Source organism: Mycobacterium shottsii (genome assembly GCF_010728525.1).
Taxonomy (GTDB): domain Bacteria; phylum Actinomycetota; class Actinomycetes; order Mycobacteriales; family Mycobacteriaceae; genus Mycobacterium; species Mycobacterium marinum.
In genome coordinates this window covers 3,286,660-3,344,330 of the sequence record NZ_AP022572.1, presented here as the reverse complement: position 1 = coordinate 3,344,330, position 57,671 = coordinate 3,286,660, and the positions used below count along the sequence as shown (strand labels likewise).

Sequence of the window (57,671 nt, the reverse complement as noted above, 5' to 3'; positions counted from 1 at the left end):
CCAGCCGAATGCGGCCAGCAACGTCGGGGTTTCCCGAGCAACAGCGCGGCGCGGGCGCTCAAACGGCCACACGCAGTTGATCGCGCCGGCACCAATGCGAACGTGCCGACGCCGACTCGGGCAGTTTGGCGGGCCGCGACGAAGCCCCGGTGACCACGGAAGTCTGACGATTTTCCTTTTATTGCAAGCCTTTTCAGAGTGGATTCCGGCAAGCATGGAGCCCGGCTGCCGCGCACGGTTGCCGAGCGCCGACGTGTGAGGTGGCAAGCGGGCTGGGATTCGGGCGGCGCCCAGACGCAGATCGTCCCCGGGCGTCAGCGGCTACAGAAACTCCAACAGCAACGGGCGCCGAGCGTGCTTGACCCGAAGACCTAGACCGCTGAAAGGTACGCGACGGAGTCCAGCATCCGCTCGGCCGCCGCCCGGACTTCAGAAATGCTGGGGCCGGCGCGCAGGACCTCGCGCGACACCGCGGGCAACAGCTGTTGTGGCGCCGCGCCGCCGAGGCCGCCCAGCGCCTCCGGCCGACCGCCCTGCACCCCGACGCCGGGAACCAATACGGGTCCGCCCAGCCCGCTCACGTCCGGCGGATTCAGCACCGTTGCGCCGACGACCACACCAACCGATCCGGGCTCCGGCCCCGTCGCTTCGCCAACTTCACTATTGAAGAGTCCGACTTGATCGACGATCAGTTGGGCCACCGTGCGGCCATCCGCGTCGGCGCGTTGAATGGTGGCGCCCTCCGGATTGGAGGTGGCCGCGAGTACGAACACACCCCGATCATTGGCCGTCGCAACCTCGAGCAGGGGCCGCAGCGAGCCGAACCCCAGAAAGGGCGAGACAGTCACGGCATCGGCCGCCAGCGGCGAGTCGCCCGCCCAGGCCGCCGCGTAGGCCGCCATCGTCGACCCGATGTCGCCACGCTTGGCGTCCGCCAGGACCAGCACACCATTGGCCCGTAGCGCGGCCATCGTGCCTTCCAGCACCGCAAATCCCGCGGCGCCGTACGCTTCGAAAAACGCCACCTGCGGCTTGACCACCGCAAATCCCGCGAAGGCCGCCACGCAGATATCACAGAACGCGGCCAATCCGTCGGCGGTGGCCGGCAGATCCCAGGCCCGAAGTAACTCGGGGTGGGGATCGATCCCCAAACACAGCGGCCCGCGGTGTGCCTTGGCCTCTGCCAAGCGTGCGCCGAATCCGGTCACCGGGCCCCGCCGTCGGCCGCGCTCTGTTGTTCGATGGCGCGGTGCAGCTCCTGCAGCGACCTGACCCCGATATCGCCGCGGATCCCGGCTTCGATGCCCTGCACCGCGGCCGACGCGCCCTGCACGGTGGTGACGCACGGGATGTTGGCGGACACGGCAACCGAGCGGATTTCGTAACCGTCGACACGCGGGCCGGAGTTCCCGTATGGGGTATTGATCACCATGTCGACCTCGCCGGCCCGGATCGCGTCGACGGCGGATATCGCCGGGCGTCCGGGTTGTGGCGCCTCGAAATGCTTGCGAACCTCGTCGCAGGTAATCCCATTGCGTCGCAGCATCTCTGCCGTGCCCTCGGTAGCGAGCACCCGAAAGCCCAGGTCGGCGAGCCGCTTGACGGGGAACACGAGTGAGCGCTTGTCCCGGTTGGCGACCGAAACGAACACTGTCCCCGCCGTGGGCAACGAACCGTACGCGGCGGTCTGGCTCTTGGCAAAGGCGCTGCCGAAGTCCCGGTCGATCCCCATCACCTCGCCCGTCGACTTCATCTCCGGGCCAAGCAGCGAATCGATGGCCGCGCCGTCCGCGCGCCGGAAGCGGTGGAAAGGCAGCACAGCCTCTTTGACGGCTATCGGGGCACGCGGGTCGGCGTTGGCGCCGTCCCCGGTACGCGCCAGCATCCCTTCGGCGCGCAACTGGGAAATACTGGCGCCCAACATGACCCGGGCACATGCCTTGGCCAGCGGGACGGCGGTGGCTTTGGACACGAAGGGCACGGTGCGGCTGGCGCGCGGATTGGCTTCCAAGACATACAAGATGTCGTCTTTGAGCGCATACTGCACATTGAGCAGACCCACCACGCCGATGCCATGCGCGATGGCTTCCGTGGCCTTGCGAACCTTTTCGATGTCGCTGCGGCCCAAGGTCACCGGCGGCAGGGCACACGCTGAATCACCGGAGTGGATTCCGGCCTCCTCGATGTGCTCCATGACCCCGCCGATGTAGACCTCGGTACCGTCGCACAACACGTCGACATCGATCTCGACAGCGTCTTCGAGAAAGCGGTCGACCAGCACCGGATGTGCCGGCGAGAGTTCGGTCGCGCGGGTGATGTAGCCGCGCAGCGTCTCCTCGTCGTAGACGATCTCCATCCCCCGCCCACCCAGCACGTACGACGGCCGCACCAGCACCGGATAGCCGATGTCTTCGGCGATACGGCGGGCTTGCGCGAAGGTGGTCGCGGTGCCATAGCGTGGCGCGGGCAGTCCCGCCGCGGTCAGCACATCGCCGAACGCGCCGCGGTCTTCGGCCAGGTCGATGGCGGCGGGCGGGGTGCCGACGATCGGCACCCCGGCGTTGGCCAGCCGTTCTGCCAGCCCGAGCGGCGTCTGGCCGCCGAGTTGCACGATGACTCCCACCACGCCGGCCCCGCCGGCGGCCGACTGCTCCTCGGCATGAAATACCTCGAGCACGTCCTCGAACGTCAGCGGCTCGAAGTAGAGCCGATCCGCGGTGTCATAGTCGGTGGACACCGTCTCCGGATTGCAGTTGACCATCACCGTCTCAAAACCGGCCTGGCTCAGCGTGGTTGCCGCATGCACGCAGCTGTAGTCGAACTCGATCCCCTGGCCGATGCGGTTAGGTCCGGACCCGAGGATCAGAACCTTCGGTTTGTCGATCTGTGGAGCCACTTCGGTCTCGGCCGCCGGATCCAGCTCATAGCTGCTGTAGTGGTACGGAGTCTTGGCCTCGAACTCGGCGGCACAGGTGTCCACCGTCTTGTACACCGGGTGGATGCCCAGCCGCTCGCGCAGTGAGCGCACACCATCTTCCCCGGCCAGTTCTGGCCGCAGCGAGGCGATCTGCCGATCGGATAGCCCACTGTGTTTGGCGTGGCGCAGCAGATCCGCGTCGAGCACCGGCGCGTCGACCAATTCGGCACGCAAACCGACCAGCTCGTCGATCTGCGCGACAAACCACGGGTCCACGCCGCTGGCCTCGGCCACCCGATCGACCGAGGCCCCCAGCCGCAGCGCCAGTTCCAGGTCGTAGAGCCGGCCTTCGGTCGGGGTTTGCAGCCTGGTCAGGACGTCGTCGAGGCCGCCTTCGGGATCGGCGGCGGTCCAGAACCCGGCCCGGCTGGTTTCCAGCGAACGCATCACCTTGCCGAGCGCCTCGACGAAGTTGCGGCCCACCGACATCGCCTCGCCCACCGATTTCATGGTGGTGGTCAGCGTGGCATCGGCGCCCGGAAACTTCTCGAAGGCGAACCGCGGCGCCTTAACCACGACGTAGTCCAGGGTGGGTTCGAAGCAGGCCGGCGTTTCCTTGGTGATGTCGTTGACGATCTCGTCGAGCGTGTATCCGATGGCCAGTTTCGCGGCGATCTTGGCGATCGGAAACCCGGTTGCCTTGGACGCCAACGCACTTGACCGCGATACTCGCGGGTTCATCTCGATGACGATCAGCCGGCCGTCTCGGGGGTTGACCGCGAACTGAATGTTGCAGCCGCCGGTGTCCACCCCGACCTCGCGCAGGATCGCAATCCCCAAGTCGCGCAGCCGCTGGTATTCCCGATCGGTCAGCGTCATAGCCGGCGCAACGGTGACCGAGTCGCCGGTGTGCACGCCCATCGGGTCGAGGTTCTCGATCGAGCACACCACCACCACGTTGTCGTGGCCATCGCGCATCAGCTCGAGTTCGAACTCTTTCCAGCCGTAGATCGATTCCTCGATGAGCACATTGGCGCTGGGCGAGGCGGCCAGCCCGGCGCCGGCCATCCGATCCACCTCGTCGGCGGAGTAAGCCATACCCGAGCCCAACCCGCCCATGGTGAAGCTGGGCCGCACCACCACTGGAAGACCCAGCTCGGCAACGGTCTCACGAACCTCATCCATGGTGAAACACACTCGGCTGCGGGCGGATTCACCCCCGACCTTGGCAACGATGTCCTTGAACCGCTGCCGGTCCTCGCCGCGCTGAATCGCTTCGAAATCGGCACCGATCAGCTCCACGCCGTAGCGTTCCAGCGCCCCGTTCTCGTATAGAGCGACGGCGGTGTTCAGGGCGGTCTGCCCACCCAGGGTGGCCAGCACGGCGTCAATCTTGTTGCCGCGCTCGGCTTGCTGAGCGATGACCCGCTCGACGAACTCTGGGGTAATCGGCTCGACGTAGGTGAAGTCGGCATACTCGGGGTCGGTCATGATCGTCGCCGGATTGGAGTTGACCAGACTGACCTGTAGGCCCTCGGCGCGCAGTACCCGGCACGCCTGGGTTCCGGAGTAGTCGAACTCGCAAGCCTGGCCGATGACGATCGGCCCCGAGCCGATGACCAGAATGTGGTGTAAATCGGTGCGGCGCGGCACTAGCAGCCCCCTAGGGTTTGGACGCGAAGGTGCGCGGTCTTGCGCCGAACCCAGCGTGTCGGCTGGGGGCACCCGCTCGCGGCGATGAGCATCAGCGGTCCCCCGCCATCAGGTCAACAAACTGATCGAACAGGTACTCGGCATCGTGTGGGCCTGCCGCGGCCTCGGGGTGGTACTGCACCGAGAATGCGCGGCCGTCAACCAGTCTGACCCCCTCGACCACACCGTCATTGGCGCAGGTGTGGCTGACAGCGGCCCGGCCGAACGGCGTCTCGAAAGACTGCCCGGCCTCCCCTTCCAGCGCGAAACCGTGGTTCTGCGCGGTTACCGCGACTCTCCCGGTGGCGTGGTCGATGACCGGAATGTTGATGCCCCGGTGCCCGAACACCATCTTGTAGGTCGACAATCCCAGCGCTCGGCCCAGGATCTGATTACCGAAGCAGATACCGAACAGCGGGATTCCGGCACCGAGCACCTCACGGGTCAGCGACACGACATGGTCTGCGGTCGCCGGATCGCCGGGTCCGTTGGACAAGAACACGCCGTCTGGCTTGATATCGGCGATCTGATCGAAGGTCACCGACGAGGGCAGCACATGGCTGCGAACGCCGCGCCGGGCGAAGTTGCGCGGCGTGTTGGTCTTGATACCGAGGTCCAGGGCCACCACGGTAAAACGCTGCGGCCCTTCTGGTTCGACGATGTACGCCTCGGGCGTGCTGACCTCTCCGGCGAGATCGGCGCCCAGCATCGGGGGTTGGGCAGCCACCCTCTCGACCAGCTCGGCTACTTGCGTGCCGGCGGTCAGGGCCGCACCGGAGAACACACCGGCCTTCATCGAGCCGCGGCTGCGTAGATGACGCACCACTGCGCGGGTGTCGATGCCGGCGATCCCCACGATGCGCTGGCGGATGAGCTCGTCTTCCAGTGTGGTCGATGAGCGCCAGTTGGAGGCGCGCGGCGACGGGTCACGTACCGCGTAGCCCGCGACCCAGATCTTGTCGCCGCGGCTCTCGCCGTCCTCGTCGTTCCAGCCGGTGTTGCCGATCTGCGGGGCGGTGGCCACCACGATCTGGCGGTGGTAACTGGGATCGGTCAGCGTCTCCTGATAGCCGGACATGCCGGTGCTGAAAACGGCTTCCCCCAGTGTTTGGCCAACCGGACCGAATGACATTCCGGTGAAGACTCGGCCATCTTCAAGTACGAGCAAGGCTTTGCTCACACGATTCCCTCCGTTCGGGGCTGAAGCCAGCCTGCTAGCCAGCCGTCGTATTCGTCACGATTGTCTGCCCGGAACCCGGTGTCGATCTCAGTACCTGATGGCAGTCGCCACCGGATTGCCAGTATCCCGTCGCGGGCCGCGATCTTGCCGGCGATTCCGCGCTCGGTGCGTACCGCTGTGATCGAATCCTGTGGGATCCAAATCGGCTGCGCCCGAGCACGTTTCACCAGAATTCCGTCGGGATGACGGGTCAGTTCCGCCCGGCTGCGGTACCCGAGGTCGCCGACCACAACCCGGTGGTTGGACGCCGGCGCCAGGGTGCAACCGACGTACATGCCGCAAGTGGTGACCGACGCGGGACCCACCGCGGCGGGCAGGTCGGGTAACGCACCGATCAGCTCGCGTTGCAGTCGCGCGCGACGCCGCAAGCCCCTGATCATCAGCGCGATCACCATCGCGATCAACACCGCCAGCACGGCCGCAAAGATCAGGGAGCCGATCAGCGTGCCTGAGTTCATGCCGGGCTCTTTCCGTCCCTGGCGGTGATCTTTCCACGCAACAGCGTCGCCGTGACCCGGGCGGGCAAGGTCATCGACTCGTACGGGGTGTTGGCCGAGCGGCTGGCCAGGTCGGCCCCGGTGACAGTCCAGGTGGCGTCGGGATCAACCACGGTCAGGTTGGCCGGCTCCCCTACCTCGAGCGGCCGGCCATGATCGGGCAGCCCCACGATTCGCGCCGGGTTCTCACTCATCACCCGCGCGACATCGCGCCAGCTCAGCAGACCCGGCTGCACCATCGTCTGCACCACCACCGACAGCGCGGTCTGCAGCCCGAGCATGCCCGGCCGCGCCGCGGAGAACTCGACGCATTTCTCGTGCTCGGCGTGCGGCGCGTGATCGGTGGCCACACAATCGATGATCCCGTCGGCCAGCGCCTGTCGCAGCGCCATCGCATCAGACGCCTCGCGCAGCGGTGGATTGACCCGATTTACCCCGTCGTAGCCGGACAGTCTGCGGTCATCGAGCAGCAGGTGATGCGGAGTAACCTCCGCTGTGATCGAAATACCTTGCAATTTAGCCCATTTCAATATTTCGACGGTTCCCACGGTGGAGGCGTGGCAGATGTGCACCCGCGCGCCCGCGTCTCGGGCCAGCAGCGCGTCGCGGGCCACAATCGATTCCTCGGCCGTCCTGGGCCAACCCGCCAGGCCCAACTGCGCGGCATTCGGGCCTTCGTGGGCGACCGCACCGACGGTCAGCCTGGGTTCCTCGGCGTGCTGGGCGATCAGCACACCCAGGCCGGTGGCGTATTCGAGAGCGCGGCGCATGATCAGCGGGTCGTGCACGCAGATCCCGTCGTCGGAGAACATCCGCACCGCGGCGACACCGGCATTCATCATGCCCATCTCGGTGAGTTCAGTTCCGGCGAGCCCGACCGTGACGGCGCCGACGGGATGTACGTCGACCAAACCGACCTGCTGTCCCCGGTGCCAGACATGGTCGGTGACCACCGGACTGTCGGCCACCGGATGGGTGTTGGCCATCGCGAACACCGCCGTGTAGCCACCCAGCGCTGCTGCCGCCGAACCGGTCTCGATGTCCTCGGCATATTCGCGGCCCGGCTCGCGCAGGTGGGTGTGCAGGTCAACCAGCCCCGGCAGCAGCACGTGATCGGTGGCATCGATGACATCCGCCGTATCGGGGATGGCCAGTCCGGTCCCGATGTCAGCAATCTGGTTGTCGTCGACGAGTACGTCGACCCGTTCGCCCTCGCCGTACAACCGCACTCCGCGCAGCAGCACGCTCACGCCGCACCCTCTTCCCCAGCCGACTCGAGTCCAACCAGGACATGGAACAGCACCGCCATGCGTATGTGGACTCCGTTGGAAACCTGTTGCAACACAGCCGACTGTGACGAGTCGGCAACCGATGAGGCGATTTCCATGCCACGCAGCATCGGCCCGGGATGCAGCACCACCGCGTGACCGGCCAGCATCGCCTGACGACGGTCGGACAGACCGTACAAGGTCGAGTACTCGCGCACCGAGGGGAAGAATCCGCCGTTCATCCGCTCGGCCTGCACCCGCAGCATCAGCACCGCGTCGGCGGCGGGAAGCTCGGCGTCAAGGTCATGGGAGAAGGTGACCGGCCAATCCGCGACACCCACCGGCAGCAAGGTGGGCGGCGCCACCAGCACCACCTCGGCACCCAGTGTGTGCAGCAGCATGACGTTGGAGCGGGCCACCCGGCTGTGCAGGATGTCGCCGACGATGACGACGCGCCGGCCTTCGATGCCACCGAGCCGCTGCCGGATGGTCAGGGCGTCCAGCAGTGCCTGCGTCGGGTGCTCGTGAGTGCCGTCGCCGGCGTTGATCACCGAAGGGCCGCCGTCGGATTGGCCGGCGGTCCAATCGGCGAGCAGCCGCGCCGCCCCGGACGCGGGGTGCCGGATGATCAGCGCGTCGGCGCCGGCCGCACGCAGGGTCAGCGCGGTGTCGCGCAGCGACTCGCCCTTGCTGACCGAAGACCCGCTCGCGCTGACATTGATCACGTCCGCGCTCATCCACTTACCGGCCACCTCGAAGGAAACCCGGGTTCGCGTCGAGTTCTCGTAGAACATCGTCACCACGGTGCGACCGCGCAGCGTCGGCAACTTCTTGACCTCACGGCCAACCAGGGCCTGCGCGAAGCGGTCGGCGTCGTCAAGGATCGCAATGGCGTCGTCGCGGCTCAAGTCGCCCGCCGCCAGCAGATGCCTGGGTGTCATCGAGAGATCACCACCCCATCGTGGCCGTCGTGTTCGCTGAATTGGACATGCACGCTTTCGCTGCGTGCGGTGGGCACGTTCTTGCCCACGTAGTCCGCGCGCACCGGCAGTTCCCGGTGCCCGCGGTCGACCAACACGGCCAGCTGGACCGATCGCGGCCGTCCGACATCGCGCAGCGCGTCCAGCGCCGAGCGCACCGAGCGCCCGGAGTAGAGCACGTCATCGACCAGAATCACCAGAGCGTCATCGACACCGCCGGGCGGGATCTCGGTCTCCTCCAGCGGCCGCGGCGGTTTGCTCATCAGATCATCGCGATACAGCGTGATGTCCAGCGCACCATGGTCGACCTCGATGCCGCTGTATTCGCCGATGTTGGCCGCCAACCGCGACGCCAGGATCACACCGCGAGTCGGGATCCCGAGCAACACGACGCGCGGCGAGTCCGGGCTATCCAGCGCGGTCTTTTCGATGATCTGGTGCGCAATGCGGGAAATAGTTCGACCGACGTCGGCCGCGGACATCAACTCCCTGCCGTCCACGGCATCATTGGCGGCACCCATGCGAGAACCTGACCTCCTTCTCCGCCTCTCCGGACGGGTCGTTAAAGGATGTCGACTGCCCGACAGTGTAGCATTGCGCGCCCGCGGCCACGATGCGGGGCCCGCCGTGGGGATACCCTGGCATAGGTGAGGGACTCCACCGCTTCTGGGGATTCCACCGGTTTTCCCGCCGGGCTGCAACAGATGGATTTTGATGCGCTGTACCGCGGCGAGAGCCCGCGCCCGGACGTTGCGCCGATGACGACGCCCCCGTGGGATACCAAGGCTCCCAAAGAAAATGTCATCGCCTGGCAAGCCGGCGGCTGGGTGCACGGCGACGTGCTGGACATCGGTTGTGGGCTGGGCGACAACGCGATCTACCTGGCTGCGCACGGACACCCGGTGACCGGCCTGGACATTTCCCCGACCGCGCTGATCACCGCAGCGCGCCGAGCCGATGACGCGGGCGTGCACGTCACGCTCGCGGTGGCCGACTCCACCAAGCTCGACGGTTACACCGACGCCTTCGACACCGTGATCGACAGCGGCATGTTCCACTGCCTCGACGGCGAGGGCAAGCGCAGCTATGCGGCCGCGGTGCACCGCGCCACCAGACCTGGCGCCACCCTGCTGATGAGTTGCTTCTGCGATGCCAACCCGCCCAACGAACAACAGCCGCGCCCGGCGGTGCCCGAGCAGACGCTGCGCGACGTGCTAGGCGGTGCGGGCTGGGAAATCGCGGCGCTGGATCCGGTCACGGTGAACCGCCAACTCGGTGGATCCGATGGGCAGCCCATCGAGCTGGCCTTCTGGTACGTCCGCGCGCGGCGGCAAAATTAGCGCAGCTCAGCCCACCGGCCCGGCGGGCTCACAGCCCCGGCGACCCTCATGCGCCCAGGCCAGCAGATCCGGCGCGGCCAGCTGGTTGATGCGATCGTAGTAGCGGCGATAGACGCGCTCGTCGAAGAACTCCTGCCATTCGCCGCTACCACCGGCCCGGAAAAAGCGCTCGTTGCTGCGCCAAATGCCTTCGGTGGACTCGGGGGCGAGTTCGGCGGCGCGCGCACGCATCGAGTTCAGCGTGGCATGCTGCGCGAGCTCCTCGGCACGATCGCGGCCAAGGGAGCAGCCCAGGACCCCCGCCAGGCGGATCAGCTCACCCACGAGGTCGGCGCGGTAGTCGGTGTAATGGAACATCGACACGTTGGGCAGCTGACGTCGCGACCAGACCGTGTTGAAGTGATGCAGGATGTTGGACAGCGAGCCCATGTGTTTGGCCATGGGCGGCATCGGGCCCGGCCCACCGTGCGGAGGCGGGAAACCGGGGCCGGGGGGCGGCGCGATCGCCGAAGGTGGGGGTGCAACCGGGCTTTCCGGGGGCATGATCGGCCCTTCCATCCAGGCCCGGAAGGCCTGGATGGGCGTGGGATCACCCTGTCCATAGCCGGCGGCGGACCCCCTCCGGTTGAGGTTGGCGTGGTTCATGTTGTCCCACTGGAAAAGCTCCGACATCGCGGCATCGCGCGGGTCGCGGCCCACGCCGATGTAGGTGACCCGGTCATCGAGCACCAGGCCGTCCAGCGGCGTGTGGGTCTTGATGAATCGGCGGTGGCCCTGCGCGTTGAGGGCGGCAACGACCTCGTTCACCGGCCGGACCGTCCTATCCAGCCATGGCGAAACCTCGGCCAGCGGCCCCGGCAACTGCGGTCCATCGAAGACCAGCAGCGACACCAGGCGCTGGGTCAACGTGACGCCGCACTTCGACGGCGCCGAAATCACGATGTCGCCCTCGCGCAGCTCCAGCGCGTCCCAACGCCGGTTGTCGCTGATCCACGAGTGATACCCGACTCGGGTGGCCATCAGGACTCCCCCCGCTCGACGGGGCCGCGGCGGTCCCCGCGACCCCGGTGAGCCCAGTCGAGGAACTCCGGGCCGCCCAGATTCCCGGCCAATTCGGCCGCGCGTTCGCCGTAGCGCCGATGCTCGGCGGCGGTGAAAATGTCGTGCCACTGGCCACGTCCACCGGCCCGGAAGAAGGGGGCTTCGGTACGCGGCTGGTGCCCGGGTAGGACGCCGGGGGTGGCCGCGGGAGCAAGCGCATCGGCGTGCGCGCGCATGGCGTCGAGGGTGGCGTGTTCGGCAAACTCCGCGGCGCGATCGGGACCCAGCTCGATACCCAGGACCGAGCCGAGGCGCAACAGTTCACCGACGAGGTCCGCCCGGTAGTCCGCGTAGTGGAACATCGCGACGTTGGGCTGCCTGCGCCGGTCCCAGAACGTGGCGAAGTGATGCAGGATGGTGGCCAACGAAGCGATCCCCTCGGTGGGTACGTTGGGCCCTTCCAGCCAGCGCCGCAGCACGTCGAGCGGGCTGAACTCGCCGTCGAAGTCCAAACCCGGGGGCGCGAATCGCTCACCTGGCGGCCCCAACACCTCGTGCAGCGCCCGCATCCGGTGCTGGTCCATCAGCATCGAGACCGCGGCATCGCGGGGATCGCGCCCCACCCCGATATAGGTGACCCGATCCTCGAGCACCAAGCCGTCCAGCGGCGTGTGGGTCTTGATGAACCGGCGATGGGGCTGGGCATCGAGTGCGGCGGCGACCTCCTGCACCGGCCGGGCGGTCAGGTCCAGCCACGGCGACACCAAGTGCATCGGCGCCGGCAGCTGCGGCCCATCGAAGATGAGCAGGGAAATCAGGCGTTGCGTCCAGGTGGTGCCGCACTTCGGCGGTGCCGAGATCACGATGTCGCCGTCCCGCAACGTCAAGCTATCCCAGCGCAGGTTGTCGCTCATCCAGGAGCGGTAGGCAACCCGGTCATCGGTCCGGAACTGACCGGATGACGGCGCCGGAGGCGGGCGATTGTTGCCCATTTCATCGGATGCCGATTGGCACGACACTTCTCCTGCTCAGCATGGTCTCGGCTGGTTGGGTTCTCGGCTGGGCAGCGGCCATCAGTGGCGGATGATGTCGAACAACATGCCTTCGACCGTGACGCCCGGAGCGAAGGCGAACGCCACACCCGTTGAGATGGGTTTGTCCGACTCGGCCTGCGCAACCATCATTTCCAGCACGAAGATCAGCGATACGCTCAACATGTTGCCGAACTGAGCTAGTACATCCCAGCTCTGCACGGCTCGCCCGACGGGAATCCCCAACGAGCGCGCGGACTGCTCGATGATCTTCGGCCCACCCGGATGTATCGCCCACAGGTCGATATCGGCCTTGCTCAACCCGTTGTCCCGCAACATCTCTGCGACCACCGGGTCGACCGAACGGTAGATGTAGCTGGGCAGATTCTCCGACAGCTCACACGTGATGCCGTCGTGATTGACCCCAAGCACGATCCCGTCCTCGGCGTCGTCGAGCAGCTGGCTGAAGCTGCTGCGGATCACCACGTTGCCAGCGGGTAGCGGCTGCTGGACCTGGCTGGCTCCAATGACCAATGCGCCGCAGCCATCTCCGAACAAACTGTGGATTACGACGTCGTTGATGTCATCGGCGAAAACCGCATTCACCGAGGACAATTCGATGCACACCACCAATGCATTCATGCTCGGGTGGGCTCGGACGTAGTTCGTCGCGGTGCGAATGGCGTTCATTGCGGCAGCACAACCCATGAAGTTGACCACCACCCGCGATATCGACCGGGGCAGACCGAGCTGCTTGACGATCTCCACATCCACGCCCGGTGCAATGAAACCGGTGCTGGTGACGAACACCAGCTGGCCGATCTCGCCGGGGGCGTATGGGAGGCCGTCGAGGGCACGGGCGGCCACGTCGACCGCCAGCGGTACGGCGTGCTGATAGAACAGGTTCATCCGGTCCCGGATCGTTGCCGGCTCGCGCCGGAACTCATCGAACTCGTCGTTGAGCGGATCCACTGCCATCCTGCGGGTATCAATCCGGGTCTTGTCATATATCCGCGAAATTCGTTCCCGCTGTTGCGGATCAACGAACAGCTCGGAAACACGAGCGGCGGCGTCGGCCTGAGTAACCACCCGTTGTGGGGCGCCGGTGGCCATGCCTTCGATAACGGCCACCGTGGTTGGCGGTGCCGGCGGCAATTGGGCGAGGTCGTAACGCGGCTCGTGGCCGGCCCGGCGGATTGCGCCGCCCTCGGCTGCGGTGCTCATACCGACCCGATTCCGACGAAGCCGGCGACCACGTAGCTGGCGCTGGCTTTCCAGGCTGCGGGTGAGCAATGCTCACGGATCAGGCCCCAACCTTGCTCCCTGGCCTGCCGGGACGGTGCCAACAGATATGAACGGCAGAGCTTGGGCAGTCGGTCCGCGACGAAGCTCTTCGGCGCAAGCCACTCGACACCGAACCTTGCAGCCTCTTCCCGCAACACGTCCTCGGTGACAATGTTGGCAAATCCGCTGCGCTGGAACGGCAGCACGTGATGAACGCGGTGCGAACTCAACCCCGCGGACAAAAAGCAGTCAACGTAGCGATTCCCGATCACCGTGAGGTCGTTGGCGTGCACGACTTGGTCCACACCCCAGTCCTCGCCCTGCTCGACACCCTCCGCCGAGTCGTCCTCGAACTCGTGGCTGGCGACCACCAAGAAGGTGCTGACCCACAGCGTCACGATGAATTGCAGGGCCCAGGCCCAAAAATCGCCCGCCAGGGTGAACACCACCAGCTCGGTGACCAACAGCAGCCGCACCCCCGACGAGCCGAGGAAGTGCGGCAGCGCCGCACGCCAGCTTCCGTAGGACTCTTGTACACCCACCTTGCGGGTGATTTTCCATACGTCGGCAATCCGAATGGCCATGCCGGTGAACATGTGGCCGAACTTGTGAATGGTATGCACCGGGATCCGATACAACCGGGGCAGTCCCATCATCATGGTGAACACGTTCTTCTTGATGTCCACATCGCTTTGCGTGTACGGGTGGTGCAGCAGGGTATGTCCGTCAGCGGTCACCAAAGCCAGTGCCACATAGTTCATATCGAAGCTATTCCCGAGCACCCTGTTGACGCCCCGTTGGGCGCGGTGCAAGGCGTAGTGACCGAAGCCGGCAAGCGAGCTGCGCAACAACACCATCGCGATCACGAAGGCCGGCAACGGCATCCATCGGGTGTCGAGCTATCGCAGACCCTGCACGGCGAAATAGGCAACCGCCAGGAGCGCCACAACGATGTTGAAAAGTCGATCCATGCGCTTGATCCGGGCGGCCAGCGCGGGCTCGTTCAGCCGGGCTTTGACGCGGTGCATCTGGTCGTTCCGGTCGTCAAAGCGGTACTTGGGGGTATCGCGCCAACTGTTGAAATCGTCTTTGAACAAGAACGCCGGCGCGTTGTGCTTGGGATGGATATCTCTGGGAGTCGCGTCGCGCCCCAACGCATATCGTTGCAGCATCCGCTCGATCTTGGCCGGGTCGCGACGGTAGGCGGCGATGATGGCGGTGATGTCGCGGTTCTTGGTCCGCCCGATGAAGAAGGCGCCGCCGGGGTGTTTGGAAATCCAATCGCTGAGGTCGTAGGCCCTTCCGTTGTAGACCCATACGTCGGCCATCGGCGGCCCTCCGGGCGGAGGAGCAGGACGTAGCCCAGGGCGCTCCTGAACTTCTGGGAGGTCGTTCGGCATTCGTATTCCTCCAGGTGTGGTCGGGTGAGATCGGCTGCTAATCGCCATTTCCGGCGAAGTGACCCCAATACTGGAGCGACGACCTTGGAGGATTCTCAACGGAATTCCGGATCGCGGAACTGGGGTGTCTGCAACGACGCGGCACCAGATCTGTTGCGCCCGCACGGCGAACCACCGACGAGAGCCGGCCCGGAAACTACCGGCAGCCCTTTCCCCCATGCTGCGTTTCCGGGCCGGTTCTCAATCCGAAGTCCACCGCTGCCGTGTTACCCCGTCGGGTTGGGGATGGTCACCGGGACACCCCAGTTGGACAGGGTTATCTCGACGTTGCCCTGGCCTTTGTCGACCACCATCCGGACCAGGTTTGCCGCCGGCGGCTCCGGTGCCGGCGACTCGGCGGTCGAGCTCGCCGGAGCCTGGGCACTGGTGTCAACGATCCACAGGGTGATCGGCATCGTCCCCCCGTCCTTACCCAACTGAGGCACGATCGGATCGATCACCGCGCCGTCGATGGTGCCCGACACCTTGACGGTTGCCATGCCGTCGACCGTTTCGCTTCCTTCGATCTTCGGGTTCTGCACCTGTGCGATCACCGCACCCAGGCCACGGTCCTTGTCCAGGATGATGCCCGGGTCGTAGATCCTCTGGGCCGGACCGACCGACGTGTAGGTCTCGCCGTTCTTGGTGTACATGGTCTTGTTCGTGACCAGGAAGTCGGTCGCGACGGCCGGAGCATCCGGCTGCATCCGGACCTTGGCATTGCCTACCGCCTGGCCGTTGCCCTGCGGCTGATTGGTCACGTCGGCATTCACACTTTCGAACGGCAGCTTCGGTAGATCGGTGACGTTCACCGCGACGTGAACCGAATGCAGGCCCTTGGTCGCCTTGGAACTGTCTTGCAAGATCTGCTGGGCTTGTGGTGATGGGGCACCCGTGGCCCCGGATGTCGCCGTGGTGGCAGAGGTTCCCGACGCCCCTGGGGTTTGCGAGGTTGCCGTTGTGGATTTGTGCCCGCACCCGGTCATGACCGTTGCGACAAGTGCCGTCGCAAACAGGATTGCGACGGACGTCGGGGTCGAGAATCGACGGCAGGGACGGGAGAGAAGTCGGTGGGAGGTGTGCGCTTGGGAGATCAAGCCATTCATGGCCAACCTTTGCTGAGTTATCCGACCGGTGGTAATGAGCAGCGGGTCGCTACCCTCGTCGTAGCACATGGACAGCGCCAGCCAGTTCGGCCCCGTCTATGGTGGCGGGTCTTGGTGACTGCACCCCGCACCCTGGTTCAACAGCAACAACACTGCAGTCATTCGCGCGCCATTGCCCTCACAGCATGTTCCCCAGATCACATTTGCCGGAGAGCGCGACAGTAACACGCGACCACTGACCGAGAAAGCCTTTCGCAGAACTAGCAATCAATCCGGCACCACCGCGAAGCCGTGGGCGTTGCCCGACCTCGTTGGCGCGGTCCACGCGCGGCTTGGTTCGCCGGCGCCCGCAAACCATCGGACGGCCGCCGCCTGACCCGCCGACCGCCAGCGGCTAACCTCAATCCGGTGAATCTCGACGCCAACCAGGCTGATATCCGCGAGGTCTGCGATGCCGGATTGCTCTCCGGCGCAGTGACCGTGGTTTGGCAGCACGGAGAAGTACTGCAGGTCAACGAAATCGGCTACCGAGACGTCGAGGCGGGCCTGCCGATGCAGCGCGACACGCTGTTTCGCATCGCGTCCATGACCAAACCCGTCACCGTTGCCGCGGCCATGAGCATGGTCGACGAGGGCAAAATGGCCCTGCGTGACCCGATCACACGCTGTGCGCCCGAGTTGCGCGACATCCGGGTGCTTGACGACCCGCACGGCCCGTTGGACCGCACGCACCCCACCCGACGGCCGATCCTCATCGAGGACCTGCTGACTCACACCAGCGGGCTGGCCTACAGTTTTTCGGTGTCCGGGGACATTTCGCGGGCGTACATGCGATTGCCATTTGGTCATGGTTCCGACGCCTGGCTGGCCGAACTCGCCGCGCTGCCACTGGTGCACCAGCCCGGCGAGCGGGTCACCTACAGCCACGCCATCGATCTGCTCGGCGTCATCATGTCCCGCATCGACAACAAGCCTTTCTACCAGGTGCTCGACGAGCGAATACTGGGCCCGGCCGGCATGACCGACACCGGCTTCTTCGTGTCGACACAGGCCCAGCGCCGCGCCGCAACCATGTACCGCCTCGACGAGCTGGACCAGCTACGGCACGACGTCATGGGCCCACCGCACGTGCGGCCTCCGTCGTTCTGCAACGCCGGCGGCGGATTGTGGTCAACCGCCGACGACTACCTGAGATTTGTCCGGCTACTGCTCGGCGACGGGACGATCGACGGCGTTCGGGTGCTCTCACCGGAGTCGGTGCGGCTGATGCGCACCGACCGGCTCAGCGACGAGCACAAGCGACACAACTTTCTCGGGGCGCCCTTCTGGGTGGGCCGCGGGTTCGGGCTGAACCTGTCGGTGGTGACCGACCCGGCTCAGTCCACTCCACTGTTCGGCCCGGGCGGGCTTGGCACCTTCAGCTGGCCCGGTGCCTACGGGACCTGGTGGCAGGCCGATCCTGGCGCCGACCTGATCCTGCTGTATCTGATTCAGCATTGTCCCGACCTGTCCGTGAACGCGGCGGCTGCGGTCGCGGGCAACCCGGGGCTGGCCAAGCTGCGCACGGCACAACCCCGGTTCGTCCGGCGCACCTACCGCGCGCTCGGACTGTAGCGGCGCGAGGTCGAGATGGCCCACTTCCCCCCTCGATACCTGGACAGCCGGCGTCTGCTGCTGCGGCCACCCAAACTCGACGACGCCGGCCCGATATACAAGAAGATCGCCAAAGATCCCGAAGTCACCCGCTTCCTGCTGTGGAGAGCACACCGCAACGTGGCGGAAACCCGCCGAGTGCTGATCAACCAGCTCAGCCGGAGCCACTACGAACGCAATTGGGCGATCTCGCTACACGGCAGCGGCGAGATCGTCGGCCTGATCAGCTGCCGAAGCGACGCGCCCCGCTCGATCGAGGTTGGCTACTGTCTGGGCCGGCAATGGTGGGACATGGGTTTCATGTCCGAGGCGCTGAGCCTGTTGCTGGCCGGGCTGCCGGCCGACGCCGCCGGATGCCGCGTCTGGGCAACATGCCACGTCGACAACGCCCGGTCGGCGCGGCTGCTGCAGCGCGCCGGGTTCGTCCTGGAGGCCCGACTCTGCCGTCACGCCGTCTATCCGACCATGGGTCCCGAACCCAACGACAGTCTGCTGTACACCAGGATCCTGCGGCTCAACCGCGCCCCGATGCCACGGTTTGCCCCCTGAGCACAGCTTCGCACCCACTGGAGCCGCTGCCCTAGGCTGAGCCCCATGGCGAAGCCGATCGTCCTGATCAGCGGCGCGGGGATCGCCGGCCCGGCGCTGGCATTCTGGCTCACCCACAGCGGATACCAGGTGGTGGTGACCGAACTCGCCGACGACATCCGCCCGGGCGGTCAGACCGTCGACTTGCGGGGGGCCGGACGGCTGGTCATCGAACGGATGGGACTGCTGGAGCAGATGCGCCAGCGCAGCCTGCGCCAGCGCGGCATCGCCTGGATACGGGCGGACGGCCGGCGCCGCGCCGAGATGCCGGTTGAGGCCTTCCACGGCAACGGACCGGTCAGCGAGCTCGAGATTCTGCGCGGTGACCTGGCCGCGGTGCTCTACCGGGCCACCGCCGCCGGCACCGACTACCGATTCGGTACCCGCATCACCGATCTGGCACCGTCGGGCGACGCGGTCCAGGCGAGGCTGTCCGACGGGACGACGGTGCGGGCGGATCTGGTGGTCGGCGCCGACGGTCCGCACTCGGGTGTCCGGCGGCTGGCCTTTGGCCCCGAAGAGCAGTTCGCCCGGCCGCTGGGCGGCTACAACGCCTGGTTCAGCGCACCCGACACGGTCGGCCTCAACGGCTGGTACCTGATGTACCAGGCCCCCGGAGGGCTCAACGCGTCGATGCGCCCGTCGCACGATCCCGCGACAGCCAAGGCCGGACTGGCATTTCGCTCCGCTCCGATCCGCTACGACCGTGGCGACCTGGACGCCCAACGCGATCTGCTCGCCGCCCGCTTCGCCGGTGCCGGCTGGCAATCCGACGCGCTGATCGCCGCGGCGCGCGAGGCCGATGACTTCTACCTGGACGCGATCGTCCAGATTCATCTGGACGCGTGGTCACGCGGACGGGTCACGCTGGTCGGCGACGCCGGCTACTGCGCATCGCCGCTGAGCGGCAAGGGCACCAGCCTGGCGCTGGTGGGTGCATACGTGCTGGCCGGCGAGTTGGGCCCGGCCCACGGCGACGGCATCGAAGAGGCCGCGCTGGCGGCCGCGTTGGCCCGCTACGAGACCGTGCTGCGGCCGTATGTAGCCAACTGTCAGGACCTGCCGAACAGCATCGATCGCTTTCTGCCGATGTCGGAGTCCGAGATCCGGTCAAACGCTGCGGCCATGAAGTACATGCAGCGCTGGCCGTTTCGCTTCTTCGCCGAAAGAAAGTGGTTCACCATCGCCGAGTCCATCGAGCTGCCCCGGTATCCGCGGCTGCCCTAGCTGCGTCAGGCGTCGTCGGCGACGGCCTGAAGCACACCGTCACCGTTGACAACCGAAGAAGCCGGCGGAAGCTCGAAGGCCGGCAGCTCCGCGCCCGCCGAGGCGATCACATTGCGAGCCGCCTCCATCCGTTTCAGCGCGACGTCGGTGAACACCGACAACCCGAGTTCGTGGTTGTAGCCATGGATTTCTTTGACGTCGAGCTGAGCCAGGAAGTAGACGAGATCTTTGGACACCACCTGGCCCGGGACCAGCACCGGGAAGCCCGGAGGGTAAGGCACGACGAATGTGGTGGAGACCAATGTTCTGCCCTCGGCCAGGCGGCGCCCGGCCATGCCGATCTGGACGTACTCGCGGTCGGATTCGTCATAGCCGGCGTAGAAGGCCGACCGCATGTCGCCGAAACTGCTCGCATCATCGGGGCGGAACGCAATGTCGAACTCGCTGAAGTCGGGCAGATGCGGCAAGTCCTGGGTGATCTCCTCAACGCGACGCTCATGCAGCGCCCAGTCGGCCGCGCTGGCCGCCCGCTGGCTCCGATCGAAGTCCGTGGCGATCCGGCGCAACACGTCGAGCAGGTAGTGAACGCTCGACCAGGTCACTCCGATGGTGAAGATCAGCAGCACGCTGTTGATCGACGTCTTGTTGATCTGGATCCCGAATCGCTCCATCAAGATCTTCTCGCGGAAGTCGTATCCGTTCATCCCGGTGCTCCCGATGAACAGGGTGACCCGGGTGGCGTCCAGCACGAACTGATCCGATCGCCATGCCTCGTTCCACTCGGCCAGAGCTCCCTGTCTGACTTGGCGGTAGGAGCTGACCGATGAGGCCCGGAACTCCTCGGGAACCAGATCGGCTTCGTCGAGAATGCGGAACCACTTGCTGATCAGGCGGTCTTTACGAACACGGTGCCGAAACACCAGCGCCATGTCGTAGACCTGCCGGACCAATTGGAATCCCTCGATATCGACCTGGCGGCGCGCCAGGTCCAGCGAGGCCAGCAGTTGCTGGTTGGGCGAGGTCGAGGTGTGAGTCAAAAACGCCTCGCCGAACGCGTCGCGGGTCAGGGCGTTGAAGTCCTGGTCACGGACGTGGATCATCGATGCCTGCCGCAGCGCCGAGAGCGACTTGTGGGTGGAGTGCGTGGCGTAGACGCGCACCCGTGCCCGTTTCGGATCCGGCAGCAATCGGTGCTCGGCCCACTGCGACCGCGGAATCCCTTGCATGGAGGCGCGCCACTTCTCGTATACGGCGCCGTATTCGTCAGAGGCCAACATTGATTCGAGGTACTCCGCGGACACCATCGCGGTGCGCTGCCGGGCCCATGGGACCGCGGTGGCAAACGCGTACCAAGCCTCGTCCCAGAGGAAACAGATATCCGGCTTGATCGCCAGCACCTCCTCCATGACCAGCCGCGGGTTGTAGACGACGCCGTCGAAGGTGCAGTTGGTCAACAGCAGCATGCGCACCTTGTGCAGCTGTCCGGCCGCCTCCAGGTCGAGCAGCACCTGCTTGATCGTGTGCAGCGATACCGCCCCATAGATGGCGAACGGGGGCAGCGGATAGGCGTCCAGATACAGCGGGTAGGCACCGGCGAGCACCAGGCCGTAGTGGTGCGACTTGTGACAGTTGCGGTCGATCAGCACGATGTCGCCCGGTCGGGTGAGGGACTGCACGACAATCTTGTTCGCGGTCGAGGTGCCGTTGGTGACGAAATAGGTGTGGTCGGCGTTCCAGGTACTGGCGGCCTTGTCCATGGCCTTCTTGATGTTGCCGTGCGGGTCCAGCAGCGAATCCAGACCGCCCGACGTGGTCGACGTCTCGGCCATGAAGATGTTGCGGCCGTAGAACTCCCCCATGTCCTGCAGCGACTTGGAGTTGAAGATGCTGGCGCCGCGCGCCACCGGAAGCGCGTGGAACTGGCCTACCGGAGCCGCGGCGTAGGCCCGCAGAGCATCGAAAAACGGTGTGGCGAACCGGTTCCGTAGTCCGGCCAGCACCGTACTGTGCAGATCGGTGACATCGTTGAGCCGGTAGAAAGTCCGGTCGTATACGTCCGGATCGTCCTCGGCCCCGGCTGCGATCGACTCGTCGGTGAGCAGGTAGAGGTCGATGTGCGGGCGCAGCTCCCTGATCCATTCCCCACATTCGATCCAGTCGTGCGGGCTATCGGGGGCAACCACGTCATCGTTGGCCCCCAGCAGTGCGTTCATCAGCGGCAGCCGGTCCCGGGACCGAAGTGGCAGGTCGTGCCGGATGATTGCGGCCTGTATCTCGCCGTTGAGTGCGACCGCGGTGATCGCGTCCTCGACACTCGGGGCGAGCAGGACTTCGAACTGGACGTCGTCAGACGGATTGTGCAATGCCCGAAGGTGCTCGGCCAACGAGTCGGGCGCCGATGTGGGCGCATCATCGGCGACCAGCAGGGTGTAGAACTGCTGCTGCTTGGCCTGGGCCACCAGTTCCTGCTCGGCCAGCGGCGCCGAAGTATCGAAAAGTGCTGTGCGGTCACCATATTCACCCAGCAGACGGACCGCCAGGGAGACCTCTTCTTTGAGCCGCACCGTGGACTTGCTTTCCAGGTGTGCGCGAAAATTTGCCAGGTTCTGCGCGCCCGGATAAAGCCAATACCGTTCGTAGGCGCCGATGCGGTCCATCAGCCGCCGCACTTTCGCCATGTCGTGGGTGATGTCCATCCCGGCCAGGTCGACCTCGGCGAGGTGACAGCACGCGTCGTCGAGCAGGTTCCACGTATCAACACGTGCGTATGACGGGTTGGCTACCGCGGCCAGCGCGGAGACACGAAGTCGTCGCGGGCGGGTGCTGTATCGCTTCATGTCGTCACCTGTTCTAGTGGTGCGGGACGCGCCGGCGGGCGGCTTAGGTATCGCCCGCGGCGTACCTTTCATACCCGAAAACTCACCCTTGCAGGTTATCGAGTCATGGGGCCGGATCTAGCCCCAATCCGACACCGAATGTTCGCCCCCAACCGCGACGCTTGCGGGTGCGATCCGGTCGGTCAGGCTTCGAACTCGTCGTCGCTGTCGACGACCCGCCGGTTTCCCCGGCCGCTGTCCACCCAGCGCAGCACCGGAAGCTGCGGGAACTGGGGAAGCTCCCAGCGGCGCGCGGGCAAGTCCGTAACATCGCCCAGCGAGCGCACCACCGCCTGGGTCAGACCCATGATGGCGGCCATCACGGGAAGCAACGGCTGTAGCGGCCTGGCCGCGGTACGAACCGTGCTGATCCGGCGGGCCAGGATCAGCCGCTCGACCGAGTGGTACAGCCAGGCACCCACACCCAGGGCGTAGATCGACAGTGCGGAGGCGACGATGGCCCACCCGTAGGCGGCGCATATGACCGCGCCGAGGATCACCGCCGCTGCCATCCAGGCCGCGACCACGACACGCAACTCGAGCCTGCTCATCAACACGATCCCTGGTTTTCCGGCAGACGCGCCGATTCATCCGGGACCGCCTGCCGGACCGCCGCGGCGGCCGCCCGAATCTGCGGCGTCACCAGCATGACCTGTCCCAGCACACCGTTGACGAAGCTCGGCGAGTCGTCGGTGGACAATTCCTTGGCCAGCTCGACTGCTTCATCGACGGCGACCGGTTCGGGCACGTCGTCGGCATACAACAGTTCCCACACCGCGACTCGCAGGATGGCACGATCCACGGCCGGCAACCGGTCCAGCGTCCAGCCCCGCAGATGCGACGTGATCAGGTCGTCGATGTGAGCGGCGTGCTCGTCAATCCCGCGCGCCACCGCCGCCGTGTACGGGTGCAGCGGCGCCACGTCCGGCTTCGTCTCGGCCAGCTCGGTGCGCAGGCCCGCGATCTCGCCCGGGCCCAGGCCGCGCGCCTCAGCCTCGAACATCAGGTCCACCGCACGCTTGCGGGCCTGGTGACGTCCTTTAACCGGTTTGCCCGGCCTTCCCTCAGGCATACTCAGGCGTTGACCCTGCCCAGGTAGCTGCCGTCACGCGAATCCACCTTCAGCTTGTCCCCGGTGTTGATGAACAGCGGCACGTTGATCTGGGCGCCCGTCTCCAGGGTGGCCGGCTTGGTGCCGGCGCTGGAGCGGTCGCCCTGCAAACCCGGCTCGGTATGGGTGACCACGATCTCGACGGTCACCGGCAGCTCGATGTACAACGGCGCTCCGTCGTGAAACGCCACCTGCACCGGCATGCCCTCCAGCAGGAATCGGGCGGCATCTCCCACCAGCGACTCCGGCAATGGGTGCTGCTCGTAGTCCTGGCTGTCCATGAACACGAAGTCGGAGCCATCGCGGTAGAGGTAGGTGGTGTCACGCCGGTCGACGGTGGCGGTCTCCACCTTCACGCCGGCGTTGTAGGTCTTGTCGACGACCTTGCCCGAGAGCACGTTCTTGAGCTTGGTGCGCACGAATGCCGGACCCTTACCAGGCTTAACGTGCTGGAATTCCACGATGGACCACAGCTGTCCATCGATCTGCAGAACAAGTCCGTTCTTGAAGTCAGCAGTGCTCGCCACGATAGGTAAATCTCCTACAAGATGGTCAGTTCCTTCGGGAACCGGGTCAACAATTCCGGGGTCTGCGCGGCGCTTCTCGGTGTCTTCGGGCCCCCATTGGGCACTACCAACGTGTCCTCGATGCGGACACCGCCGCGGCCGGGCAAATAAACGCCGGGCTCCACGGTAACCACGGAGCCCGCCAGTAGTGTACCGACGGATGTGGCTCCGATGCCCGGTGCTTCGTGTATCTGCAGGCCAACACCGTGTCCCAGGCCGTGACCGAAGTTATCTCCATGCCCCGCGTCGACGATCATTTGTCGCGCGGCACCGTCCACGCCGCGCAACTCGGCGCCCGCAGACAATGCCTCTCGACCGGCCTTTTGCGCCGCTGCGACCAGCTCGTAGATCTCCAACTGCCAGTCGGCCGCCTTGTCCAGCACGAAGGTGCGGGTCATGTCCGAGTGATAGCCGGCAACCAGCGCACCGAAGTCGATCTTGACGAAATCGCCCTTGGCCAGCACCGCGTCGGTAGGCCGGTGGTGTGGGATGGCCGAGTTCGGCCCGGCAGCCACGATCGTCTCGAACGACACGGCGTCGGCACCATGGTCGAGCATCAGGCCCTCGAGATCGCGGGCCACCTCGCGCTCGGTACGGCCCGGCCGCAGCCCGCCACGCTTGATCAAGTCCGACAGCGCGGCGTCCGCCGCCTCGCACGCCAGCCGCAATAACGCAAGCTCACCGGCATCTTTGATCTCGCGCAGTGCCTCCACGGTGCCGGAGGCGCGGACCAACTCGGTGTTGGTGTCCGCCAGCGCACCCGTGAGCGCATCAAAGCCGTCCACCGTGACCACATGGCTTTCGAAGCCCAACCGGCCGACACCATCATCGGCAGCCCGACAGCTCAGGTGTCGCCCGATGGCGCGTTCGATGGTCACCTCGAGGTCCGGCGCCTGATGGGCGGCCTGCGTGCGGTATCGACCGTCGGTGGCCAGCACGGCTTCGCGCTCGTCGGCGAATACCAGCAACGCACCGTTGGATCCGCTGAACCCGGAGAGATATCGCACATTGATCAAATCGGTGACCAGCATCGCGTCCAGTCCGGCGGCACTGATTTTGGATTTGAGGTTGTGTCGACGCTGGGAATGTGTCACGACCCTTGACGGTACTCGCTACGCTGACCATTCATGACTAACTGGATGCTGCGTGGACTAGCGTTCGCCGCCGCGATGGTCGTTCTCCGCCTCTTCCAGGGGGCCTTGATCAACTCATGGCAGACGCAAGCCGGACTGATAAGCCTGGTTTTGCTGCTGCTGTACGTCATCGCCGTCGTTGTGTGGGGCACACTCGACGGCCGTGCCGACGCCAAGGCGAATCCGGACCCCGATCGCCGCGCAGATCTGGCCATGACCTGGCTGGTTGCCGGCCTAGTGGCCGGTGTCCTCAGCGGCGCGGTCGCCTGGATCATCTCGTTGTTCTACAACGGCGTCTATGTCGGCGGGCTGATCAACGAGGTTACGACGTTTGCCGCTTTCACCGCATTGATCATCTTCCTGCCGGGAATCTCCGGCGTGGCCGTGGGCAGGTGGCGCGTGGACCGGAAGTTCGAGAAGACACCGGAGAAACACCACGGCCTCGGTGTCAAGCACGACCGCGCCGACACCGACGTGTTCGCCGCGGTGCGCGCCGACGACAGTCCTACCGGGGAGATGCCGGTGGCTTCCAACCAGGCGCAGGCAACGGCTCCCACCGCGGTTGCCACCGTCGAACGCGATGCCCCGACCGAGGTGATCGCCACCACCGAGCAAGAGTCACCGACCGAGGTGATCCGCACGGCCGAGCCGGAGGCAAAAACCGAGACGATCGCCACCACCGAAAGTGAGGCGAGCACCGAGGTGATCCAGCTCGACGAGGACGAGACCAAGACGGACGAAGTGCCGAAAAAGAAGAAGGACTAGGGCGTGTCTGCTTAATGTGAATGGTGTTTTGGCTGATGCTGTTTGGGTGATGCGGACGCATGCGATTTCTGATGATTTGTGGTCGCTGATCGTGGCGGTGTTGCCTGCGGGGCGGCGGCGTGGCCGGCCGTGGAACGATCATCGACGTACTCTGGAGGGCATTATCTGGCGTTACCGTACGGGATCTCCGTGGTGTGACCTGCCCGAGCACTTCGGTCCCTGGCAATCGGTGGCCGAGAGGCATCTACGCTAGTCGGTCGATGGCATCTACGCGCGGATCTTCGCGGCGATCGCCTCTGACCTCGACGCCGAGGACGCCGACCTGGGCGCACTGTTGTCGGTCGATTCGACCAGTGTGCGCGCCCACCAACACGCAGCCGGAGCGCGCCCGGGCGCCGCACAGGGGGATCTGTCGAATTACAAGAAATATCTCGATGAGCCCGATGACCACGCCATTGGGCGTTCCCGCGGCGGGCTGACTACCAAGATCCACGCCTTGACCGACCAGCTGTGCAGTCCGGTCACCCTGGCACTGTCGGCCGGTCAAGCCGGTGATAATCCGATGCTTTGGCCACTGCTGGCCGCCCGGCGCAGCAACTCATACGCCCCGTTTCACCTGCTGGCGGACAAGGCGAACTCCCATGACTCGACGCGGGCACAGCTGCGCCGGCTCAAGATCGCCCATACCATCCCCGAGCGCAGCGACCAGATCACCCGCCGCAAAGCCAAAGGCCGCAACAGAGGACGGCCTCCGGGGTTCTCAGGCCGAATCTACAAGCACCGCAACACCGTCGAGCGAAGCTTCAACCGGCTCAAACACTGGCGCGCGGTCGCCACCCGCTACGACAAATACGCCCTGACCTACCTCGGCGGTGCCACCCTGGCCGCCATCATCACCTACCACCGCGTCCGCAATTAGCAGACAGGACCTAGTCGCTGGCTTCGGCTTCTTCGGGGGTTAGGAGGAGCTGGCCAGGTACCGCAGGGCCAGCAGGTAACCCTGGATGCCCAGCCCGACGATCACCCCGGTTGTGACCGGGCTCAGGTAGGAGTGGCGTCGGAACTCCTCGCGGGCATGGACATTTGAGATGTGCACCTCGATCAGCGGCGCGCTCAATTCCGCACAGGCGTCGCGCAGCGCCACCGAGGTGTGCGTCAACCCGCCGGCATTGAGGATCACGGGCTGGCCGGCGTCGGCGGCCCGATGAATCCAGTCCAGCAGTTCCGCTTCACTATCACTTTGCCGAACAACCGCCTGCAGTCCCAGCCCGGCGGCCTCCCGCTCGATCAGGGCGGCGAGTTCGGCGTGCGTGGTGCTGCCGTAGACGTCGGGCTCACGCCGGCCCAGCCGGCCCAGGTTGGGACCATTGAGAACGTTGACGACGGTCATCCGCTCACTCATGGGGCACAGATTCCCGCGTAGGCGGTCACCAACAACCCCGGATCCGGACCCACCATCCGTCCCGGCTTGGCCAGCCCGTCGAGCACCACGAACCGCAGCACTCCGGCCCGGGTCTTCTTGTCGCCGGTCATGAATTCCAGCAACTGCGGCAGCGCATCGGCGTCGTAGCTGACCGGCAGACCCAGCGCCGACAGGATGGTGCGATGACGCAGCGCCGTGGCGTCGTCGAGGCGCCCGGAAAGCCGGGCGAGTTCGGCCGCGAAGACCAGACCCACCGACACCGCGGCACCGTGTCGCCACTGATAACGCTCCCGGCGCTCGATCGCATGAGCCAAAGTGTGTCCGTAGTTGAGGATTTCGCGCAGCTCGGATTCTTTCTCGTCGGCCGCGACAACTTCCGCCTTGACCGCAATCGAACGCCGGATCAATTCCGGCATCACATCGCCGGACGGATCCAATGCGGCCTGCGGATCGGCTTCGATGAGGTCCAGGATCACCGGATCGGCGATGAAGCCCGCCTTGACCACTTCGGCCATCCCACAGACGATTTCGTTCTGCGGCAAGGTCTGCAGCGTGGCCAGGTCGGCGAGCACCGCGAGCGGCTGGTGGAAGGCTCCGACCAGGTTCTTGCCGGCGTCGGTGTTGATACCGGTCTTGCCTCCGACGGCCGCATCGACCATGCCCAGCAACGTGGTTGGCACGTGCACGATCGAGACACCACGCAGCCAGGTGGCGGCCGCGAACCCGGCGACGTCGGTGGCCGCGCCGCCACCCAGGCTCACCAGAGCGTCCTTTCGCCCGATCCCGATGCGCCCCAGCACTTCCCAGATGAATCCCACAACCGGCAGCTCCTTACCGGCCTCGGCGTCGGGGATCTCGATACGGTGCGCGTCGACGCCCTTGTCGGCAAGGTGGTTACGGATGGCCTCGGCGGTCTCGGTCAGCACCGGCTGATGCAGGATGGCGACCTTGTGCCGGCCGGCGAGCAGTTCCTCCAGCTCGGTCAGCAACCCGGTACCGATCACCACCGGGTACGGCGGGTCGACGGCCACCTGCACGGTGACCGGTTCTTTTTTGTCGCTCATGTGGCGGCCCCGCTGGCGGTGGAGGAAGGACTCGTGTTCGGTGTGGGGTCGTCCAGGCGCGACATGATGTAGCGCACCACCGCACCGGGATTGCGGCGATTGGTGTCGACACGAATGGTCGACACCCGCCGATACAACGGAATCCGCTGGGACATCAGCGCGCGGAACTTCTCCGCCCGATCGGGCCCGGCCAACAGCGGCCGTACGTTGCTGCCGCCGGTGCGGCGCACCCCTTCGGCGGCACTGATCTCCAGGTAGACGACGGTGTGACCGTCCAGCGCCGAGCGAACCCCGGGGCTGGTGACCGCGCCGCCGCCCAGCGACAGCACTCCGTCATGATCGGCTAAAGCCGCGCGCACCACTTCCTCCTCGATACGTCGGAACTCCTCTTCCCCGTCGGTGGCGAAGATCTCGGCAATGCTGCGCCCGGCCTGCTGCTCAATCGCCGCATCGGTGTCGAGCAGACTCACTCCGAGCGCCTTGGCCAGCCGACGCCCGATGGTCGACTTGCCGGAACCCGGCAATCCCACCAATACCGCTTTGGGTGCCATCGTGGCGCCTAACCCCGGATGGCCCGGGCCCGGGCGGCCGGTGCTTCCCGGTCGGCAACGCTGCGCTGATACGCCTCGATGTTGCGGCGGGTCTCGGCCAGCGAATCGCCACCGAATTTCTCCAGCGTCACTCTGGCCAGCACCAGCGCCACCATGGTCTCGACCACCACTGCCGCGGCCGGCACGGCGCACACGTCGGAACGCTGATGGATGGCGACGGCTTCATCGCCGGTGGCTAGGTCAACGGTGGCCAGCGCCTTGGGGACGGTGGAGATGGGCTTCATCGCCGCACGCACCCGCAGCGGCTGGCCATTGGTCATCCCGCCTTCCAGACCCCCGGCCCGGTTGGTGGAGCGCACCACACCGTCGGTGCCGGGGTACATCTCGTCGTGGGCGCGACTACCGCGACGACGCGCGGTCTCGAACCCGTCACCGATCTCCACGCCCTTGATGGCCTGGATGCCCATCACCGCCGCGGCGAGCTGGCTGTCCAGCCGGTTCTCACCGCTGGTGAACGACCCCAGCCCCACCGGCAGCCCCAGTGCTACCACCTCGACGACGCCGCCGAGGGTGTCGCCGTCCTTCTTGGCCGCCTCAATCTCGGCGATCATGGATTTTTCGGCTTGCCCGTCGAACGCACGCACCGGGCTGGCGTCGATGGCGGGTAGGTCCTCGGGCTGCGGCGGCGGGCCGTCGTAGGGCGCCGACGCGCCGATCGAGACGACGTGCGACAGCACTTCCACGCCCAGGGCCTGACGCAGGAAGGCCCGCGCTACGGTGCCCGCGGCGACTCGGGCGGCGGTCTCGCGGGCACTAGCCCGTTCCAGCACCGGCCGGGCGTCATCGAAGCCGTACTTGAGCATGCCCGCATAGTCGGCATGACCCGGCCGCGGCCGGGTCAGCGGCGCGTTGCGGGCGGAATTCTCCAGCTCGGCCGCGGCGGCCGGGTCCAGCGGGTCGGCCGCCATCACGACTTCCCACTTCGGCCATTCGGTGTTACCGATCTCGATCGCGATCGGGCCGCCCAGCGTGCTGCCGTGGCGTATTCCGGAGAGCACGGTCACCGCGTCACGCTCGAACGCCATCCGGGCGCCACGTCCGTAGCCGAGCCGGCGGCGGGCCAACTGATCGGCGATCTCCGTCGAGGTGACCTCCACCCCGGCAACCATTCCATCGACCAGGGCCACCAATGCACGGCCATGGGATTCCCCCGCAGTTATCCAGCGCAACACCTGAACATCTTCCCACGATGGCGGTGCACGCCCGGCCATGGCTCGGCTGCCGGCCGCCCGAACCGGCCGCCCAACTTACCCGAGCAGCGCCAGCCCGGCGGCCACGGCGGTCGCCAGGCACATCGACGGACCGTGCGGGACGGCCAGGGCACCGGTGCGCAGCCGTGCGCCGACCGCCCACAGCGCAGTCATCAGCGGGGCCGCCAACGCCACCAGGAACCACACCTCGACCCCGAGCGAGCCGGCCAGAGCACCCAGACCGATCGCCAGTTTCACGTCGCCGGCACCCAGCGCGGCTGGAGCCAGCAGATGCACCAGCAGGTAGACACTTGTCAGCGCGGTCGACCCGGCCAGTGCCGCCGTCCCCCGCCCGGCCACCAGGGCACCGAGCAGCATCGCGCCCGCGCCGGGCAGCGTGAAACGGTTGGGCAGCCGCCGATGTCGAATGTCGGTGTAGCTCAACACCAGCAGCCAGGCCACCACGACGGCCACTACCGGGCTTCGGATCACCAGCCACATTCCCAGGCAGGCTAATCCAGCGCCTCCAATGCGCAAGTCATCGCCGCACGGGGGGCGGGTAACCCGGTGAATTGCTTCACCTGGGCGAATGCCTGATGCAAAAGCATGTGCAGGCCACTGATCACCCGGCCACCCGCGGCGGCCACGGCGGCTGCCAGCGGTGTCGGCCACGGGTTGTAGATCGCATCCAGCACCACCGGGACCGTGGCGAAGGTGGCCGCGTAACGTGACGCCACCTCGGCCGGAATGGTGCTGACCAGCGCCGCCGCGGATGCGGCCCGCTCGCCCAGCTCGGGGTCATCCAGTCCGCAGGACCGGCTCGCCACCCCGAGCCGGGCGCCCAGGTCGACCAATCGGGCGGCTTTGTCCGCGTTGCGCGCCGCGATCGTGATCTCTGTGACGCCGAGTTCGGCCAGCCCCACCACGGCTGCCGGTGCGGTGCCGCCCGAACCGCAGACAATGGCCGGTCCGGATGCCTGCCCCAGCGCCCCCGCGACACCGTCGATGTCGGTGTTGTCTGCCCGCCACCCGCGTGGGGTGCGGACCAGGGTGTTGGCCGATCCAACCAGCTCGGCGCGGGCGGTGTGCTCGTCGGCAAACTGCAACGCGGCGAACTTGCCCGGCATGGTCACCGATACGCCGACCCACTCCGGCCCGAAACCACCCACCACCGCGGGCAATTGCGCGGCGTCGCACTCGATCCGCTGGTATGTCCAGTCGGTCAGGCCCAGCGCCCGGTAGGCGGCCAGATGCAGCTGCGGGGACCGCGAATGAGCGATCGGCGAACCGAGGACGGCCGCTTTCCTACCGCGCGGTGGTTGATTGTGCTCCTGGCCGCTGCTCATCGCGCGCTATCGAGGACACCGTTACGTTTGGCCAGCTCGATATTCGCCAGGTGTTGCTGGTAGTCCCTGGTGAACAGCGTCGTGCCTTGGCTATCGATGGTGACGAAGTACAACCAGTCCCCGGGTTGCGGATGTTCGGCCGCGTGCAGCGCTTCGACCCCGGGCGAGCAGATCGCGGTGGCCGGCAACCCTTCGGACATGTAGGTGTTCCACGGAGTCCGCATCGCGCGGTCGGCGTCGCTGGTGGCCACCTCGCGACGATCCAGCGAGTAGTTCACCGTGGAGTCGAACTCGAGGGCGCGGTGCTCGTTGAGGCGGTTGTAGATGACCCGCGCGACTTTCGGGAAATCTTGGGCGTTGGACTCCTGCTGCACCAACGACGCCACCACCAGAATGTCGTAGGGCGACAGGCCCAGCGACTTGGCGTTGTCCACCAAACCGGATTTCAAGTACTCCACGGCACCGGCGCTGACCAGCGAGGCCAGGATCTTGTCCGCCGATCCCGCGGGATCGATGTTGAAGGTCCCCGGGGCGATCAGGCCCTCGATCCGGCGATGATCAGCGCCGAGTTCGAGCACCGGTTCGACGGCCCACGACGGCACCGCCAACGCGGCGGGCGTGCTCTTGGTCGCCGCCGTACGCAAGTCGGCCATCGAGATGCAGTGCTTCTTGCCGTCCAGGTCCACGCACGTGGAACGCGAAATCAAGGTCAGAATGCCGGGCGTCACCACATTGGTCTTCATGTCGGTGGTGTCGTCGAGCTGACGGCCCTCCGGGATGACCAGCTTGCCGACGCGGTTCTTGGGGTCCGCGAGCCGGGCGACCGCATCGGCCGCCGGGATCTCGGTGCGCACCAGGTAGAAGCCCGGCTGGATCGCCGCGATCACGGCGTTGCCGTGGGCCGCGTCCACGAATGCCCGCACCGTGGCGACCACGTGGTTGTTGTACAACGTTTCGCCGACCGCGGTGGTGGAGTCGCCCGGGCTGATGTGGATGACGACGTCGCGCTTGCCCGGACCGGCGTAGTCACCGCCGGTGCCGAGCATGACATTCCATAGCTTGGTGCCGAAGCCGACGACCACCACCACGAACACGACCAGCAGTCCGAAGACGAATCCCCCGAGGACGCGCCGCCGCCGGCGTCGGTTGTGTTGTTCGCGATTGCGCTTGAGCCGGTCAACCCGGCTCATCCGGTGCCGGTTGGGCCCCACCGCGACCGGCTCAGCCCGCGACCGATACACATCCTCAGCCATCGGCGCGGCCCCCGGCCAGGGTGCGCCGCTGGTCCAGCCAGGCCTGCAGGATCGCTACCGCCGCGGCCTGGTCGATCACCGCACGCTGATTTTTGGCCCGGACACCCGCCTCGCGCAGCGATCGCTGCGCACTGACGGTGGTCAGCCGTTCGTCGGCAAGCCGCACCGGTATCGGAGCCACCCGCGCCGCCAGCTCGTCAGCCAGGTCGATCGCGTCCTGCGCCGAGGAGCCGATGCGGTCGGCCAGGGTCCGCGGCAGGCCGACGATGACCTCGACCGCCTCCGTTTCACCGACCAGCGTGGCCAGCCGACGCAGGTGCTTGCCGGAGCGCTCGCGCCGCACCGTTTCCAGCGGAGTCGCCAGGATGCCATCCGGATCGCTGGACGCCACCCCGATGCGCACCGTTCCCACATCGATACCCAAGCGTCGGCCTCGGCCCGTCCCGGGTTCGAGGCCCTCTGGATCACCGGGCCGGTCGGGCGAGCGGTGCGATGCGGCGACCACTCAACCGACCCGCGCTATCTCTGCACGTAATGCTTCGAGCGCGGCGTCGATGCCAGCCGGTTTCTTTCCCGACCCCTGGGCCAGGTCCGCTTTGCCGCCACCGCGGCCGTCGACTGCCGTTGCCAGGTGTTTGATCAGTTCATTGGCGCCGAGGCCGAGTCCCTGGGCGGCCTGGTTGGCCGCGACCGCATAGGGCACGGTGGAGGCCTCTCCCCCAGCCGGGGCGGCGATCAGCGCCACCACCGCGGGGTCGCTGCCCAGCTTGCCGCGGATGTCGCCGACCAGGGTGCGCAGGTCCGCCGGCGTCATCTCGCTGGACATGCGCTGCGCCACCAGCCGGACGTTGCCGATGCGCTCAGCGCCGGCGGCGGCGTTGACCGCGGCCGCCCGCACACTGGCGAGCCGGGCACGCTCGAGTTCCTTCTCGGCGGCCTTGAGCCGCTCGACCAGGCTGGCCACTCGGGCCGGGACCTCTTCGGACGGCACCTTCAGTGACGAGGCGAGCCCGGCCATCAGGGCGCGCTCCTTGGCCAGGTGGCGGAAGGAGTCCAGGCCGACGTAGGCCTCCACCCGCCGCACCCCCGAGCCAATCGAGGACTCGCCCAGGATCGTCACCGGACCGATCTGCGCCGAGGTGGCTACGTGGGTACCGCCGCAGAGCTCGATCGAGAACGGCCCGCCGATCTCGACCACCCGGACTTCGTCCGGATAGCTTTCGCCGAAGAGCGCCATCGCGCCCATGGCCTTGGCCTTCTCCAGCTGCTCGGTGAAGGTGTGCACGGCGAAATCGGCTTGCACCGCTTGATTGGTGACTTCTTCGATTTGGCCCCGCTGCTCTTCGGTGAGCGGACCCTGCCAGTTGAAGTCGAATCGCAGGTAACCGGGACGGTTCAGGGACCCGGCCTGTACCGCGTTGGGCCCCAGCACCTGCCGTAGGGCGGCATGCACCATGTGGGTGCCCGAATGGCCCTGGGTAGCGCCCTTGCGCCAGCCCGCGTCCGCGGCCGCGACGACACCGTCGCCCTCGACGAATTCCCCGGATTCGACGTTGACCCGGTGTAGCCAGAGGGTCTTGGCGATCTTCTGGACATCGGTCACCGCCGCGCGGGCGCTGCTGCCCGACCCCGTTCCGCTGATGGTTCCGACGTCGGCGATCTGGCCGCCCGACTCGGCGTACAGCGGGGTGCGGTCCAGCACCAGCTCCACCCGATCGGCGTCGACGGCCTGGCCGTGGGCCACCACCGGAACCCGCTTGCCGTCGACGAAGATGCCCAGGATCCGCGCTTCGGAGGTGAGCTCATCGAACCCGGTGAACTCGGTAGGTCCGGCATCGACCAGTTCACGGTAGGCCGTCAGGTCGGCGTGGGCATGTTTGCGCGCGGCCGCGTCGGCCTTGGCCCGCCGGCGCTGCTGCGCCATCAGTTCGCGGAAGCCGCCCTCGTCCACCGTCAGGCCGGCTTCGGAGGCCATCTCCAGGGTCAGCTCGATCGGGAATCCATAGGTGTCATGCAGGGTGAACGCGTCCGAACCGGACACCACGCTGACACCGGAGGACCTGGTGGCGCCGGCCACCTCGTCGAACAGCCGCGAGCCCGACGCCAGCGTGCGGTTGAACGCGGTCTCTTCGGCAACGGCGATGCGGTTGATCCGGTCGAAGTCGCTGGCCAATTCGGGATAGGAGGGCCCCATCGCATCGCGCACGGTGGCCATCAGATCTCCGACGATCGCGGTGTCGATGTTGAGCAGCTTGGCCGACCGGATGACGCGGCGCAGCAGTCTGCGCAACACGTAGCCGCGGCCGTCGTTGCCGGGGCTCACCCCGTCGGCGATCAGGATCGCGGCGGTGCGACTGTGGTCGGCGATGATCCGGTAGCGCACATCGTCAGCGTGATTGCCCTGGTCATAGCCGCGGGGCGCGCGGGCGGCAACCAAGTCGATGATCGGGCGCAGCAGATCGGTCTCGTAGACGTTGGGCACCCCCTGCAGGATCAGTGCGACGCGCTCCACACCCATCCCGGTGTCGATGTTCTTACGAGGCAACGGGCCGAGGATCTCGTAGTCCTCTTTGGTGGTTCCCTCGCCCCGCTCGTTCTGCATGAACACGAGGTTCCAGATCTCGAGGTAGCGGTCCTCGTTGACGACGGGGCCGCCCTCGGGCCCGTAGTCCGGGCCCCGGTCGTAGTAGATCTCCGACGACGGCCCGCAGGGACCGGGAATGCCCATCGACCAGTAGTTGTCGGCCATGCCGCGGCGCTGGATCCGATCGGCCGGCAGACCGGCCACTTCACGCCACAAGCCGGCGGCCTCGTCGTCGTCGAGGTAGACGGTGGCCCAGAGCTTCTCCGGGTCCAGCCCGTAACCCCCGTCGGCGACGCTGTTGGTCAGCAGCGCCCAGGCAAGTTCGATCGCCCCGCGTTTGAAGTAGTCACCGAACGAGAAATTGCCGGCCATCTGAAAGAACGTGTTGTGCCGGGTGGTGATGCCCACCTCGTCGATATCGGGGGTACGTATGCACTTCTGGATGCTGGTGGCCGTCGCATACGGCGGGGTGCGCTGTCCGAGGAAGAACGGCACGAACTGCACCATGCCCGCGTTGACGAACAACAGGTTGGGGTCATCGAGTATCACCGAAGCGCTGGGCACCTCGGTGTGACCCGCCTTCACGAAATGATCAAGGAACCGCTTCCTGATCTCGTGTGTTTGCACCGTCGTTGTTTCCTTAAGTTTCCTTGGTTTTTCTCTAGCAGAGATCGATTGCCAGCCTATTCGCCGGACTGTTAGAAGGCTGTCCAAAGACGCGTTCCGGGTCCGCTCAGCCTTCCACCTAGCCTTCCAGGAAGCTCAGCCGGACCGACCGCCGCGGGTTGTCCTGATTCAGGTCGACCAGAACGACGCTTTGCCAGATACCCAACAGCGGCTCGCCCGACGACACCGGCACCGTCACCGACGGCGACACCAGGGCCGGCAACACGTGATCGGCACCGTGCCCGCGCGACCCATGCGCGTGGCGGTAGCGGTCGTCGCGCGGCAGCAATGTCTGCAGGGTGTCGACCAGGTCGTGGTCGGAACCGGCGCCCGTCTCGATGATGGCGACACCCGCCGTCGCGTGCGGGACGAAAACGTTGCACAGCCCATCACCATGGTTGGCGCAGAAGGCCCGCACCGCGTCGGTGAGATCGACGGTGCGGCGACGCGATGTGTCAACGTCGAGGACATCGGTATCCATCCAGACCAGCCTACGGTGGGCGCTCGGCGACCTGCCAATCCGTTCCCTCCCGCCGCACCATCGCCACGATCGCCCGTGAGCTGGTGGGCGGATCCCCGAGATCTCCCGAGATCCCCTCAGGTCATTGCCAGGCCGAATCGGCAGGAGGAAGGTAATTGGTGGGACCGGTGGCGCCACCGGGGCGCCGCCCCGACAGAGGAGGGGCCGATCGTGTACGCACGCTCCACCACCATCCAGGCGCAACCCTTGTCGGTCGACATCGGAATTGCCCATGTTCGCGATGTCGTCATGCCCGCTCTGCAGGCGATCGACGGTTACGTCGGGTTGTCACTGCTGGTCGACCGCCAGTCCGGCACCTGCATCGCGACCAGCGCGTGGGAGACCTTGCAGGCCATGCGCTCGAGCGCACCGGCGGTGGCTCCCATCCGGGACCGGGCCGCGATGATGTTCTCCGGCAATGCGCGGGTCGAGGAATGGGACATCGCCATGCTGCACCGTGACCACCGTTCCCGGCAGGGTGCATGCGTGCGGGCCACCTGGCTCAAGGTGGTGCCGGATCAGATCGAGCGATCCCTGGACTTCTACGGGATGTACGTGTTGCCCGAGCTGGAGGGCCTAGACGGGTTCTGCAGCGCCAGCCTGATGGTCGATCACCCGGCCTGCCGGCGTGCGGTCTCGTGCGCCACCTTCGACACCATGGAGGCGATGGCGCGAAACCGCGATCAGGCTTCCGAACTGCGCAGCAGGCGGGTCCGTGAATTGGGCGCCGAGGTGCTGGACGTGGCCGAGTTCGAGCTGGCGATCGCTCACCTGCGGGTGCCCGAGCTGGTCTGAGTGGGCTGAGGCCGCTATTGCGGCAGGGCAACGCCCGCCAACCGGTCAGCCACGCTTTCGGCGGATGATGGCCCGCAGCCGCTCCAGGCGGCCGCCGATCTCGCGTTCGCCGCCGCGGCCGGTCGGCCGGTAATAGTTGGTGCCCACCAATTCGTCGGGCGGATACTGTTGGGCCACCACGCCGTCCGGGTCGTCATGGGAGTACTTGTAGCCCTGTGCGTGGCCCAGCGCGGCCGCCCCGGAGTAGTGCCCATCGCGTAGGTGTGGCGGCACCAGGCCGGCCTTGCCCGCCTTGATATCGGCCATCGCCGCGGCCAGCGCGGTGGTGACCGCATTCGACTTCGGCGCGGTCGCCAGATGGATGGTGGCGTGCGCCAGCGTTAGCTGCGCCTCGGGCATGCCGATCAGGGCAACAGTCTGCGCGGCGGCCGCCGCGGTCGGAAGCGCCGTCGGATCCGCCAGGCCGATGTCCTCGCTGGCCAGGATCATCAGGCGGCGGGCGACGAACCTGGGGTCTTCACCGGCCACCAGCATCCGAGCCAGGTAATGCAGCGCGGCGTCGACATCGGAGCCCCGCACCGACTTGATGAAGGCGCTGACCACGTCGTAGTGCTGGTCACCGTCACGGTCATAGCGGACCGCGGCCTTGTCCAGCGACTGCTCGATGATCTCGACGCTTACCCCGGACCCGGCCGCCTGGGCCGCCTCGGCCGCCACCTCCAGCGCGGTCAGCGCGCGGCGCGCGTCACCGGCCGACAATTGCACCAGCAGGTCGGCGGCATCGGGGGCGATCGCGACTCGCCCACCAAGCCCGCGTGGATCCTGTGCCGCGCGCTGCACGACCGCGCGAATGTCGTCGGCGCCCAGCGGGTGCAACTGCAGAATCAGCGATCGCGACAGCAACGGGGCGACCACCGAGAAGGACGGGTTCTCGGTGGTCGCGGCCACCAGCAACACCACCCGGTTCTCGACCGCGGACAGCAGGGCGTCCTGCTGGGTCTTGGAGAACCGGTGCACCTCGTCGATGAACAGCACCGTCTGCTCGCCGCGACGGAGCACCTGCCGGGCAGTCTCTATCACCGCCCGCACATCCTTGACTCCGGCCGACAACGCCGACAGCGCCTCGAACCTTCGTCCGGTGGCGTGCGAGATCAACGCCGCCAGCGTCGTCTTCCCGCTTCCTGGCGGGCCATAGAGGATCACCGAGGCGACGCCTGAGCCCTCCACCAGCCGGCGCAGCGGCGCACCCGGGGCAAGCAAGTGGCCCTGCCCCACCACTTCGTCCAGCGACTCCGGGCGCATCCGCACCGCCAGCGGCGCGCCGGTCGACACTTCCAGACCATGATCGCTGTGTTGCGGTGCGCCGGGCAGGTCGAACAGACCGTCGGACACGGGTTCAGACATACCACTTCGCAATATCGCCAGTTGAGCCGCATCACCGGTTGAGCAGCACATCCGAGGGGATGCGCCGGAGCCGATTACCAGCGCTGCGCCACCAATGCGCGCGCCTGCCACACATATTTGCTAAGTTCCGGTTTGCTTGATTCGCCCGTGCGCACCGCGCGGGCGAACTACCGAAGCACTTAGGACAGCGATGAGCGAGCCGCCAGAAAATCCGGGCAATCAGGCCGACCCCCAGGGCGGCGATCAGAGCACTCCGGGCTACCCGCCACCACCGAACTACGGCACGCCTCCACCGCCTCCCCGGCCGGGTTACGGCGCACCACCGGCCGGGCCTCCCGGCTACGGCGCCCCGCCCCCGCCTCCTGGTTACGGCACCCCACCACCGCCTCCGCCTCCGGGTTACGGCCAGGCGCCGGGCGGGTACGCGCCCCCGGGGTACAACCCGCCGCCACCCCCGCCTCCCGGCTACGGCCCACCGCCGGCCGGTTACCCGGCCCAGCCGGGATTCGGCGGCCCGGCCAAGCCGCCCTTCAGCGTGGGCGAAGCCATCAACTGGGCGTGGAACCGGTTCACCCAGAACGCCATGGCACTGGTGGTTCCGATCGTCATCTACGGCTTGATCCTGAGCGCTGTTGGCGGCGTGATGGTCGGGCTCTTCTTCGCTTTCTCCGACCGCACCAGCACGACCTATACCGACGCCTACGGCAACACTTCGGAAACCGTGAACATGACCATGAGCCCGCTGGCGAGCATCGTGATGTTCATCGGCTACCTGGCCGTGTTCGCGGTGGTGCTGTTCATGCACGCCGGTATCACCACGGGCTGCCTGGACATCGCCGACGGAAAGCCGGTGACCATCGGATCGTTCTTCAAACCGCGCAACCTCGGCACGGTCATCCTCACCGGCCTGCTGGTGATCGTCCTGACCGCGATCGGCTCGGTGCTGTGCATCATTCCCGGCCTGATTTTCGGCTTCCTGGCGCAGTTCGCGATCATCGCCGCCGTGGACCGATCGCTGTCGCCGATCGATTCCATCAAGTCCAGTATCGCGACGGTCCGGGCCGAACTCGGTAACACCGCGTTGTCCTGGCTGGTGCAGTACGCGGTGCTGCTCGCCGGTGAGCTGCTATGTTTTGTCGGCCTGCTCGTCGGCATTCCGGTTGCCTCGCTCATCCAGACCTACACCTGGCGCAAGCTGTCCGGTGGCCATGTTGTCGAGCTGAGCCAGCCCGGACCTCCGGCGGGTCTGCCGCCCGGTCCGCCCCCAGGGGCGCCGCCGGGACCTCAGTTCGGGTAGGACCCCGGTCCACCCCGCAACACCAACCGTAAAGCCACCGAAACGCCGTTGTTACATGCGACGGCGTGACGCTGCCCATGGCCGTCAAGCCCACGGCGACACCGAATTTCGAAGCGCTGCGGGCAGCAGAGTCTTGTGATGGGATCAGCTTCTATGAGCATCAAAGTTGCGCTGGAGCACCGCAACAGTTACACCTTTGACAAGCTGGTGCAGGTTTATCCGCACGTCGTGCGGCTGCGCCCAGCACCACACTCGCGCACCCCCATCGAGGCCTATTCGTTGCGAGTCGAGCCAACCGAACACTTCGTCAACTGGCAGCAGGACGCGCTGGGAAATTTCATGGCCCGGCTGGTCTTTCCCAAACCGATGCGACACCTGACCATCACCGTCGGGCTGATCGCCGACCTGAAGGTGATCAACCCGTTCGACTTCTTCATCGAAGAATGGGCCGAAATTTGGCCGACCGAAGGCCTGACCTACCCCAAGGCACTGGCCGAGGACCTCAAACCCTACTTGCGGCCCGTCGACGAAAGCGGCGAAGAATCCGGCCCCGGGGACCTGGTTCGGGCTTGGGTGGCCAACTTCAGCGTGCCCGAGGGCACCCGCACCATCGACTTCCTGGTTGCGATCAACCATGCGGTCAACGCCGACGTCGGGTACAGCGTGCGTATGGAACCCGGTGTGCAGACGCCCGATTTCACGTTGCGCACCGGCATCGGATCGTGCCGCGACTCGGCGTGGTTGTTGGTGTCGATCCTGCGCCAATTCGGGTTGGCTGCCCGGTTTGTGTCGGGCTATCTGGTGCAGCTGGCCTCCGACATCGAGGCGCTCGACGGGCCCTCGGGCCCGGCGGCCGACTTCACCGACCTGCACGCCTGGACCGAGGTCTACATTCCCGGCGCGGGCTGGATCGGGTTGGACCCGACGTCGGGGCTGTTCGCCGGTGAGGGCCACATCCCGCTCGCTGCCACGCCCCACCCCGCCAGCGCGGCTCCAATCAGCGGCGGTACCGGCGTGTGCAACACGGTGCTGGAGTTCTCCAACACCGTCACTCGCGTCCATGAAGACCCACGGGTCACTCTGCCCTACACCGATGAGGCATGGCAGACGATCTGCGACGTAGGCCGCCGTGTGGACGAACGCCTGGCCGCCGGTGACGTCCGGCTGACCATGGGCGGCGAGCCCACGTTCGTGTCGGTGGACAACCAGACCGACAAGGAGTGGCGCACCGCGGCCGACGGTCCGCACAAGCGATCGCGGGCATCCGATCTGGCCGCTCGCCTCAAGGCCCGCTGGGCTCCTGAGGGGCTGGTCCAACGCAGCCAGGGCCGGTGGTATCCCGGAGAGCCATTGCCACGCTGGCAGATTGCACTGTATCGGCGCACGGATGGACGCCCCCTGTGGACGGACCCCACGCTGCTGGCCGATCCCTGGCTGGACCCGCCGACTCCGGTCGATTCCGACGCCGCCTACCAGGTGCTCAGCGCATTCGCCGAGGGAATGGGACTGCCCCTGTCGCAGGTACGCCCGGCCTACGAGGACCCGCTGGCGCGGCTGGCGGCCACGGTGCGACTGCCGTCCGGCGACCCCGTCGATCCGATTGACGACCTCGACCCCGAAACCGACTCCGACACCCCCGCCGGCCGTGCCAAACTATTGGCCCGCCTCGACGCCTCAGTCACATCCGCGGCCGCCCACGTGCTCCCCCTGCACCGCCGCGAGGACGGTTCGGGCTGGGCCAGCGCAGACTGGCGGCTGCGCCGCGGCCGGCTGGTCTTGATCGAAGGGGATTCACCGGCCGGGCTGCGACTGCCCCTGAACTCGATCAGCTGGCAACCGCCGCGGACATCCTTTGACGTCGACCCGGTGACGGTGGGGTACGCACTGCCGGAACCCGCCACCGCCGAGGCCGTGGATGCGGTGCTCGACGACTCGGAAAACGCGCCGCCGACCGCCATCGTCGCCGAAGTTCGCGACGGGCTGTTGTACATCTTCATCCCGCCCACCGAAGCGCTTGAAGACTTCGTAGACCTCGTCACCCGCATCGAGGCCGCGGCGGCGAAGGCCAACTGCCCGCTGGTGCTCGAGGGCTACGGCCCACCACCGGACCCGCGGCTGGAATCGACGACGATCACCCCCGACCCGGGAGTCATCGAGGTCAACGTCGCACCGACCGCCAGCTTCGAAGAACAGCGCCAGCAACTGGAAACGCTGTATGAAGAGGCCCGGCTCGCCCGGCTCTCCACCGAGTCGTTCGATGTGGACGGATCTCACGGCGGCACCGGTGGCGGCAATCACATCACCCTGGGCGGCGTCACACCCAAGGACTCGCCACTGCTGCGCCGCCCGGATTTGCTCGTGTCCCTGCTGACCTACTGGCAGCGGCACCCGTCGCTGTCCTACGTGTTCGCCGGGCGCTTTGTCGGCACCACCTCCCAGGCGCCGCGAGTCGACGAGGGCCGCGCCGAAGCGCTGTACGAGCTGGAGATTGCATTCGCCGAAATCGCTCGGCTGTCGGCCGGCGGTGCGGCCAAACCCTGGGTGACCGACCGGGCGCTGCGCCATCTGCTGACCGACATCACCGGCAACACCCACCGCGCCGAGTTCTGCATCGACAAGCTCTACAGTCCCGAAGGCACCCGCGGCAGGCTTGGGCTGCTGGAGCTGCGAGGTTTCGAGATGCCGCCGCATCTGCGCATGGCGATGGTGCAGTCGTTGCTGGTGCGTTCGCTGGTGGCGTGGTTCTGGGAGCAACCACTGCGCGCTCCGCTGATCCGCCACGGCGCTAACCTGCATGGGCGATATCTGTTGCCGCACTTTTTGATTCACGACATCGCCGACGTGGCCGCCGACTTGCGCGCGAACGGCATCGCGTTCGAGACCAGCTGGCTGGACCCATTCACCGAATTCCGCTTCCCGCGCATTGGCACCGCCGTCTTCGACGGTGTGGAGATCGAGCTGCGCGGGGCAATCGAGCCCTGGAACACCCTTGGCGAGGAGTCCACCGCCAGCGGCACTGCCCGTTACGTCGACTCATCGGTCGAGCGCCTCCAGATCCGCGTGATCGGCGCCGACCGCCACCGCTACGTGGTCACCTGCAACGGCTATCCGGTGCCGCTGCTGGCCACCGACAACCCTGATGTGCACGTCGGTGGGGTGCGATTCAAGGCCTGGCAGCCGCCCAGCGCGCTGCACCCGACCATCTCGGCCGACGGTCCGTTGCAGTTCGAACTCATCGACCTGACCGCCGGAACCTCGCGCGGCGGGTGCACGTATCACGTCACCCATCCCGGCGGGCTCGCCTACGACGAGCCACCCGTCAACGCTGTCACAGCGGAGTCACGCCGCGCCCGCCGTTTCGAGGCAACCGGCTTCACTCCGGGCAAACTCGACTTGTCCGATATCCGGGAAAAGCAGGCCCGGATGTTCACCGATATCGGCGCGCCTGGCATCCTCGACCTGCGACGCGTGCGTACCGTGCAACAGTAATGGTCCTGCAAAACCGGCATCGAATTGGCGCGTGATGGTACTTGGCATGAGTAGTTCGGCGGCCGTTGCCGCCGCCGAACGCTACGACGTCGACCGCCTGCTGGCCGGGTACCGCACTGCACGTGCTCAGGAAGCACTGTTCGACGTACGCGACAGCCCGGGCATCGGTTACGACGAATTCGTCGTCGCGGACGGCAATGTGCGGCCGGCCTGGACCGAGCTGGCCGACGCGGTCGCTGAACGCGGCCGAGCCGGCCTGGACCGGCTGCGCTCGGTGGTGCACAGCCTGATCGACCACGACGGCATCACCTACACCGGAGTCGATTCCACCCGTGGGGAACACGGTCTGCACGGGCTCGAACCCGGACCGTGGCGTCTGGACACGCTACCGCTGGTGGTCTCCGCGCAGGACTGGGAGCTTCTCGAAGCCGGACTCGTGCAGCGGTCCCGCCTGCTCGATGCGGTGCTCGCGGACCTTTATGGCCCACGCCGGCTCCTCACCGAGGGCCTGCTGCCATCCGAGCTCGTCTTCGGCCATCCCGGCTATGTGCGCGGCGCCAATGGCATCAAGGTCCCTGGACACCATCAACTTTTCCTACACGCCTGCGACATCAGCCGGATACCCGACGACAGCTACCAGGTCAACGCCGACTGGACCCAGGCGCCTTCGGGAGCCGGCTACGCGCTGGCCGACCGACGCGTGGTCGCCCACGCCATCCCCGACCTCTACGAGAACATCGCTCCCCGGCCGACCACACCGTTCGCGCAGGCGCTGCGTCTGGCCCTGATCGATGCGGCTCCCGATGTCGCCCAGGACCCGGTGGTCGTGGTGCTCAGCCCAGGCATCTACTCGGAGACGGCGTTTGACCAGGCGTACTTGGCGACGCTGCTGGGTTTCCCGCTGGTGGAGAGCGCGGATCTGGTGGTCCGCGACGGCAAGCTGTGGATGCGCTCGCTGGGGACGCTGAAACGTGTCGACGTGGTGCTTCGCCGCCTCGACGCGTCCTACGCCGACCCACTGGATCTTCGTGCCGATTCCCGCATCGGTGTGGTGGGTCTGGTGGAGGCCCAACACCGCGGCGCCGTGACCGTGGTCAACACGCTGGGCAGCGGCATCCTGGAAAGCCCTGGCTTGATGCGCTTCCTGCCAGGGCTGGCAGAGCGCCTGCTCGGCGAAGAACCGATGCTGCAGAGCGCCCCCATGTACTGGGGCGGTATCGCCACCGAACGTTCGCACCTTCTGGCGAATCTGCCGTCACTGCTGATCAAGTCGACCGTCGGGGGGAAAACCCGGCTAGGACCAACGCTCTCCTCTGCCCAGCTGGCCGAATTGACAACGCGGATTGAGGCGATGCCGTGGCAGTGGGTGGGACAGGAGCTACCGACCTTCTCGTCGGCGCCCACTGATCACGCCGGTGTGCTGTCGTCGGCCGGGGTTGGCATGCGGTTGTTCACCGTCGCCCAGCGCGGTGGCTACGCACCGATGATCGGGGGCCTGGGTTATGTCCTGGCCCCCGGCCCGGCCGCGTACACCCTGAGATCCGTTGCAGCGAAAGATATTTGGGTTCGGCCAACCGAACGTGCAATTGTTGAGACGGTAGCTGCCCCGGTCTCGGGACCGGAGACGCGGTCCGTAGCGGAACCGTCGGTTTTGCAGCCGATCAAGACCGGTGCGGGCACCCTGGGGGTCAGTTCCCCCCGTGTGCTGTCCGACCTGTTCTGGATGGGCCGCTATGGCGAGCGCGCCGAGAACATGGCCCGTCTGCTGATGGTCGCCCGCGAGCGCTATCACCTATTCCGGCACCATCAGGACACCGAGGAAAGCGAATGCGTGCCGGTGCTGATGGCCACGCTGGGCCACATCACCGGGACCGACACCGGAGCCGCCAACGACCACGCCGAGATGATCGCGGTCGCTCCCTCGATGCTGTGGTCGATGACCGTGGATCTGGAGCGGCCGGGTTCATTGGTTCAGTCGGTGGAGGGACTGGCATTGGCTGCCAGGGCGGTGCGCGACCAGTTGTCCAACGACACCTGGATGGTGCTGGCCGACGTCGAACGCGCCGTCACCCTCAGGTCAGACCCGCCCCAATCGCTCGCCGAGGCCGACGCGCTGCTTGCCGAGGCCCAGGCTCAAACGCTGTCCGGGATGCTCACCCTGTCCGGAGTGTCCAGCGAATCGATGGTGCGCGACGTGGGCTGGACGATGATGGACATCGGCAAGCGCATCGAACGGGGCCTGTGGCTGACCGCGCTGCTGGCGGACACCCTGACCACGGTCCGCGGCGTTGTTGCCGAGCAAACCATCATCGAATCGACGCTGGAAGTCTGTGAATCGTCGGTGATCTACCGGCGCCGCACGGTCGGAAAATTCAGCGTTACCGCCGTCAATGAACTGATGCTTTTCGACGCGCATAATCCACGTTCTCTCGTCTACCAGCTGGAGCGGCTGCGGGCCAATCTCCACGATCTGCCCGGCACCTCGGGTTCCTCGCGCCCGGAGCGGATGGTGGATGAGATCAGCGCCCGATTGCGCCGGTCGCATCCGGGCGAACTCGAAGAAATCACCGATGGGCAGCGCACGGAGTTGGCCGAATTGTTGACCGGTATCCACGTCTCGCTACGCGAGCTGGCCGACGTCATCACCGACACCCAGCTGGCCCTGCCCGGCGGCATGCAGCCGCTGTGGGGCCCCGAGGAACGCCGGACGATGCCCGCCTAGCAGGCAGGTCCGAGACAGTCGCCTAACCGCTGACGGCGGCGGGACCACACGGTGCTTGCGTCACCTGGTCGACAACCGTATGGACGAACCGCATCTTCTCCAGGACCGCGACCGGTAGTACAAACGGATACAGGTCGTCGTGCCCCATCGACCGGTTGACCATGTTCAACGACCACGACAACGGCAGCCACGTATCAATGATGGCGGGAAAGGCGCTGGGACCCAACGCCGGCCGATCAAATGTCGCCGATGCCGGCGCGATACCGCACCAGGCTGCGGTATCCAGGGTGTCGCGGATGTGCAGGTAATGAGCGAAGGTCTCCGCCCAGTCCTCGGCGGGATGCATGGTCGCATACGACGACACAAAACTCTCCTGCCAATTGCCTGGGGGGCCGTCCCGGTAGTGGCGATCCAGCGCCTGCTGGTAGTTGGCGTCCGGGTCGCCGAACAATTGCTTGAACCGGGCCAGGTGGTCACCCGACGGGGCAACCAGCCGATAGAAGTAGTAGTGCCCGACCTCGTGGCGGAAATGGCCCAGCAGGGTGCGGTAGGGCTCCTCCATCTCAACGCGCAGTTGTTCGCGGTGCACGTCGTCGCCCTCGGCCAGATCCAGTGTGATGACACCATTGTCGTGCCCGGTGATCACATTCTCGTGCGCACTGGACAGGAGCCGAAATGCCAGCCCGTAGTCGGGATCTTCGTCACGTCCGACGATCGGCAGCCTCAGCTCGTGCAACTCGGCGATCAGCCGACGTTTGGCCGCCTCGGCCCGAGCAAACTCCGCGAGACCCACGGTGTCACCATCGTGGGGCCGCAGCACGGTCAGCGCACATGACTCGCACAGTCCGTCGCGGTGACCGACGGGAACCAGCCAATTGCATTCGGCCAGATGCAGGTTCGCGCACAGCCGATAGTCGTCGGCGGCCACCGCGCCGGCGTGCTCGCTCTGGTCGCGCCCGGTTATCACCATCAGCGCCATCTGGTCCAGGGAGAATCCCAGCGCGCTGCCGCACGACAGACACGCGGAGTTCTCGAACGCCAGGCGCTGACCACAGGTGGGACAGTGAAAATCACGCATCGAGCACATCACCGTCAAAAGGCACCACGTCGACGCCGACGTCGATCACGCTGTGCTCCGAATTGGTGTAGATGATGCCGCGCACCGGCGGCACATCCGCGTAGTCTCGGCCGCGACCCACCACGATGTAGCGCTCATCGACCAGCTGATCATTGGTGGGGTCCAGCCCCAACCACTCGAACTGGCCTGGTTGTTGGGGAGTCCACACCGCCGCCCAGGCGTGGGTGGCGTCAATTCCGATCATCCGATCCTTTCCCGGCGGTGGGTCGGTGGCCAGATACCCGGACACGTAGCAGGCCGCCAACCCGTTGGCTCGCAGGCAGGCGATCGCCAGCCGCGCAAAGTCCTGGCATACCCCTTCGCGCGCCTGCAGAACCTCATTGACTCGGGTAGAAACCGTGGTCGAACCGGATCGGTAGGTGAAGTCGTTGTAGATCCGCGTGGTGAGATCGCGCAGCGCCTCCACCAACGGACGTTCCGGCAGGAAACTGACGGCCGCGTACTCACGGACCTCGTCGGTGATCTCCGCAGGATCCAGGTCCAGCGTGAAATCGATGGCCAGCGCCCCTTGCATCCCACGGGGCCGGGCGGATTCCCAGGGCAGCAGCGCCGGCCCGCTGGTGTACAGGTCGGAATCCGGTGGAGCCACATCAACGATGGAGTCGCTGGTGATGCTCAGCACCCGATGCGGTTCGGTGACATGGAAATAGGAGCTGATGTTGCCGTAGGTGTCACGGCTGGTGGAGCTGTCGGCGGGCGTCGGATCGATGGTCAGCTCGTGAGTGAGGCACCGCTGCCGCAACGAGTTGCGCGGGGTGAGAAACCCACGCCCATAAGAGCTGGTCACGATGTCCGAGTAGCGGTATTCGGTGCGGTGCGTGACGCGATAGCGCTTGGTGTCCGGGGAGCCGAACAACGCGTCGGAAAGCAACGACAAGAGCTGACTCCTGACTTCTCGACCGTCAACCACGGCCACCACACCGGTAACAGCAAGGCTGATCACAACACATCTGGGCCCGGTTCAGGCGAATGCGCCACCGAGCGCACCCCATCCGGAGCACAATCAGCATATGGCGACCTGGAGCGATGTCGCGCGCATCGTCAGTGAGCTGCCGCTCACAGAAGAGCGATCTGCGCACAACTGGCGGGTCGGCAAGAAGCCGTTGGCGTGGGAGCGACCGCTGCGCAAGTCCGACTTGGCGGCCTTGGCGGACTCCGGCAGGCAACCACCGGACGGCGATATTCTCGGCGTCCGGATGGCCGACGAAGGCGTGAAGTTCGCCCTGGTCGCCGACGAGCCGACGGTGTACTTCACCACCCCACATTTCGACGGGTATCCGGCGGTGCTGGTGGTGTTATCCGAGATAGAGGCGATAGGCCTCGAGGAGCTGCTCACCGAGGCCTGGCTGACGCAGGCGCCGAAAAGGCTGGCAAAGGAGTTCCTGGCCGGGTCAGCCAAGTCCTGTTGACGTTCCTCAATGGTCGCCGCCGGGTAAGTCGATGACCCGCTGTAGATCGACTCCGCACGCGTCCACGAGGTCGGCGAGCACCACCTCGCTGCGGTCGCGAGCCTGCGATAGCAATTCCTGCGCCCGATCGCGGGCAGCGGCGGCATGGGCGATCGCGGCCGCTGATTCGTCGTCGGTGACGGCCAGCGCGGCGACCAGTTCGGCCAGCGCGATGCGCACCGGGCGCGGTACCTGTTGCTCAGGAAGTCGGGTGATGGCGCGGACCAGATTCAAGACACCGCTGACCAGCATCCCCAGTCGCGCCGATTGCCGCTCGATGTCGGCAATGGCGTCGCGGGCGGCCCACCGCCGGGGCGCGCGGCGCGACACCAAGACCGCCGTGGCGCGGGCCTCGATCAGCCCACCAAGCTGGTTGTGCAACCGGTCGAAGGTGGCCAGCAGCCAGTCCGGAGCGGCGCCGCCGGGATCGTCGATGAACTTGATCACCTCGACCAGGGTGTCGTGCAGGGCGGCCAGCGCGCCGTTACGCGCGTCGCGCAGTATCCACACCGGATCGGCCGGGAACAGCAACATCGCGACCACCAGCGCCAATCCCCCGCCGATCAGCGCGTCGAAGAGGCGCTCGGCCACCACGTCGCCGGTGGGGGCGAAGACCAGGACCAGCACCGCGGAAACGGCGGTCTGGTTGACGAACATCAGGCCCTGGGCGACGAAGCCGCGCACGGCCAGGACCGCGACCGACAATGCGGCGAACACCGCCACGCCCATCGCGGTTGGGCCGGTGCCCAGGACGGCTTGCACTCCGGCACCCACCACGATGCCCAGCGCCACCCCGCCAACCATCTGGACAGCGCGTCGCGCGCGCAGCACGTTGGTCGCCGACATGCACACCGCGGCCGAGATCGGTGCGAAGAACGGCTGCGGGTGGTCGAGCACATCGTGGGTGAGAAACCAGGCCAGGCCGGCGGTCACCGACGCCTGCGTGATCGGCCACAAGGCGGTGCGCAGCTGCCGGACGGCCGCGAGACTTCCGTCGGCCGCCCTGGTCAGTAGCGAAATCTCCACGTCGTGTCGGGTACCCCGGTCAGGCCCGCTGCAGCTCGAACAGGGGGATTACCCGGCTGGTTTTCGCTTGATAGTCGCCGAACCCCGCGGCGGCGGCCACCTTCAGAAAAAACTCGTCACGCTCTGCCGGAGGCAGTTCGCGGGCGATCACGTCGAACGCGTCGGTACCCACCTCGACGTGTGCACGCGCGTCGGACCTGAGGTTATGCACCCAGGCCGGGTCGACATCGGCACCGGCGAAGGAGCCGACGATGAACATCTTGCCGTCGATGCGCAGGTACACCAGCGGCGCCAGCCGAGGCCGCCCGGACTTGGCCCCGGTGGTTGTGAGCAGCAACAGATCCGAGCCGGCGAACGGGCCGCCCACCTTGCCCCCATTGGCCCGGAACTCATCGACGATGTTGCTGTTGAACGCCTTGATCGTCTCGGCGTCGGGGATCCCTCGCGTCATGTCCCCTCAACTTGTTTGGGCTTGGCGTCTATTCCAGCCTCCTTGCGCTGCTGGGCGGTGATCGGCGCGGGGGCCTCGGTAAGCGGGTCGACACCGCCACCGGTTTTGGGGAACGCGATCACATCGCGGATCGAATCCGCTCCGGCCAGCAACGTGCTGACCCGGTCCCACCCGAACGCGATGCCGCCATGCGGCGGGGCGCCGAACGTGAAAGCCTCCAGCAGGAAGCCGAACTTCTCTTCGGCCTCAGCCTTGCTCAGACCCATGACCGCGAACACCCGCTCCTGAATGTCGCGACGATGGATACGGATCGATCCACCCCCGATCTCGTGGCCATTGCAGACGATGTCGTAGGCATCGGCCAACACGCTGCCGGGGTCCGATTCGATACGGTCTTCGAGCTCTGGCTTGGGCGCGGTAAACGCGTGATGCACCGCCGTCCACGCGCCGGATCCAACGGCCACGTCGCCAGAGGCGGTGGCGTCCTCGGCGGGCTCGAACAGGGGCGGATCAACCACCCAAACGAACTCCCAGGCGCTGGGGTCGATCAGGTTGAGCCGCTCGGCGATCTCGATTCGCGCCGCCCCCAGCAGCGCCCGCGACGCCTTCACCGGTCCCGCCGAGAAGAAGATGCAGTCCCCCGGACTGGCGCCCACGTGAGCGGCCAGTCCGTCACGCTCGGCATCGGTCAGGTTCTTGGCCACCGGGCCGCCCAGCGTCCCATCCTCGCCGACCAGCACGTAGGCCAGCCCGCGGTGACCGCGCTGTTTGGCCCACTCTTGCCAGCCATCCAGCGTGCGCCGCGGCTGCGAGGCTCCGCCGGGCATCACCACCGCGCCGACGTAGGGCGCTTGGAACACCCGGAATGTGGTGTCTTTGAAGAACTCTGCGCACTCCACGAGTTCGAGGCCGAACCGCAGGTCGGGTTTGTCGGACCCGAACCGGCGCATCGCGTCGGCGTAGCTGATCCGTGGGATGGGGGTCAGAATCCGGTAGCCGATCAGCGCCCACAGCGCGGTCAGGATCTCCTCGGAGACCGCGATGATGTCCTCGACGTCGACAAAGCTCAATTCCATGTCGAGCTGGGTGAACTCGGGCTGGCGATCGGCCCGGAAGTCCTCGTCGCGGTAGCACCGGGCGATCTGGTAGTAGCGCTCCACCCCGGCCACCATGAGCAGCTGTTTGAACAGCTGCGGGCTTTGCGGCAGCGCGTAGAACATGCCCGGGTGCAGCCGGGCGGGCACCAGAAAGTCGCGGGCGCCCTCCGGGGTGGAGCGGGTGATCGTCGGTGTTTCGATCTCGACGAAGTCGTGTCCGGCCAGCACCGCGCGGGCGGCGGCATTGACCTTGGAACGCAACCGAATCGCCGATGCCGGACCATCGCGGCGCAGGTCGAGGTAGCGGTATTTCAGCCGCAACTCCTCCCCCGCGGGCTCGTCGAGCTGGAACGGCAGTGGCGCGCATTCGCCGAGCACCGTCAATGAAGAGGCGTTGACCTCGATGTCGCCGGTCGCGATCTCGGGGTTGGCGTTGCCTTCGGGACGGATCTCGACGACACCGGTGACCGCGACGCAGAACTCGGCACGCAGCCGATGCGCCTGGGCCAACACGTCGGCTTCGCGGAATACGACCTGGGCAATGCCTGAGGCGTCGCGCAGGTCGATGAAGATGACGCCGCCATGGTCGCGGCGGCGGGCCACCCAACCGGCCAGCGTCACCTGTCGCCCGGCATCGCTATCTCGTAATGCCCCAGCGGCGTAGCTACGCAGCACAAACACTCCCCTTCACCCGGCTTTGGAACAACCTAAAACGACTGCTCAGTCTAGAGGGCCGGGCCACTGGCCCACCCAACCCGGTACTTTTGGTTGCATCGCCCCCAGAATCGCACTCGTAGGCCCCGGCGCCGTCGGCACGACGGTCGCCGCGCTGCTGCATGCCGCGGGGAACCCGGTGCTGCTGTGCGGCCACACGGCTCGCGACAGCATCGAGCTGCGCCCCGACGGGGCATCTCCGATCGTGGTGCCCGGTCCGGTACACACCGACCCCCAGCAGCTGACCGGACCGGTCGATGTGCTGATATTGGCGGTCAAAGCCACTCAGACCGGCGCCGCGCGCGACTGGCTGGCCCGCCTGTGCGGTGAGCACACCGTGGTAGCCGTCCTGCAAAACGGTGTCGAACAGGTCGAGCAGGTGCAGCCGCACTGTTCGTCTTCATCCATCGTCGCGGGCAGTGTGTGGTTTGCGGCCGAGACCCAGCCGGGCGGCTGGGTGCGGTTGCGCGGAGATGCCGCGTTGGTGTTGCCCACCGGGGCTGCGGCGGAGGCGCTGGCCGGGTTGCTGCGTGCTGCCGGTTGCCGGGTGGACTGCGATCCCGACTTCACCACCGTCATCTGGCGCAAACTCGTGCTCAATGCGCTAGCCGGACTGATGGCACTGTCCGGGCGGCGCTCCGGAATGTTCCGGCGCGACGATATCGCCGAACTGTCTCGTCACTACGTCGCCGAATGTCTGGCGGTGGCACGCGCCGAGGGCGCCCGACTCGATGACGACGTGATCGATGAGATGGTTGATCTGTTCGCATCGGCACCCGAGGACATGGGCACCTCGATCCTGGCCGATCGAGAAGCCCACCGGCGGTTGGAATGGGACCTGCGCAACGGTGTGATCATCCGCAAGGCTCGCGCCCACGGCCTGGCGACCCCGATCAGCCAGGTGCTGGTGCCATTATTGGCTGCAGCCAGCGACGGACCCGGATAGCTGGTTAGGGTCTAGTTCATGTTCCCGTGCGAGCGCGTCGACCTGAGCTTTGTCGACCCGGATTCCGGTCAAGCGCCCTTTCTCTACCGCAACAGCGTCGACCTCGCCATCACCCCCGAGCAGCTGTTTGAGGTGCTTTCCGATGCGCAGTCCTGGCCGAGCTGGGCACCGGTGATCACCAAGGTGACCTGGACCAGTCCCCCGCCCTTCCGCGTCGGCACCACACGTACCGTCGAGATGCGCGGGGGCCTGGTCGGCAACGAGGAATTCATCGCCTGGGAGCCGTTCAGCCACATGGCGTTTCGGTTCAATGAATGCTCGACGCAGGCCGTCGCGGCGTTCGCCGAGGATTACCGGGTCGAGGTCATCCCGGGCGGTTGCCGACTGACCTGGACCATGGCGCAAAAACCCGCCGGCCCCGCGCGGCTGGGCATGATGTTGTTCGGTCCGCTGCTCAACCTGGGATTACGGCGCTTCTTACGCAAACTGCGCAGTTACACCGACGCCCGGTTCGAGGTGCCGCAGCAGCGTTAGGCTGGTGCCGCCCGGGTAGCCCAGCGCCCGGCCCGACGGCGGGCCAGATTTGGAGCGTGCGATGACCTTTAACGAGGGTATGCAGATCGACACCAGCGCCGCGTCATCGTCAGGCGGTGGCGGGTTTGGCCGGATGGCCATCGGCGGCGGCATCGGCGGCCTGTTGATCGTCGTGGTCGCGATGTTTCTCGGTGTCGATCCGGGTGGCGTGCTGAGCCAGCAACCCATGGACGACCGCGACGTGGTGGCTCCCGGATTCGACCTGAGCCAGTGCAAGACGGGCACCGACGCCAACAAGTACGTGCAGTGCCGGGTGGTGGCCACCGGAAACTCTCTGGACGCGGTATGGAAGCAGCTGATGCCCGATCGGTACACGCGCCCGCATCTGCGCCTATTCAGCGGCCAGGTCAGCACCGGGTGCGGGCCGGCCAGCAGCGAAGTCGGCCCGTTCTACTACCCGGTGGACCAGACGGCATATTTCGACACCGACTTCTTTCAGCTGCTTGTCACCGAATTCGGTTCCAGTGGTGGGCCGTTCGCGCAGGAATACGTGGTGGCCCATGAATACGGCCATCACGTGCAGAACCTGCTGGGCGTGCTGGGCCGCGCCCAACAGGGAGCCAAAGGAGCCGGGGGCAATGGCGTGCGCACCGAGTTGCAGGCCGACTGTTACGCGGGGGTCTGGGCACACTATGCGTCTACCGTCCGGCAAGAAAGTACCGGCGTCCCCTTCCTCGAGCCGTTGAGCGACAAGGATATCCAAGACGCGCTCTCAGCCGCGGCATCGGTGGGCGACGATCGCATCCAGCAGCAGGTGGCCGGACGCAGCAACCCCGAGACGTGGACGCACGGCTCCTCGGCGCAACGGCAGAAGTGGTTCACCGTCGGGTATCAGACCGGCGACCCCAACAAATGTGACACCTTCAGCGCCACCAACCTGGGCTAGAGATCGGTTGCCCAACAACGCAACCGACGCCGACCAATCGCTTGGCGGCTCAGCAGCCGGCCAGCAGGCGGCCCAGCTTGGCCCGTCCGTGCTCGTCGAGCGGCAGCAACGGCGGGCGCGGATCCCCGACCGGGAATCCGAGCAGCCCCAGACCGGCTTTCACCGTGGTGGCCAGCCCGCCCGCGACGATGAACTCCAGCAGCGGCTTGAGGTCGTCGTAGAGAATCTGGGCCTTCTCCAGATCCCCGGCGCGCACCGCTTCGTACAGATCGATGCATGGCTGGGGCCACAAGTTGGGTGCGGCCGTGCACCATCCGGCGGCAACAACTTTCAACGCGTCGAGCACCAGCAGGTTGGAGCCGTTATAGAACGGCAGCCGGCCGCCACTGAGTTCGGCGATGCGCCGCATCCGGGACAGGTCGCCGGTGGACTCCTTGACCATGGTGAGGTTGTCGATGCTTTCAAACATCCTGACCAACAGTTCGGGGCGCATGTCCACACCGCTGGTGGCCGGGTTGTTGTAAGCCATGATCGGGATGGTGATGGCGTCGCCAACGCTGCGGTAGTGCTGGAAGATCTCGTGTTCGTTGAGCTTCCAGTAGGACACCGGCAGGATCATCACCGCGTCAGCACCGACATGTTGCGCGTAGCGCGCGCCGAATGGTCTTGGCAGTAGTGACATCCGAGACGCCCAAGACGACGGGTAGCCGGCCGCTGACCGCCGCGACCGCGGTGTCAACCGCGGTATCGAACTCGGCCTCGTCGAGGTAGGCCAGTTCCCCGGTGCTGCCCAGCGCGGCGATCGCATGGACTCCCGAGCACACCAGCCGATCGACAAGTGCCGCCAGCCGGCGCGCATCGACGACGCCCTCGGCGGTAAAGTGCGTGACCGGGTAGGCGATGATCCCATGAATCGTGGGCGCACCAGGTTCTGCCATAGCTGGCTCCTTTGGCTTTGGTGGACGGATTGACCAATCAGCTGCTCAGCGCATCGGGGTGACGGGCCAGTGCGCGACGCGCGTAGTAGGCAAAGTTCGCCCGGCTGCGGGAAGGTGTCAGGGTCCAATCGTGAGCCTCACGGGCCAGTTGGTCCGGTAGTTCGGCGATTGTTCCCGCACTCATGGCCGCCAGTTGCAGTTTGGCGGCGCGTTCGATCAGGACCGCCAGCGTGCAGGCCTCCTCGATGCTGACGCCGGCTATCAACTGCCCGTGGTGCGCAAGAAGGATCGCCTTGTTGTTTCCCAATGCGGCGCTGATGATCTCGCCTTCCTCGTTGCCCACCGGCACGCCTGGCCAGTCGGCGAGGAAAGCGCAGTCGTCATAGAGCGGCGTGGTGTCCATGTGCGAAACGACCAACGGCACCTTCAGCATCGACAACGCCGCGGTGTAGAACCCATGGGTATGAACGATGCACTGCACGTCCGGCCGTTCGCGGTAGATCCAGCTGTGAAATCGATTTGCCCGGTTGGCCATTGCAGAGCCCTCGAGAACATTGAGGTCCTCATCGACCAACAGCAGGTTGTCTTCGGTGATCTCGTCGAATCCCAAGCCGAGTTGTTGGGTGTAATAGGTGCCGGGCCGCTGCGCACGCGCGGTGATCTGCCCGGCCAGACCGGAATCGTGGCCGGCGTCGAACAACACCCGGCAGGTCAACGCGACCTTTTGCCGGGTGGTCAGCTGAGATTCGGGCGTCTGGGCATCGAGGCGTTCCTGGGCCCGTCGCATCAACTCGGACTTGGAATCGGAGAAAGTGGTTGCCATCCCGGGCTCCCTTGCATAGCGTCGATATGACACGATAGTAGCACTATAGGAAACTTTGTGTCCTCGAATTTTGGCGGGTTAGGAGCTGGACAGTGACAGCACTGCTGCGCGCGGTCCGCCGGCAGCGCGGGCTCACCCTGGAACAACTCGCCCAGCGGGCCGGGCTCACCAAGAGCTACCTGTCCAAGATCGAGCGGGGACAGCGCACGCCCTCGATCGCGGTGGCGCTCAAGGTCGCGCGGGCACTCGACGTCGACGTCGGGCGGCTCTTCTCAGACGAGTCCGCCCACGAGACGATGACCGTCGACCGCGCCCATGACCGCCTAGGGTCCCAATCCGGGCGCTACCACGTACTGGCGTCGACGCAACTTGGAAAAACCATGTCGCCGTTTGTTGTTCGGCCGACCGCCGGGCAAGACTGCGCCTCCGACGGTCCGCATCCGGAGCACACCGGCCAGGAGTTCGTCTTTGTGCACACGGGCAGCGTCGAACTCGACTACGGCGACCAGACCGTCACGCTCGGTACCGGTGACAGCGCCTACTTCGACGCCTCGGTCGGCCACAAGCTAAGGGCGGTCGGCACGGAACGGGCCGAAGTCGTGGTGGTCGCGGGGGCCGAACTCAGCGGCCGGTGACTAGCGGAGCGCTACCACGGCCGGGTCGAGCAGGTGACTCCGCTGCCACCGTTCTGCGACACCACCACCTGTCCGTCGACGGCGATCTCGCAGTGGAATTCGGGATTGATCCGAAGGCCGCCGCTGGCCGTGACGATGGCCCACTGACTCGGGTTCTGCAGTGTGGCCGTGTACACCAACGGTTGACCGCCGGTGATCGGGGTGTGAACGGAGGTCAGGTATTTCGAGGAATCGGCATCAAACGCCGACTGGCTGGGCGGATCGACATTCATGTACTGAATGTTGGCGGTCAGATCGCTGGTGGTCGTGACCGTGTAAGTCACCTGATGCCCAGCTGGATCTGCATGAGAGATCGCCGGCGTAGCTACCACCGCGGCAACCGCGACCACCGCCCCCGTCACTGAGACCGCGCTCGCCCTCTTTCGCACGTTCGTCATATCGAAAACGCTACCGGATTCGTTACCGATGGCCGCGGTCCGCAATTCGTCCGACATGGCGGGTGATCGTCCTTACGATGCAAGCGTGACCACCGCATTCGTCTTGTCCGGCGGCGCAAGCCTCGGAGCGATACAGGTCGGGATGCTGCAAGCCTTGGCCGACGAAGGCATCACACCAGACCTGATCATCGGCACCTCGGTCGGCGCGCTCAACGGTGGGTGGATCGCGTCGCGGCCCGATGCGGCCGGGATTCGGGCTTTGGCCGGATTGTGGCGGTCCCTCACCCGAAAAGAGGTATTTCCCACTCAACCGGTCACCGGGCTGATGGGCTTCCTCGGCCGGCGCCAGCACTTGGTCCCCAACACGGGTCTGCGGCGCATCCTCAGCAGGGAACTTGAATTCACCAATCTCGAGGATGC

At 66.3% G+C, this 57,671-nt stretch carries 49 protein-coding genes and 3 pseudogenes (1 of these 52 running past the window's edge); 16 read left to right on the top strand and 36 right to left on the bottom strand.

Going from position 1 to position 57,671, the window contains the following annotated elements; translation table 11 throughout:
• Nucleotides 1-371 precede the first annotated feature (371 nt).
• From pyrF to pyrR, 7 genes are all read right to left on the bottom strand, one after another.
• Nucleotides 372-1,208, bottom strand: coding sequence for an orotidine-5'-phosphate decarboxylase (pyrF, locus tag G6N41_RS15465; protein WP_020728549.1), 837 nt, complete (start codon nucleotides 1,206-1,208; stop codon nucleotides 372-374).
• Nucleotides 1,205-4,570 carry a carbamoyl-phosphate synthase large subunit gene (gene carB, locus G6N41_RS15460; protein WP_198913279.1) on the bottom strand — a complete coding sequence of 1,122 codons (3,366 nt, stop codon included), beginning with the start codon at nucleotides 4,568-4,570 and terminating at the stop codon, nucleotides 1,205-1,207. Before carB ends, pyrF begins: the two co-directional genes overlap by 4 nt.
• A 91-nt stretch (nucleotides 4,571-4,661) precedes the next feature.
• Nucleotides 4,662-5,789, bottom strand: a complete 1,128-nt coding sequence (carA, locus tag G6N41_RS15455) for a glutamine-hydrolyzing carbamoyl-phosphate synthase small subunit (RefSeq protein ID WP_198913278.1) — start codon at nucleotides 5,787-5,789, stop codon at nucleotides 4,662-4,664.
• Nucleotides 5,786-6,307 carry a PH-like domain-containing protein gene (locus G6N41_RS15450; RefSeq protein WP_198913277.1) on the bottom strand — a complete coding sequence of 174 codons (522 nt, stop codon included), beginning with the start codon at nucleotides 6,305-6,307 and terminating at the stop codon, nucleotides 5,786-5,788. Before G6N41_RS15450 ends, carA begins: the two co-directional genes overlap by 4 nt.
• Nucleotides 6,304-7,596: a dihydroorotase gene (locus G6N41_RS15445; RefSeq protein ID WP_198913276.1), complete on the bottom strand. Its 1,293-nt coding sequence runs from the start codon at nucleotides 7,594-7,596 to the stop codon at nucleotides 6,304-6,306. Before G6N41_RS15445 ends, G6N41_RS15450 begins: the two co-directional genes overlap by 4 nt.
• The gene (locus G6N41_RS15440; protein WP_020728545.1) at nucleotides 7,593-8,555 is read right to left on the bottom strand and encodes an aspartate carbamoyltransferase catalytic subunit; all 963 of its coding nucleotides are present in this window, start codon (nucleotides 8,553-8,555) and stop codon (nucleotides 7,593-7,595) included. The genes G6N41_RS15445 and G6N41_RS15440 overlap by 4 nt, the downstream gene beginning before the upstream one ends.
• Nucleotides 8,552-9,115, bottom strand: a complete 564-nt coding sequence (gene pyrR / locus G6N41_RS15435) for a bifunctional pyr operon transcriptional regulator/uracil phosphoribosyltransferase PyrR (protein ID WP_198913275.1) — start codon at nucleotides 9,113-9,115, stop codon at nucleotides 8,552-8,554. The genes G6N41_RS15440 and pyrR overlap by 4 nt, the downstream gene beginning before the upstream one ends.
• 174 nt (nucleotides 9,116-9,289) lie before the next feature.
• On the opposite strand from pyrR, the gene G6N41_RS15430 reads away from it, so the two are divergent.
• On the top strand, nucleotides 9,290-9,934 hold the full coding sequence (locus tag G6N41_RS15430) for a class I SAM-dependent methyltransferase (protein ID WP_231609015.1): 645 nt from the start codon (nucleotides 9,290-9,292) through the stop codon (nucleotides 9,932-9,934).
• Nucleotides 9,935-9,940: 6 nt separating this feature from the next.
• On the opposite strand, the gene G6N41_RS15425 is transcribed toward G6N41_RS15430, so the two are convergent.
• The 5 genes and pseudogenes from G6N41_RS15425 to G6N41_RS15405 form a co-directional block, all read right to left on the bottom strand.
• Nucleotides 9,941-10,954: a sulfotransferase domain-containing protein gene (locus G6N41_RS15425; RefSeq protein ID WP_198913273.1), complete on the bottom strand. Its 1,014-nt coding sequence runs from the start codon at nucleotides 10,952-10,954 to the stop codon at nucleotides 9,941-9,943.
• Nucleotides 10,954-11,967: a sulfotransferase domain-containing protein gene (locus tag G6N41_RS15420; RefSeq protein ID WP_198913272.1), complete on the bottom strand. Its 1,014-nt coding sequence runs from the start codon at nucleotides 11,965-11,967 to the stop codon at nucleotides 10,954-10,956. Before G6N41_RS15420 ends, G6N41_RS15425 begins: the two co-directional genes overlap by 1 nt.
• An 81-nt stretch (nucleotides 11,968-12,048) precedes the next feature.
• Nucleotides 12,049-13,230, bottom strand: a complete 1,182-nt coding sequence (locus G6N41_RS15415; protein ID WP_198913271.1) for a type III polyketide synthase — start codon at nucleotides 13,228-13,230, stop codon at nucleotides 12,049-12,051.
• Nucleotides 13,227-14,690, bottom strand: a pseudogene (locus tag G6N41_RS15410) (fatty acid desaturase). The gene G6N41_RS15415 and the pseudogene G6N41_RS15410 overlap by 4 nt, the downstream one beginning before the upstream one ends.
• A gap of 266 nt (nucleotides 14,691-14,956) precedes the next feature.
• Nucleotides 14,957-15,835 carry an LppX_LprAFG lipoprotein gene (locus G6N41_RS15405; protein WP_036455840.1) on the bottom strand — a complete coding sequence of 293 codons (879 nt, stop codon included), beginning with the start codon at nucleotides 15,833-15,835 and terminating at the stop codon, nucleotides 14,957-14,959.
• Between the two features lie 408 nt (nucleotides 15,836-16,243).
• Here G6N41_RS15405 and G6N41_RS15400 point away from each other — a divergent pair, with 408 nt between their 5' ends.
• The 3 genes from G6N41_RS15400 to G6N41_RS15390 are packed head-to-tail and all read left to right on the top strand — an operon-like array spanning nucleotide 16,244 to nucleotide 19,303.
• Nucleotides 16,244-17,449 (top strand): serine hydrolase domain-containing protein, encoded by a 1,206-nt coding sequence (locus tag G6N41_RS15400; RefSeq protein ID WP_198913270.1) that lies wholly within the window; start codon nucleotides 16,244-16,246, stop codon nucleotides 17,447-17,449.
• Nucleotides 17,450-17,464: 15 nt separating this feature from the next.
• Complete coding sequence (locus G6N41_RS15395) at nucleotides 17,465-18,037, top strand: GNAT family N-acetyltransferase (protein WP_198913269.1); 573 nt, start codon at nucleotides 17,465-17,467, stop codon at nucleotides 18,035-18,037.
• 45 nt (nucleotides 18,038-18,082) lie between these two features.
• Nucleotides 18,083-19,303 (top strand): FAD-dependent monooxygenase, encoded by a 1,221-nt coding sequence (locus tag G6N41_RS15390; RefSeq protein ID WP_198913268.1) that lies wholly within the window; start codon nucleotides 18,083-18,085, stop codon nucleotides 19,301-19,303.
• Nucleotides 19,304-19,308: 5 nt separating this feature from the next.
• Here the strand turns inward: G6N41_RS15390 and G6N41_RS15385 are convergent, their stop codons facing one another.
• The 5 genes from G6N41_RS15385 to G6N41_RS15365 form a co-directional block, all read right to left on the bottom strand.
• Nucleotides 19,309-22,140: an aminotransferase class I/II-fold pyridoxal phosphate-dependent enzyme gene (locus G6N41_RS15385; protein ID WP_198913267.1), complete on the bottom strand. Its 2,832-nt coding sequence runs from the start codon at nucleotides 22,138-22,140 to the stop codon at nucleotides 19,309-19,311.
• A gap of 182 nt (nucleotides 22,141-22,322) precedes the next feature.
• Entirely contained in the window at nucleotides 22,323-22,730 is a 408-nt protein-coding gene (locus G6N41_RS15380; RefSeq protein ID WP_012393948.1) for a hypothetical protein, read from the bottom strand.
• On the bottom strand, nucleotides 22,730-23,251 hold the full coding sequence (gene nusB, locus G6N41_RS15375; protein WP_198913266.1) for a transcription antitermination factor NusB: 522 nt from the start codon (nucleotides 23,249-23,251) through the stop codon (nucleotides 22,730-22,732). The genes G6N41_RS15380 and nusB overlap by 1 nt, the downstream gene beginning before the upstream one ends.
• 2 nt (nucleotides 23,252-23,253) lie before the next feature.
• Nucleotides 23,254-23,817, bottom strand: a complete 564-nt coding sequence (gene efp, locus G6N41_RS15370; RefSeq protein ID WP_020728536.1) for an elongation factor P — start codon at nucleotides 23,815-23,817, stop codon at nucleotides 23,254-23,256.
• A 14-nt stretch (nucleotides 23,818-23,831) separates the two neighbouring features.
• A complete protein-coding gene (locus G6N41_RS15365) occupies nucleotides 23,832-24,950 on the bottom strand; it encodes a M24 family metallopeptidase (protein WP_020728535.1) in 1,119 nt (372 codons plus the stop codon).
• 33 nt (nucleotides 24,951-24,983) lie between these two features.
• Between G6N41_RS15365 and G6N41_RS15360 the strand changes: the two genes are divergently transcribed.
• Together G6N41_RS15360 and G6N41_RS15355 are read left to right on the top strand one after the other, a co-directional pair.
• Complete coding sequence (locus tag G6N41_RS15360) at nucleotides 24,984-25,754, top strand: B-4DMT family transporter (RefSeq protein ID WP_198913265.1); 771 nt, start codon at nucleotides 24,984-24,986, stop codon at nucleotides 25,752-25,754.
• 46 nt (nucleotides 25,755-25,800) lie between these two features.
• Nucleotides 25,801-26,673: pseudogene (locus G6N41_RS15355) on the top strand (IS5 family transposase).
• 39 nt (nucleotides 26,674-26,712) lie between these two features.
• On the opposite strand, the gene aroQ reads toward G6N41_RS15355, so the two are convergent.
• The 10 genes from aroQ to G6N41_RS15305 form a co-directional block, all read right to left on the bottom strand.
• Nucleotides 26,713-27,156, bottom strand: coding sequence for a type II 3-dehydroquinate dehydratase (gene aroQ, locus G6N41_RS15350; protein ID WP_198913264.1), 444 nt, complete (start codon nucleotides 27,154-27,156; stop codon nucleotides 26,713-26,715).
• Nucleotides 27,153-28,241 carry a 3-dehydroquinate synthase gene (gene aroB, locus G6N41_RS15345; protein ID WP_020728532.1) on the bottom strand — a complete coding sequence of 363 codons (1,089 nt, stop codon included), beginning with the start codon at nucleotides 28,239-28,241 and terminating at the stop codon, nucleotides 27,153-27,155. The genes aroQ and aroB overlap by 4 nt, the downstream gene beginning before the upstream one ends.
• Entirely contained in the window at nucleotides 28,238-28,792 is a 555-nt protein-coding gene (locus tag G6N41_RS15340) for a shikimate kinase (protein ID WP_015355839.1), read from the bottom strand. Before G6N41_RS15340 ends, aroB begins: the two co-directional genes overlap by 4 nt.
• Nucleotides 28,793-28,800: 8 nt before the next feature.
• Nucleotides 28,801-30,024, bottom strand: a complete 1,224-nt coding sequence (aroC, locus tag G6N41_RS15335; protein ID WP_198913263.1) for a chorismate synthase — start codon at nucleotides 30,022-30,024, stop codon at nucleotides 28,801-28,803.
• Nucleotides 30,025-30,099: 75 nt separating this feature from the next.
• A complete protein-coding gene (locus G6N41_RS15330; RefSeq protein ID WP_198913262.1) occupies nucleotides 30,100-30,543 on the bottom strand; it encodes a prepilin peptidase in 444 nt (147 codons plus the stop codon).
• An 11-nt stretch (nucleotides 30,544-30,554) separates the two neighbouring features.
• Entirely contained in the window at nucleotides 30,555-31,388 is an 834-nt protein-coding gene (locus G6N41_RS15325) for a shikimate dehydrogenase (RefSeq protein WP_198913261.1), read from the bottom strand.
• A complete protein-coding gene (mltG, locus tag G6N41_RS15320) occupies nucleotides 31,385-32,641 on the bottom strand; it encodes an endolytic transglycosylase MltG (protein WP_198913260.1) in 1,257 nt (418 codons plus the stop codon). The genes G6N41_RS15325 and mltG overlap by 4 nt, the downstream gene beginning before the upstream one ends.
• On the bottom strand, nucleotides 32,634-33,146 hold the full coding sequence (gene ruvX, locus G6N41_RS15315) for a Holliday junction resolvase RuvX (protein ID WP_011739856.1): 513 nt from the start codon (nucleotides 33,144-33,146) through the stop codon (nucleotides 32,634-32,636). The genes mltG and ruvX overlap by 8 nt, the downstream gene beginning before the upstream one ends.
• The gene (gene alaS / locus G6N41_RS15310; protein WP_020728526.1) at nucleotides 33,147-35,852 is read right to left on the bottom strand and encodes an alanine--tRNA ligase; all 2,706 of its coding nucleotides are present in this window, start codon (nucleotides 35,850-35,852) and stop codon (nucleotides 33,147-33,149) included.
• Between the two features lie 118 nt (nucleotides 35,853-35,970).
• Complete coding sequence (locus G6N41_RS15305; RefSeq protein ID WP_012393935.1) at nucleotides 35,971-36,372, bottom strand: secondary thiamine-phosphate synthase enzyme YjbQ; 402 nt, start codon at nucleotides 36,370-36,372, stop codon at nucleotides 35,971-35,973.
• 210 nt (nucleotides 36,373-36,582) lie between these two features.
• Here G6N41_RS15305 and G6N41_RS15300 point away from each other — a divergent pair, with 210 nt between their 5' ends.
• On the top strand, nucleotides 36,583-37,206 hold the full coding sequence (locus G6N41_RS15300) for a hypothetical protein (protein ID WP_020724914.1): 624 nt from the start codon (nucleotides 36,583-36,585) through the stop codon (nucleotides 37,204-37,206).
• Between the two features lie 45 nt (nucleotides 37,207-37,251).
• On the opposite strand, the gene G6N41_RS15295 is transcribed toward G6N41_RS15300, so the two are convergent.
• Nucleotides 37,252-38,610 carry a replication-associated recombination protein A gene (locus G6N41_RS15295; protein WP_036455838.1) on the bottom strand — a complete coding sequence of 453 codons (1,359 nt, stop codon included), beginning with the start codon at nucleotides 38,608-38,610 and terminating at the stop codon, nucleotides 37,252-37,254.
• 190 nt (nucleotides 38,611-38,800) lie between these two features.
• On the opposite strand from G6N41_RS15295, the gene G6N41_RS15290 reads away from it, so the two are divergent.
• The 3 genes from G6N41_RS15290 to G6N41_RS15280 all read left to right on the top strand — a co-directional run bounded on the left by G6N41_RS15290 (nucleotide 38,801) and on the right by G6N41_RS15280 (nucleotide 46,118).
• Nucleotides 38,801-39,907 carry a hypothetical protein gene (locus G6N41_RS15290; protein ID WP_198913259.1) on the top strand — a complete coding sequence of 369 codons (1,107 nt, stop codon included), beginning with the start codon at nucleotides 38,801-38,803 and terminating at the stop codon, nucleotides 39,905-39,907.
• Nucleotides 39,908-40,060: 153 nt separating this feature from the next.
• A complete protein-coding gene (locus tag G6N41_RS15285) occupies nucleotides 40,061-43,396 on the top strand; it encodes a transglutaminase family protein (RefSeq protein WP_198913258.1) in 3,336 nt (1,111 codons plus the stop codon).
• A 46-nt stretch (nucleotides 43,397-43,442) separates the two neighbouring features.
• Nucleotides 43,443-46,118, top strand: a complete 2,676-nt coding sequence (locus G6N41_RS15280; protein ID WP_198913257.1) for a circularly permuted type 2 ATP-grasp protein — start codon at nucleotides 43,443-43,445, stop codon at nucleotides 46,116-46,118.
• A gap of 22 nt (nucleotides 46,119-46,140) precedes the next feature.
• Here the strand turns inward: G6N41_RS15280 and G6N41_RS15275 are convergent, their stop codons facing one another.
• Both G6N41_RS15275 and G6N41_RS15270 read right to left on the bottom strand, forming a co-directional pair.
• Nucleotides 46,141-47,196 carry a zinc-binding metallopeptidase family protein gene (locus G6N41_RS15275; protein WP_198913256.1) on the bottom strand — a complete coding sequence of 352 codons (1,056 nt, stop codon included), beginning with the start codon at nucleotides 47,194-47,196 and terminating at the stop codon, nucleotides 46,141-46,143.
• Nucleotides 47,189-48,133 (bottom strand): transglutaminase family protein, encoded by a 945-nt coding sequence (locus tag G6N41_RS15270; RefSeq protein WP_099052704.1) that lies wholly within the window; start codon nucleotides 48,131-48,133, stop codon nucleotides 47,189-47,191. The genes G6N41_RS15275 and G6N41_RS15270 overlap by 8 nt, the downstream gene beginning before the upstream one ends.
• Before the next feature lie 133 nt (nucleotides 48,134-48,266).
• Here G6N41_RS15270 and G6N41_RS15265 point away from each other — a divergent pair, with 133 nt between their 5' ends.
• Nucleotides 48,267-48,665: an MmcQ/YjbR family DNA-binding protein gene (locus G6N41_RS15265; protein WP_198913255.1), complete on the top strand. Its 399-nt coding sequence runs from the start codon at nucleotides 48,267-48,269 to the stop codon at nucleotides 48,663-48,665.
• Between the two features lie 6 nt (nucleotides 48,666-48,671).
• Here the strand turns inward: G6N41_RS15265 and G6N41_RS15260 are convergent, their stop codons facing one another.
• From G6N41_RS15260 to aspS, 3 genes are read right to left on the bottom strand one after another with little or no spacing between them, the layout of a single operon-like run.
• Complete coding sequence (locus G6N41_RS15260) at nucleotides 48,672-49,730, bottom strand: FUSC family protein (RefSeq protein ID WP_198913254.1); 1,059 nt, start codon at nucleotides 49,728-49,730, stop codon at nucleotides 48,672-48,674.
• A gap of 19 nt (nucleotides 49,731-49,749) precedes the next feature.
• On the bottom strand, nucleotides 49,750-50,181 hold the full coding sequence (locus tag G6N41_RS15255) for a nitroreductase family deazaflavin-dependent oxidoreductase (protein ID WP_198913253.1): 432 nt from the start codon (nucleotides 50,179-50,181) through the stop codon (nucleotides 49,750-49,752).
• Nucleotides 50,178-51,959 (bottom strand): aspartate--tRNA ligase, encoded by a 1,782-nt coding sequence (gene aspS, locus G6N41_RS15250; RefSeq protein ID WP_198913252.1) that lies wholly within the window; start codon nucleotides 51,957-51,959, stop codon nucleotides 50,178-50,180. Before aspS ends, G6N41_RS15255 begins: the two co-directional genes overlap by 4 nt.
• 91 nt (nucleotides 51,960-52,050) lie before the next feature.
• Between aspS and G6N41_RS15245 the strand changes: the two genes are divergently transcribed.
• The 3 genes from G6N41_RS15245 (at nucleotide 52,051) to ypfJ (ending at nucleotide 54,418) form a co-directional block, all read left to right on the top strand.
• Nucleotides 52,051-52,938 carry an oxidoreductase gene (locus G6N41_RS15245; protein WP_198967877.1) on the top strand — a complete coding sequence of 296 codons (888 nt, stop codon included), beginning with the start codon at nucleotides 52,051-52,053 and terminating at the stop codon, nucleotides 52,936-52,938.
• An 18-nt stretch (nucleotides 52,939-52,956) separates the two neighbouring features.
• The gene (locus tag G6N41_RS15240; RefSeq protein WP_020728514.1) at nucleotides 52,957-53,472 is read left to right on the top strand and encodes an SRPBCC family protein; all 516 of its coding nucleotides are present in this window, start codon (nucleotides 52,957-52,959) and stop codon (nucleotides 53,470-53,472) included.
• A gap of 61 nt (nucleotides 53,473-53,533) precedes the next feature.
• Nucleotides 53,534-54,418 (top strand): KPN_02809 family neutral zinc metallopeptidase, encoded by an 885-nt coding sequence (gene ypfJ, locus G6N41_RS15235; protein ID WP_198913251.1) that lies wholly within the window; start codon nucleotides 53,534-53,536, stop codon nucleotides 54,416-54,418.
• A 49-nt stretch (nucleotides 54,419-54,467) separates the two neighbouring features.
• Here the strand turns inward: ypfJ and G6N41_RS15230 are convergent.
• Together G6N41_RS15230 and G6N41_RS15225 are read right to left on the bottom strand one after the other, a co-directional pair.
• A pseudogene (locus G6N41_RS15230) lies at nucleotides 54,468-55,356 on the bottom strand (dihydrodipicolinate synthase family protein).
• 37 nt (nucleotides 55,357-55,393) lie between these two features.
• On the bottom strand, nucleotides 55,394-56,179 hold the full coding sequence (locus tag G6N41_RS15225) for an aldolase (RefSeq protein WP_198913250.1): 786 nt from the start codon (nucleotides 56,177-56,179) through the stop codon (nucleotides 55,394-55,396).
• Nucleotides 56,180-56,271: 92 nt separating this feature from the next.
• Between G6N41_RS15225 and G6N41_RS15220 the strand changes: the two genes are divergently transcribed.
• Entirely contained in the window at nucleotides 56,272-56,814 is a 543-nt protein-coding gene (locus G6N41_RS15220; RefSeq protein ID WP_198913249.1) for a helix-turn-helix domain-containing protein, read from the top strand.
• An 11-nt stretch (nucleotides 56,815-56,825) separates the two neighbouring features.
• On the opposite strand, the gene G6N41_RS15215 is transcribed toward G6N41_RS15220, so the two are convergent.
• Complete coding sequence (locus G6N41_RS15215; protein ID WP_198913248.1) at nucleotides 56,826-57,308, bottom strand: hypothetical protein; 483 nt, start codon at nucleotides 57,306-57,308, stop codon at nucleotides 56,826-56,828.
• A 28-nt stretch (nucleotides 57,309-57,336) separates the two neighbouring features.
• Between G6N41_RS15215 and G6N41_RS15210 the strand changes: the two genes are divergently transcribed.
• Nucleotides 57,337-57,671 carry the beginning of a patatin-like phospholipase family protein gene (locus G6N41_RS15210; protein WP_198913247.1) on the top strand. Its footprint extends 511 nt past the window's final position, so 335 of the gene's 846 nt are visible here — the first part of the coding sequence; its start codon is at nucleotides 57,337-57,339; its stop codon lies off the right edge, out of view.

Excerpts from the sequence above, each read along its gene's own strand:
- G6N41_RS15385 (WP_198913267.1), bottom strand. The coding sequence starts at position 22,140 with ATGAAGCGATACAGCACCCGCCCGCGACGACTTCGTGTCTCCGCGCTG.
- G6N41_RS15415 (WP_198913271.1), bottom strand. The coding sequence starts at position 13,230 with ATGAGCACCGCAGCCGAGGGCGGCGCAATCCGCCGGGCCGGCCACGAG.
- G6N41_RS15425 (WP_198913273.1), bottom strand. The coding sequence starts at position 10,954 with ATGGCCACCCGAGTCGGGTATCACTCGTGGATCAGCGACAACCGGCGT.
- G6N41_RS15380 (WP_012393948.1), bottom strand. The coding sequence starts at position 22,730 with ATGAGCAGGCTCGAGTTGCGTGTCGTGGTCGCGGCCTGGATGGCAGCG.
- G6N41_RS15420 (WP_198913272.1), bottom strand. The coding sequence starts at position 11,967 with ATGGGCAACAATCGCCCGCCTCCGGCGCCGTCATCCGGTCAGTTCCGG.
- G6N41_RS15360 (WP_198913265.1), top strand. The coding sequence starts at position 24,984 with ATGACTAACTGGATGCTGCGTGGACTAGCGTTCGCCGCCGCGATGGTC.
- G6N41_RS15450 (WP_198913277.1), bottom strand. The coding sequence starts at position 6,307 with ATGAACTCAGGCACGCTGATCGGCTCCCTGATCTTTGCGGCCGTGCTG.
- G6N41_RS15325 (WP_198913261.1), bottom strand. The coding sequence starts at position 31,388 with ATGAGCAGCGGCCAGGAGCACAATCAACCACCGCGCGGTAGGAAAGCG.
- G6N41_RS15390 (WP_198913268.1), top strand. The coding sequence starts at position 18,083 with ATGGCGAAGCCGATCGTCCTGATCAGCGGCGCGGGGATCGCCGGCCCG.
- G6N41_RS15280 (WP_198913257.1), top strand. The coding sequence starts at position 43,443 with ATGAGTAGTTCGGCGGCCGTTGCCGCCGCCGAACGCTACGACGTCGAC.
- G6N41_RS15285 (WP_198913258.1), top strand. The coding sequence starts at position 40,061 with ATGAGCATCAAAGTTGCGCTGGAGCACCGCAACAGTTACACCTTTGAC.
- G6N41_RS15290 (WP_198913259.1), top strand. The coding sequence starts at position 38,801 with ATGAGCGAGCCGCCAGAAAATCCGGGCAATCAGGCCGACCCCCAGGGC.
- G6N41_RS15305 (WP_012393935.1), bottom strand. The coding sequence starts at position 36,372 with ATGGATACCGATGTCCTCGACGTTGACACATCGCGTCGCCGCACCGTC.
- G6N41_RS15255 (WP_198913253.1), bottom strand. The coding sequence starts at position 50,181 with ATGACGCGAGGGATCCCCGACGCCGAGACGATCAAGGCGTTCAACAGC.
- pyrR (WP_198913275.1), bottom strand. The coding sequence starts at position 9,115 with ATGGGTGCCGCCAATGATGCCGTGGACGGCAGGGAGTTGATGTCCGCG.
- G6N41_RS15215 (WP_198913248.1), bottom strand. The coding sequence starts at position 57,308 with ATGTCGGACGAATTGCGGACCGCGGCCATCGGTAACGAATCCGGTAGC.
- G6N41_RS15265 (WP_198913255.1), top strand. The coding sequence starts at position 48,267 with ATGGCGACCTGGAGCGATGTCGCGCGCATCGTCAGTGAGCTGCCGCTC.
- aroB (WP_020728532.1), bottom strand. The coding sequence starts at position 28,241 with ATGAGCGACAAAAAAGAACCGGTCACCGTGCAGGTGGCCGTCGACCCG.
- G6N41_RS15330 (WP_198913262.1), bottom strand. The coding sequence starts at position 30,543 with ATGTGGCTGGTGATCCGAAGCCCGGTAGTGGCCGTCGTGGTGGCCTGG.
- G6N41_RS15395 (WP_198913269.1), top strand. The coding sequence starts at position 17,465 with ATGGCCCACTTCCCCCCTCGATACCTGGACAGCCGGCGTCTGCTGCTG.
- G6N41_RS15405 (WP_036455840.1), bottom strand. The coding sequence starts at position 15,835 with ATGAATGGCTTGATCTCCCAAGCGCACACCTCCCACCGACTTCTCTCC.
- nusB (WP_198913266.1), bottom strand. The coding sequence starts at position 23,251 with ATGCCTGAGGGAAGGCCGGGCAAACCGGTTAAAGGACGTCACCAGGCC.
- G6N41_RS15295 (WP_036455838.1), bottom strand. The coding sequence starts at position 38,610 with ATGTCTGAACCCGTGTCCGACGGTCTGTTCGACCTGCCCGGCGCACCG.
- mltG (WP_198913260.1), bottom strand. The coding sequence starts at position 32,641 with ATGGCTGAGGATGTGTATCGGTCGCGGGCTGAGCCGGTCGCGGTGGGG.
- G6N41_RS15440 (WP_020728545.1), bottom strand. The coding sequence starts at position 8,555 with ATGACACCCAGGCATCTGCTGGCGGCGGGCGACTTGAGCCGCGACGAC.
- G6N41_RS15340 (WP_015355839.1), bottom strand. The coding sequence starts at position 28,792 with ATGGCACCCAAAGCGGTATTGGTGGGATTGCCGGGTTCCGGCAAGTCG.
- G6N41_RS15240 (WP_020728514.1), top strand. The coding sequence starts at position 52,957 with ATGTTCCCGTGCGAGCGCGTCGACCTGAGCTTTGTCGACCCGGATTCC.
- aroQ (WP_198913264.1), bottom strand. The coding sequence starts at position 27,156 with ATGAGTGAGCGGATGACCGTCGTCAACGTTCTCAATGGTCCCAACCTG.
- G6N41_RS15225 (WP_198913250.1), bottom strand. The coding sequence starts at position 56,179 with ATGGCAACCACTTTCTCCGATTCCAAGTCCGAGTTGATGCGACGGGCC.
- G6N41_RS15275 (WP_198913256.1), bottom strand. The coding sequence starts at position 47,196 with ATGCGTGATTTTCACTGTCCCACCTGTGGTCAGCGCCTGGCGTTCGAG.
- ypfJ (WP_198913251.1), top strand. The coding sequence starts at position 53,534 with ATGACCTTTAACGAGGGTATGCAGATCGACACCAGCGCCGCGTCATCG.